The sequence below is a fragment of the Ureibacillus manganicus DSM 26584 genome, assembly GCF_000772945.1.
Classification (GTDB): domain Bacteria; phylum Bacillota; class Bacilli; order Bacillales_A; family Planococcaceae; genus Ureibacillus; species Ureibacillus manganicus.
This window is the reverse complement of sequence record NZ_JPVN01000025.1, coordinates 1-45,691: the sequence shown is the minus strand read 5'-3', so window position 1 is coordinate 45,691 and position 45,691 is coordinate 1. Positions and strand designations below refer to the sequence as shown.

Annotated in this window: 48 protein-coding genes; 3 read left to right on the top strand and 45 right to left on the bottom strand. The window is 35.4% G+C overall.

All coding sequences use genetic code 11. The features are described from left to right. Positions 1 to 84 precede the first annotated feature (84 nt). The 8 genes from cysK to CD29_RS16120 all read right to left on the bottom strand — a co-directional run bounded on the left by cysK (position 85) and on the right by CD29_RS16120 (position 10,991). Positions 85 to 1,014: a cysteine synthase A gene (gene cysK / locus CD29_RS16155; protein WP_036189168.1), complete on the bottom strand. Its 930-nt coding sequence runs from the start codon at positions 1,012 to 1,014 to the stop codon at positions 85 to 87. A 138-nt stretch (positions 1,015 to 1,152) separates the two neighbouring features. Beyond that, positions 1,153 to 2,115 (bottom strand): peptidyl-prolyl cis-trans isomerase, encoded by a 963-nt coding sequence (locus CD29_RS16150; RefSeq protein WP_036189167.1) that lies wholly within the window; start codon positions 2,113 to 2,115, stop codon positions 1,153 to 1,155. Next, positions 2,096 to 2,980, bottom strand: a complete 885-nt coding sequence (gene hslO / locus CD29_RS16145) for an Hsp33 family molecular chaperone HslO (protein WP_036189166.1) — start codon at positions 2,978 to 2,980, stop codon at positions 2,096 to 2,098. The genes CD29_RS16150 and hslO overlap by 20 nt, the downstream gene beginning before the upstream one ends. A 19-nt stretch (positions 2,981 to 2,999) precedes the next feature. Further along, positions 3,000 to 3,767, bottom strand: coding sequence for a type III pantothenate kinase (locus CD29_RS16140; RefSeq protein WP_036189165.1), 768 nt, complete (start codon positions 3,765 to 3,767; stop codon positions 3,000 to 3,002). Between the two features lie 274 nt (positions 3,768 to 4,041). Beyond that, positions 4,042 to 6,093, bottom strand: a complete 2,052-nt coding sequence (gene ftsH, locus CD29_RS16135; RefSeq protein ID WP_036189163.1) for an ATP-dependent zinc metalloprotease FtsH — start codon at positions 6,091 to 6,093, stop codon at positions 4,042 to 4,044. Between the two features lie 132 nt (positions 6,094 to 6,225). Continuing rightward, positions 6,226 to 6,768: a hypoxanthine phosphoribosyltransferase gene (gene hpt / locus CD29_RS16130; RefSeq protein WP_036189161.1), complete on the bottom strand. Its 543-nt coding sequence runs from the start codon at positions 6,766 to 6,768 to the stop codon at positions 6,226 to 6,228. A gap of 192 nt (positions 6,769 to 6,960) precedes the next feature. Continuing rightward, on the bottom strand, positions 6,961 to 8,367 hold the full coding sequence (gene tilS / locus CD29_RS16125) for a tRNA lysidine(34) synthetase TilS (RefSeq protein ID WP_036189158.1): 1,407 nt from the start codon (positions 8,365 to 8,367) through the stop codon (positions 6,961 to 6,963). Positions 8,368 to 8,597: 230 nt separating this feature from the next. Next, positions 8,598 to 10,991, bottom strand: coding sequence for a SpoIIE family protein phosphatase (locus CD29_RS16120; protein ID WP_036189156.1), 2,394 nt, complete (start codon positions 10,989 to 10,991; stop codon positions 8,598 to 8,600). Between the two features lie 235 nt (positions 10,992 to 11,226). Here CD29_RS16120 and CD29_RS20340 point away from each other — a divergent pair, with 235 nt between their 5' ends. After that, entirely contained in the window at positions 11,227 to 11,394 is a 168-nt protein-coding gene (locus CD29_RS20340; protein WP_156111898.1) for a hypothetical protein, read from the top strand. Between the two features lie 116 nt (positions 11,395 to 11,510). Here the strand turns inward: CD29_RS20340 and CD29_RS16115 are convergent, their stop codons facing one another. The 9 genes from CD29_RS16115 to mfd form a co-directional block, all read right to left on the bottom strand. Further along, a complete protein-coding gene (locus tag CD29_RS16115; RefSeq protein ID WP_036189152.1) occupies positions 11,511 to 11,945 on the bottom strand; it encodes a S1 domain-containing RNA-binding protein in 435 nt (144 codons plus the stop codon). 228 nt (positions 11,946 to 12,173) lie between these two features. Further along, positions 12,174 to 12,569, bottom strand: a complete 396-nt coding sequence (locus CD29_RS16110) for an FtsB family cell division protein (protein ID WP_036189150.1) — start codon at positions 12,567 to 12,569, stop codon at positions 12,174 to 12,176. Positions 12,570 to 12,615: 46 nt separating this feature from the next. After that, complete coding sequence (yabQ, locus tag CD29_RS16105) at positions 12,616 to 13,101, bottom strand: spore cortex biosynthesis protein YabQ (RefSeq protein ID WP_052124210.1); 486 nt, start codon at positions 13,099 to 13,101, stop codon at positions 12,616 to 12,618. After that, positions 13,098 to 13,397, bottom strand: a complete 300-nt coding sequence (gene yabP / locus CD29_RS16100) for a sporulation protein YabP (RefSeq protein WP_036189147.1) — start codon at positions 13,395 to 13,397, stop codon at positions 13,098 to 13,100. The genes yabQ and yabP overlap by 4 nt, the downstream gene beginning before the upstream one ends. 127 nt (positions 13,398 to 13,524) lie before the next feature. Next, positions 13,525 to 13,815 (bottom strand): RNA-binding S4 domain-containing protein, encoded by a 291-nt coding sequence (locus tag CD29_RS16095; protein WP_036189145.1) that lies wholly within the window; start codon positions 13,813 to 13,815, stop codon positions 13,525 to 13,527. A 2-nt stretch (positions 13,816 to 13,817) separates the two neighbouring features. Next, the gene (gene yabN / locus CD29_RS16090; RefSeq protein WP_036189141.1) at positions 13,818 to 15,284 is read right to left on the bottom strand and encodes a bifunctional methyltransferase/pyrophosphohydrolase YabN; all 1,467 of its coding nucleotides are present in this window, start codon (positions 15,282 to 15,284) and stop codon (positions 13,818 to 13,820) included. Positions 15,285 to 15,293: 9 nt separating this feature from the next. Then, entirely contained in the window at positions 15,294 to 16,901 is a 1,608-nt protein-coding gene (locus tag CD29_RS16085) for a putative polysaccharide biosynthesis protein (protein WP_036189138.1), read from the bottom strand. Positions 16,902 to 17,071: 170 nt separating this feature from the next. Continuing rightward, positions 17,072 to 17,608 (bottom strand): stage V sporulation protein T, encoded by a 537-nt coding sequence (gene spoVT, locus CD29_RS16080; RefSeq protein WP_036189135.1) that lies wholly within the window; start codon positions 17,606 to 17,608, stop codon positions 17,072 to 17,074. Between the two features lie 155 nt (positions 17,609 to 17,763). After that, positions 17,764 to 21,288 carry a transcription-repair coupling factor gene (gene mfd / locus CD29_RS16075; protein ID WP_036189133.1) on the bottom strand — a complete coding sequence of 1,175 codons (3,525 nt, stop codon included), beginning with the start codon at positions 21,286 to 21,288 and terminating at the stop codon, positions 17,764 to 17,766. A gap of 297 nt (positions 21,289 to 21,585) precedes the next feature. Between mfd and CD29_RS20530 the strand changes: the two genes are divergently transcribed. Then, positions 21,586 to 21,801 (top strand): hypothetical protein, encoded by a 216-nt coding sequence (locus CD29_RS20530; RefSeq protein WP_169716197.1) that lies wholly within the window; start codon positions 21,586 to 21,588, stop codon positions 21,799 to 21,801. Between the two features lie 13 nt (positions 21,802 to 21,814). Here CD29_RS20530 and CD29_RS16070 read toward each other — a convergent pair whose 3' ends face one another. The 16 genes from CD29_RS16070 to metG all read right to left on the bottom strand — a co-directional run bounded on the left by CD29_RS16070 (position 21,815) and on the right by metG (position 36,062). Beyond that, positions 21,815 to 22,042, bottom strand: a complete 228-nt coding sequence (locus CD29_RS16070; RefSeq protein ID WP_036189130.1) for an anti-sigma-F factor Fin — start codon at positions 22,040 to 22,042, stop codon at positions 21,815 to 21,817. An 83-nt stretch (positions 22,043 to 22,125) separates the two neighbouring features. Then, positions 22,126 to 22,689 carry an aminoacyl-tRNA hydrolase gene (pth, locus tag CD29_RS16065; RefSeq protein ID WP_036189128.1) on the bottom strand — a complete coding sequence of 188 codons (564 nt, stop codon included), beginning with the start codon at positions 22,687 to 22,689 and terminating at the stop codon, positions 22,126 to 22,128. A gap of 123 nt (positions 22,690 to 22,812) precedes the next feature. Next, positions 22,813 to 23,436: a 50S ribosomal protein L25/general stress protein Ctc gene (locus tag CD29_RS16060; RefSeq protein WP_036189127.1), complete on the bottom strand. Its 624-nt coding sequence runs from the start codon at positions 23,434 to 23,436 to the stop codon at positions 22,813 to 22,815. Positions 23,437 to 23,568: 132 nt separating this feature from the next. After that, complete coding sequence (locus CD29_RS16055) at positions 23,569 to 24,528, bottom strand: ribose-phosphate diphosphokinase (RefSeq protein ID WP_036189123.1); 960 nt, start codon at positions 24,526 to 24,528, stop codon at positions 23,569 to 23,571. A gap of 28 nt (positions 24,529 to 24,556) precedes the next feature. Further along, entirely contained in the window at positions 24,557 to 25,921 is a 1,365-nt protein-coding gene (glmU, locus tag CD29_RS16050; RefSeq protein WP_036189121.1) for a bifunctional UDP-N-acetylglucosamine diphosphorylase/glucosamine-1-phosphate N-acetyltransferase GlmU, read from the bottom strand. Between the two features lie 441 nt (positions 25,922 to 26,362). Next, the gene (spoVG, locus tag CD29_RS16045) at positions 26,363 to 26,650 is read right to left on the bottom strand and encodes a septation regulator SpoVG (RefSeq protein ID WP_036189118.1); all 288 of its coding nucleotides are present in this window, start codon (positions 26,648 to 26,650) and stop codon (positions 26,363 to 26,365) included. 177 nt (positions 26,651 to 26,827) lie between these two features. Beyond that, positions 26,828 to 27,202, bottom strand: a complete 375-nt coding sequence (locus tag CD29_RS16040) for a RidA family protein (RefSeq protein ID WP_036189115.1) — start codon at positions 27,200 to 27,202, stop codon at positions 26,828 to 26,830. A gap of 1 nt (position 27,203) precedes the next feature. Next, positions 27,204 to 28,031, bottom strand: coding sequence for a pur operon repressor (purR, locus tag CD29_RS16035; protein WP_036189112.1), 828 nt, complete (start codon positions 28,029 to 28,031; stop codon positions 27,204 to 27,206). 141 nt (positions 28,032 to 28,172) lie between these two features. Next, positions 28,173 to 29,039 carry a 4-(cytidine 5'-diphospho)-2-C-methyl-D-erythritol kinase gene (ispE, locus tag CD29_RS16030; RefSeq protein WP_036189109.1) on the bottom strand — a complete coding sequence of 289 codons (867 nt, stop codon included), beginning with the start codon at positions 29,037 to 29,039 and terminating at the stop codon, positions 28,173 to 28,175. A gap of 300 nt (positions 29,040 to 29,339) precedes the next feature. Further along, a complete protein-coding gene (locus tag CD29_RS16025; protein ID WP_036189108.1) occupies positions 29,340 to 29,537 on the bottom strand; it encodes a small, acid-soluble spore protein, alpha/beta type in 198 nt (65 codons plus the stop codon). Between the two features lie 156 nt (positions 29,538 to 29,693). Then, a complete protein-coding gene (gene veg, locus CD29_RS16020; RefSeq protein WP_036189170.1) occupies positions 29,694 to 29,954 on the bottom strand; it encodes a biofilm formation stimulator Veg in 261 nt (86 codons plus the stop codon). A 151-nt stretch (positions 29,955 to 30,105) separates the two neighbouring features. Beyond that, a complete protein-coding gene (rsmA, locus tag CD29_RS16015; RefSeq protein ID WP_036189106.1) occupies positions 30,106 to 30,990 on the bottom strand; it encodes a 16S rRNA (adenine(1518)-N(6)/adenine(1519)-N(6))-dimethyltransferase RsmA in 885 nt (294 codons plus the stop codon). Position 30,991: 1 nt separating this feature from the next. Further along, a complete protein-coding gene (rnmV, locus tag CD29_RS16010) occupies positions 30,992 to 31,546 on the bottom strand; it encodes a ribonuclease M5 (protein WP_036189104.1) in 555 nt (184 codons plus the stop codon). Between the two features lie 185 nt (positions 31,547 to 31,731). Beyond that, positions 31,732 to 32,931 (bottom strand): G5 and 3D domain-containing protein, encoded by a 1,200-nt coding sequence (locus CD29_RS16005; protein ID WP_036189102.1) that lies wholly within the window; start codon positions 32,929 to 32,931, stop codon positions 31,732 to 31,734. 131 nt (positions 32,932 to 33,062) lie between these two features. Beyond that, entirely contained in the window at positions 33,063 to 33,833 is a 771-nt protein-coding gene (locus CD29_RS16000; protein WP_036189099.1) for a TatD family hydrolase, read from the bottom strand. Positions 33,834 to 34,097: 264 nt separating this feature from the next. After that, complete coding sequence (gene metG / locus CD29_RS15995; RefSeq protein ID WP_197061775.1) at positions 34,098 to 36,062, bottom strand: methionine--tRNA ligase; 1,965 nt, start codon at positions 36,060 to 36,062, stop codon at positions 34,098 to 34,100. 341 nt (positions 36,063 to 36,403) lie between these two features. Between metG and CD29_RS15990 the strand changes: the two genes are divergently transcribed. Continuing rightward, positions 36,404 to 36,682: an AbrB/MazE/SpoVT family DNA-binding domain-containing protein gene (locus CD29_RS15990; protein WP_036189093.1), complete on the top strand. Its 279-nt coding sequence runs from the start codon at positions 36,404 to 36,406 to the stop codon at positions 36,680 to 36,682. Positions 36,683 to 36,733: 51 nt separating this feature from the next. Here the strand turns inward: CD29_RS15990 and rsmI are convergent, their stop codons facing one another. From rsmI to CD29_RS20605, 12 genes are all read right to left on the bottom strand, one after another. Then, the gene (gene rsmI, locus CD29_RS15985; protein ID WP_036189091.1) at positions 36,734 to 37,606 is read right to left on the bottom strand and encodes a 16S rRNA (cytidine(1402)-2'-O)-methyltransferase; all 873 of its coding nucleotides are present in this window, start codon (positions 37,604 to 37,606) and stop codon (positions 36,734 to 36,736) included. After that, positions 37,603 to 37,863 (bottom strand): GIY-YIG nuclease family protein, encoded by a 261-nt coding sequence (locus tag CD29_RS15980; protein ID WP_036189089.1) that lies wholly within the window; start codon positions 37,861 to 37,863, stop codon positions 37,603 to 37,605. The genes rsmI and CD29_RS15980 overlap by 4 nt, the downstream gene beginning before the upstream one ends. After that, on the bottom strand, positions 37,847 to 38,599 hold the full coding sequence (locus CD29_RS15975) for a tRNA1(Val) (adenine(37)-N6)-methyltransferase (protein WP_036189087.1): 753 nt from the start codon (positions 38,597 to 38,599) through the stop codon (positions 37,847 to 37,849). The genes CD29_RS15980 and CD29_RS15975 overlap by 17 nt, the downstream gene beginning before the upstream one ends. Positions 38,600 to 38,768: 169 nt before the next feature. After that, positions 38,769 to 39,131: a DNA replication initiation control protein YabA gene (gene yabA, locus CD29_RS15970; RefSeq protein WP_036189085.1), complete on the bottom strand. Its 363-nt coding sequence runs from the start codon at positions 39,129 to 39,131 to the stop codon at positions 38,769 to 38,771. Positions 39,132 to 39,437: 306 nt separating this feature from the next. Further along, on the bottom strand, positions 39,438 to 40,253 hold the full coding sequence (locus tag CD29_RS15965; RefSeq protein WP_036189083.1) for a PSP1 domain-containing protein: 816 nt from the start codon (positions 40,251 to 40,253) through the stop codon (positions 39,438 to 39,440). Then, on the bottom strand, positions 40,246 to 41,250 hold the full coding sequence (gene holB, locus CD29_RS15960; RefSeq protein WP_036189081.1) for a DNA polymerase III subunit delta': 1,005 nt from the start codon (positions 41,248 to 41,250) through the stop codon (positions 40,246 to 40,248). The genes CD29_RS15965 and holB overlap by 8 nt, the downstream gene beginning before the upstream one ends. 75 nt (positions 41,251 to 41,325) lie before the next feature. Further along, positions 41,326 to 41,766, bottom strand: coding sequence for a YaaR family protein (locus tag CD29_RS15955; protein WP_036189080.1), 441 nt, complete (start codon positions 41,764 to 41,766; stop codon positions 41,326 to 41,328). Positions 41,767 to 41,847: 81 nt separating this feature from the next. Next, the gene (locus CD29_RS15950) at positions 41,848 to 42,177 is read right to left on the bottom strand and encodes a cyclic-di-AMP receptor (protein WP_036189077.1); all 330 of its coding nucleotides are present in this window, start codon (positions 42,175 to 42,177) and stop codon (positions 41,848 to 41,850) included. A gap of 228 nt (positions 42,178 to 42,405) precedes the next feature. Then, entirely contained in the window at positions 42,406 to 43,044 is a 639-nt protein-coding gene (tmk, locus tag CD29_RS15945; protein WP_036189074.1) for a dTMP kinase, read from the bottom strand. A 19-nt stretch (positions 43,045 to 43,063) separates the two neighbouring features. Continuing rightward, positions 43,064 to 44,485: an aminotransferase class I/II-fold pyridoxal phosphate-dependent enzyme gene (locus CD29_RS15940; RefSeq protein WP_036189071.1), complete on the bottom strand. Its 1,422-nt coding sequence runs from the start codon at positions 44,483 to 44,485 to the stop codon at positions 43,064 to 43,066. A 138-nt stretch (positions 44,486 to 44,623) separates the two neighbouring features. Then, positions 44,624 to 45,151 (bottom strand): GNAT family N-acetyltransferase, encoded by a 528-nt coding sequence (locus CD29_RS15935; protein WP_036189068.1) that lies wholly within the window; start codon positions 45,149 to 45,151, stop codon positions 44,624 to 44,626. Positions 45,152 to 45,507: 356 nt separating this feature from the next. Then, positions 45,508 to 45,691: hypothetical protein (locus CD29_RS20605; protein WP_036189066.1), on the bottom strand; the 184-nt coding region annotated here is incomplete at its 5' end.

Genomic DNA, 45,691 nt, shown 5'->3' with positions numbered 1-45,691 from the left:
CTTCCACCACCTAGATAGTTGCCATGCCTGGCACACATAAAAAAGACAAAACCTCAAAGGAGATTTTGTCTATCTTGATAATTTTTAGTCTTCAAAATTATATAAGGCAGTAGATAAATAACGTTCACCATTAGATGGAACAATTGCTAATACATTTGATCCTTTACCAAGGCGTTTTGCTGTCTCAATTGCAACGTGAATTGCAGCACCTGAAGAAATACCTACTAAGACTCCTTCTTCACGACCTGTTTTACGAGCAACTTCAAATGCTGTTTCGTTTTCTACAGTAGCAATTGAAGTGTAAACTTCAGTATCTAGTACTTTTGGAACAAATCCAGCACCAATACCTTGAATTTTATGAGATCCAGATCTACCTTCTGAAAGAACTGGAGAATCTTTTGGTTCTACTGCAATGATTTCAATTTCAGGATACTTTTCTTTTAACACTTGACCAGCACCTGTAATTGTTCCACCTGTACCAATACCAGAAACAAATGCATCTAATTTGATACCATCAAACGCTTCTACAATTTCTGGTCCTGTTGTTAAACGGTGAATTTCAGCATTTGCATCATTTTCAAATTGTTGTGGTAAGAAGTAGCCATTTTCTTCAGCTAATTGATTTGCTTTAGCAATTGCACCTTTCATACCTTCAGGACCTGGAGTTAACACTAACTCTGCACCATAAGCACGTAATAATTTACGACGTTCGATACTCATTGTTTCAGGCATTACTAGAATTGCACGGTATCCTTTTGCAGCAGCAATCATCGCTAACCCAATACCTGTGTTACCTGAAGTAGGCTCAATAATTGTTCCGCCCGGTTTTAAAATCCCATCTTTTTCAGCAGCTTCGATCATTGCTAGTGCGATACGATCCTTAACAGAGCTTCCTGGATTAAAGTATTCCAATTTTACATACACTGTACCTTCATTTTCATTTGTTGCATGATTAAGCTTAACGATTGGTGTGCGACCCACTAATTCTGTAACTGAATTTGCAATTTTACTCATGATATTTCCTCCCTTTTAATCCCTACTATATTTATATGTTTTATTAACTTAGTATATGACCTTAAACAAATATTGTCAATAAGAAGACCTACAAATTTTGTCAATTATTTTGTAGGTCTTAATTAATTATTGAATTGATTATTTTAAATAGTAGGACGTTACATTAAATTCTTCCCAAAACATTTCCGCTGATACGTTAGTAGGAAGTTGCTCCATTGCTAATTCTGTCTTAATATGCTCTTTTACTTCCTCATATGAAAAAGATTTACCTTCTATAATTTCAGAAATAGTTAAAAGTGCAAAAGTTCCATTATTCAAAGCAAATGGCTCACTAACTTCATTGATATTTAGTTCCTGAGCAACCTTATGGATTTCTGGATTTATAGTTGTTTGATTTGCTGAAATGTATCCAATATTCCCACCTAAACTTGCAGAAGATGTGTCAAGTGATCGTTCTCTTGCTAACATAGAAAAATCAGCACCACTTTTCAACTCATTTTGTACTTGAGTTGCTTCATCTATTGAATCGACCACAATCATGCCTGTCCGATATGTAGTAGGGGTATTATAGAGCAATTTGTTTTCATTATAAAAACTCTGTATTGTAGAGTCTTCAATAACAACATCTTTCGTTAATACCTTCTCTAGTATTAGCTGTGCCCGTATTAGTTGACGAGTTTGTTTCTCATCAAACATTTTTAGTGAAGTATCTAAGTCTTTTGTAGAACTCATTAATGCAATTTCAAGATCTATTTCAGCCTCTGTTACTGTAATATCGTATTCTTTTGCAGCTCTCTCCATCACAGCGTCATTTACAAGAGAGTGTAATGTTTCTTTCCCATACAAACTCTCCATTGATGCCATCCATTCTTGGCGAGTAATAACTTCTCCATCAATGGTAGCGACAATTTCGTCGCCACCATCATTTTTCATGCTCGCACCAAAAATCCATAGTACAAACCAAAATATATTTCCAATTAATAAAACGGCCATTACCGTTAGTGTAGGTTTCGTTTTTAAGCGACGTTTTGAAAGGGGAGTTTTGTCTTCCAATGATGCAGTTCTAAGTTGGTTATTACTATTATTGCTCCAGGATGTCATTGATGAAACCTTTTAACTCTGATTCATCATAATAGTATTTTTCTAAACAGAAATGACATTCAGTCTCTGCTCCGCCATCTTCGTCAATCATTTCTTGAATCTCCCCGACACCTAAGCTCATAATTGCCGCACCAAAACGCTCTTTTGAACATTGGCATTTAAATTCTACAGGCATTGAACTGAGGATTTGTAGTTGGTCTTCCCCTAAAACTGCCGCTAATATTTGTTCGGGTGTATACCCTTTTTCAATCATTTTAGAAACTGGTTCAATAGTTGATAAATGGGTTTCAATGTGTGAAATTGTTTCTTCATCACAACCAGGCATTAATTGTACGATAAACCCTCCTGATGCTAAAACCGTGTTATCCGGATTCACCAATACACCTAATCCAACTGATGATGGAACTTGTTCAGAAACTGCAAAATAATATGTAAAGTCTTCTGCAATTTCTCCAGAAACAATCGGAGTTTGCCCCGAGAACATATCTTGTAACCCCAAATCTTTTACTACTGTAACCGCACCTTCTGTCCCAACAGCTCGACGCACATCTAGTTTACCGACTTCGTTTAACTCAAAGTGAACCTGAGGATTTGTGACAAAGCCTCTTACTTCCCCTTTTGCATTTGAGTCAATAATCATGGGACCAATTGGACCATTTCCTTCGACTTTAACTGTTAATTTTTCTTCGCCTTTTAACATCGCACCCATTATTACTCCAGCTGTAATTGATCGTCCTAGTGCTGCAGTTGCTGTTGGCCATGTATTATGACGACGTTGTGCTTCTCCTACTGTTTCAGTTGTTTTTGCTGCAAATGCTCTCACTTTACCATCGAAAGCTAAAGCTCTTACTAAGTAATCACTCATTTTTGTGTTCCTCTTTTCTTTATTGATTTCGTTTATATAAAATATATAGACCTTTTAATGTTAATAACGGATCAACAATATCAACTATCTTTGCTTCATATCCAAATAACTTCGAAAGGCCACCTGTTGCAATGACAATAGGTTCCTCATTACTTTGCTCGATTATTCGACGAACAATTCCTTCAACTTGTCCGATAAATCCATAGAAAATCCCCGATTGCATAGCTGCAACAGTGTTTTTCCCAATTACATTTGAAGGTTTTAATAATTCAATACGTGGGAGTTTTGATGCTTCATTAAATAATGCTTCTAATGAGATCGTAATTCCCGGCGTTATTGCCCCACCAATATAATTACCTTTTTCATCGATGTAACAATATGTGATTGCAGTACCGAAGTCAACTATTACGATTGGTCTACCACCATATTCAGCTAAAGCTGCAACGGCATTCACAATCCGATCTGATCCGACTTGTCTTGGATTTTCATATTTAATATTTAAACCCGTTTTTACTCCTGGTCCTACTATAAGAGGGTTGATTTTAAAGTATTTGCGGCACATTTCTTGTAACGAATACATAATTGACGGTACAACAGAAGATATAATGACCCCTTCAACATCTTCAAATTTTCTCTCTACATGCAAGAAAAACGTTTTGACCGTCATCGCATATTCATCTTCTGTTTTATGCAAGTTTGTTTCCATGCGCCAATGGTGAAGAAGTAAATCGTTTTGATAGACACCTATATCAATTGTTGAATTCCCAGCATCTAATACGAGAATCATCTTTCCTATTCACATCCATTATGAAATTTCATATGAAAACCTTTATTAGAAATATTACCATAGTTATTCATAAGTTGAGTAATCTAAAACTTATTGATTTTACAAAACTAATATAGCTAAAAATTAGATACGACATATTCAAAATTAAGTGCAAATTACACATAATTTCAAATATGTCGTAAGTCAATTCTGGTCATCAGCCGAATTTCACTTAGTTTTTCCCTTTAAGAAAAAAGCTGATTATCTACCAAAGGGGTAGACAATCAGCTCGGTTTTATTTATTTCTATCTTCTTGAATGCCTCGGTTTTGGTTATCTGAAGAACCTTCTTTTGGTAAGTCAGAAGTTGTTGGGTCAGAAGTACGACCACCAATTTCTGTCTCTAAAGAAGTAGATCCTGTTGTTTCAATAACCGCATTATTTGATTCAGCAGTATCAGAATCTTGTTTTGCATTCTCTGCTTCTTCACCATCGACTTTTGAGTAATCTACTCTTTCAGGAAGTTTTCCGTGATCTCTCAAGTGTTCAATTTGCTGAGCATCTAATGTCTCAACTTCTAACAATGTTTCAGCAATTAAAGTTAATAAATCACGTTTTTCTGTAAGTATTTGTTTTGTACGTTCATATTGCCCAACGATAAGTGATTGCATCTCTTTGTCGATTTCATAAGCAATATCATCAGAATAGTTTTGTTCTGAGTTGAAATCTCGACCAAGGAATACATTACCACCTTGGCTACTACCAAATTGCATTGGTCCTAGTTTATCACTCATACCATATTCGGTTACCATTGAACGAGCAATACTTGTTGCACGTTGGAAGTCATTATGCGCCCCTGTAGATACTTCACCAAATGTAATATCTTCAGCAACACGACCACCAAGTAAACCTGCAATCTTATCTAATAATTCTGGTTTTGTCATGAAGTAACGGTCTTCTTTAGGAAGCATCACTGCATAACCACCAGCTTGACCACGTGGTACGATAGTTACTTTGTGCACTTTTTCAGCTTGATCTAAAGTTAGACCAACGACAACATGTCCCGCTTCATGGAATGCAACAATTTTTCGTTCCTTTTCAGAAATCACACGACTTGTTTTAGCAGGCCCAGCGATTACGCGGTCACTTGCTTCATCAAGATCAGTCATGTCGATTTTCTTTTTATTACGACGTGTTGCAACTAATGCAGCTTCGTTTAATAAGTTCTCTAAGTCTGCTCCAGAGAATCCTGGTGTACGTTGAGCAATCGCTTTTAAGTCAACATCTTCACGTAAAGGCTTATTGCGCGCATGTACTTTTAAGATTGCTTCACGTCCTTTTACATCTGGACGGCCAACCGTAATTTGACGGTCAAAACGACCTGGACGTAGTAAGGCAGGGTCTAGAATATCTGGGCGGTTTGTAGCGGCAATAATGATAATTCCTTCATTTACACCGAAACCATCCATTTCAACTAGTAATTGGTTTAATGTTTGTTCACGTTCATCGTGACCTCCACCTAAACCTGCTCCACGTTGACGACCAACTGCGTCAATTTCATCGATAAAGATAATACATGGCGCATTTTTCTTTGCATTTTCAAATAAGTCACGGACACGACTTGCACCGACACCGACGAACATCTCCACGAAGTCAGAACCTGAAATCGAGAAGAACGGAACTCCGGCTTCACCAGCAACAGCACGTGCTAACAAAGTTTTCCCTGTCCCCGGAGGACCTACTAATAGAATACCTTTTGGAATACGTGCGCCCATATCAGTGAATTTACGGTGATCTTTTAAGAAGTCAACAACTTCGACAAGTTCTTGTTTCTCTTCATCTGCACCAGCAACGTCAACAAAGCGTACTTTTTTCTTTTCAGAATCGTATAATTTCGCTTTACTCTTACCAAAGTTCATTACCTTATTTCCGCCACCTTGAGATTGACTCAATAGGAAGAAGAATAAAATGATAATGATGATGAAAGGAATAATACCCGTAAAGAATTGAACCCAACCGCTCGCTTCTGGAGCTGGGATGTACTCAATTTTCGCATTATTTTCTCTTGCATCAGCAATTTTGTCTTGGATACCTGGGTAATCAGTCGGGATGTTAGCTGTAAACGTTTGCCCTTCTTCATAGCCTGCAAGTTTCCCTTGTACTACATAAACCATATTATCAAATTGTATGGTTGCCTCTGTGATCTTACCTGTTTCTAACGCGTTTAAAAACTCATGATAGTCTAACTTTTCAGAAGGAGCTTTTCCTCCATTAAATGTTCCAAAAATACCGATTATCACGAGAAAAATTAATAAATAAAATATGGTGTATCGAAATATTCGATTCATCCCCAGCCTCCTCACAACATAACAGAAAAACTATAAGTAAAATCTTAACATATCATGATTTCATCATACAACGAAAAGCCCCGTCAAAAAAATGTTTTATCTTTTTTGTCGAAATATTTACATAAATCCGTTTTAAAATGAATAAACTTCACGTTTTAATATCCCGATATATGGTAAGTTTCTATATTTTTCTGAGTAATCTAATCCGTATCCAACTACAAATCCATCAGGAACTTGGAAACCAACTATATCTGCTTCTAGGTCTACTTTTCTACCTGATGGCTTATCTAAAAGCGTCACGATTTTAATGGATTTTGCTTTACGATATTTAAATAAGTCAACTAAGTAACTAAGTGTAAGTCCGCTATCAATAATATCTTCTATAATAATTACATCACGGCCTTCAACACTTGTATTCAAGTCTTTTAAAATTTTTACTTCTCCAGAAGAAACAGTAGCATTTCCATAACTAGATACGTCCATAAAGTCAATTTCTATATAGGAATCGTATCGCTTCATTAAATCTGTCATAAATGGTGTAGCACCTTTTAAAACTCCTACTGCAAGTGGAAACTGATCTTGATATTCTTCTGTTAACTGCTTACCAATTTCCTTAATTCTTTCTTGAATCTCATCTTCTGTGATCATTATTTTTTCAATATCCTGTTGAATCATCTATGTTCCTCCTGTAGCTCCATTAATAATCGAATTTACACTTTTCACTAGTACCAAAGTGGCAAGCTTTTGTCGTCGTTAAAACATGTGTGTCAATTAAATTCAAATAAATGTAAGTCCATAATATAACATTGTAAGCTCTTTAGCTAACAGCTTGCATAATAATTTTTACATATACTTAAACTTTTTAACCTATATATTATTGTACTCGATAATAAATTTAATATCATCTTGAGCGCGTTGTATTTTGGAAATATTTTTTCCTTCCCGAATACCAATTACGGCCATTACAGTATCATTATCATCCACTAGTATTGGACACCGGTCACGATCTAATAGTGGGACTTTTTCATCGATAAAGAGGCGCGATAATCGTTTTGGACTTTCCATTCCTTTTAAATGTATTCTATCTCCTTCTTTTCTGAATCTAATACGAAAAGGTGCTTTATACTCAGTTGAGTTAAAGTAATACACTGTTTGATTACTTGATTCTTTAGATTTTGTTCCATTTGAGACGTCTCCTATGTATAAACGAACGCCATTTTTTAATTCATTCCACTTATTGAGATTCAATGTTATTTCGATATTCTGATGATTTGTTACTTCCCTTTCAAAACTAACTTCACTATATCTTCTATTAGCAACAATTTGATTAGGTAAATATATTGTTGCACTACCGTCCTCTGTTTTACATAGATTGATAATGGATTTTACAAGCGTTTCACTATTTGAATATTCGGAATTATCGTAAATGTAGTCTAATAGTATAAAAATGATTCTTCTTTGTAAAGAAACTGGTTCACTTTTCAAATTAGGAATGTCTAATACATACTTTTCCTCGTCTTTTCTTATTACCTGGGTAAATTTCTCCGAGGCTAACTGATACAGATAATCGTCATCTTCTTGTAATTGCGTTGTTAGTTGTACCGCATTTTGAGGGACATTTAAATTTTCCTTTTTCATTAGTGGAATTATGTGATGTCTAAATCGATTTCGAGTGTATTCATCCTTTGCGTTACTACTATCTTCTCGATATGTACCACCTTTTTCTTCCAAATATTCTTTTACCTCGTCCTTTGTTACAGGTAAGAACGGTCTTATTATTGTACCAAAAGAAAAAGTACGTTTTGGATATATTCCTTTCATACTGGATAATGAACCTGATTTTGTTAACGACATGAGTAAGGATTCTAATTGATCATCCGCATGATGTGCAGTAACAAGTTTTAGGATGGAGTTCTTCTCCATTACTTCTTTAAAAAATGCATATCTTTCCCTACGACAAATCGCTTGGGAGTTTCCCCCTTCTTCTTCTAAAATTTTTGGGATGGGGATTGATTTACTAAATACCGTAATTCCTTTTTCCTTACAAAAAGATTCTACAAATTGTAGGTCGTGAAAAGATATATCACCTCTTAACATATGATCTACATGTGCAACAAAAATTTCAAATTTTATATGATTTCTTAGGTCGAGAAAAAAATGTAATAATCCCATCGAGTCCATTCCACCAGAACAAGCTATGAGAAGACGGTCTCCCTGTTGAATTAATTCATGTTCGTTTATAAATGAGCGCACTTTGCTGTCAAATGAAACCATCTTCTCATCTCACACCTTACTTTTTAAATATATTTTTGAATTAAAGATTAGTGTTTAGCTCCGAACACTTGCTCTTTTGCCTGCAAGCACGCATGAAGTTCCGACGCACATGGAAGTGCTAGTGCAGACAATGCTACAAAAGCATTTTACAACGAGTAGCTACAGCATCGCAGGAGCAGGACATTGCGTTTTTATCTGGAAGAGCTGAGTGAGCGTTCTTCGCATTTCTTTTAAGATACAACTTTCCTATTCGGTTTAAACACAGACCATTTTGGCACAACATGACCAACGTTAAATATCATAATTGTACAGTCATCATCGACTTCATATCTCTGTTGATATTGTTCCATTAAATCATATAACATAATTTCGATTGGTATCTCATTTTCAATACTGTCTTTTAATATTTCCACAAAGTACTTTTCTTGTTCATCCCAGTCATGATTCCCAGAGAATACACCATCTGATACCATAACTACATAGTCATCAGCAAGTATTTTCACTTTCTCTGTCTCAATTGAAAATACAGGCATAAACCCTACTGGAGCGGCAGCACCTTCTACTTTTATTAATCGTTCTCCGCGTAAAATATAGGTCGACATACTACCGGCTTTCCATGACCATAGATCACCTTTTTGCAAATCTACAAGTGCAAAATCTATTGTAGCGTACATATCTACTTCGCGGTTTAGAGACATCACATAATGCAACGTGTGCATGGCTGTTTCAGGATTCATATTATAATTCAGGCAGTCTCTCATTAATCGAACTAAACGTCGGCTTTCACGTTTAGCTTCTCTACTTTGTCCCATTCCATCTGAAAGCATTACTGCAACCAGCCCTGGGTGAATGTGGAAAACTGCATGTGTATCTCCTGAAATCCATGAATTCTTTGCTTTGCTGTATACATCATACTCTATTTGGTAACGAACTGCAGAACGGAAACTAATTTGCAAATGGGCAAATGGATGTTTTTGGTCTACTATTTTTTCAACTTGGAATGGCTCCGCAAAAACTTCATAAAGGATTGGGAGAAGAATTCTTTCACAAAGCATGTGTTGTTCTTCATATGTTTTATGCCTTTTTGCAATAGAACATACGACAACCCGCTCTCCCATTGTATTATTTAAAATATCTATCTGGAAACATTGAACTTGAGCGGTTCTAAGTTGTTGATATAGCTCATCTTCTATCGTCTTAAAAGTTAGCGTTTCACTTTCCATTTCTTTCATCAACTTATTTAAGTGGTTACTTAAATCTTTTAGTTGTAATGCGATCATTTTCTTACCATGGTAAAATTCTCCATTAATCTTATCGTTATAAAGTTGATAATCAAGTTCTTCTAATAACTTAGTTGATTTTACACATTTTAATTTTATTTTTTCCTCTGCCATTGTCTGTTCTGCAACTTTAACACCTGATTTTGCAACAAACCAATTTTCGATAAGCTCGTCCATTCCATTATTTTCACTACCCCAACAACGTTCATATCGAAAACAACTCATACACGTTTGAGTAGGTTCAATTTTCCTCACTGTTTTAATAGTTTCAGTTGAAGTAAAACGATCAAATACTAATTCTTTTAAGAAAACAACAAAGTTTTGAAACGTTTCTAATTTTGCCTTTGTATTTTCTGTTACCCACTCCTGGCGTTGTAATAATACTTCGTCTCGCTTAGGATGGATAATATTTTGCAAGAATGTAAACACATTCTGGGGTATAGCAAAAAATGCAATTCCTGCTATTAGAATTGATACGAAATAGACAGTATCTAAAGGTAAGGTTGTATCGTAAAAGAAAAAGAACGCACTAGGAACTACACTCCCAATTACAATACCTGCCCGTCCTAACCCAATAAATAATCCTGCAACGACACCAGTTAATCCATAAACTGCAATGATTCCAGTAAAGGAAAGCTCTGAAATACCCACTAGGGAACCAACGATAATAGCAATAGTTGCTGAAATAGGAACTCCGCCTGCATATGCAGCGATTAGAATAGCAAGATGCATAACAAATGGAGCTAAACCAAAATATGAAACAACGATTGAATTCATGCCCGTTAAAGCCATCGCTAAAATAACTAGTCCTGCGCCAACTCGTTCATAATTCCAAGTTTTTGTCCAAAATTGGTGTGGTTGAACAAAAAATAGTTGTACAAAAATCGTCATAAAGAACGCCAAAACTACCTCGTAATAAATATAAAGTTGTATGATGAACGGTGGAATACTAAAATGTAGTGCAGTTTGCCATATAAATTGACCAAGTAAAATTGCAAAAGCTACAGCGAAACTTGTCGGCAACTTCCAATATCGAAAACGGGTAAATAGTTCATAAAGCACCAATTGCAACCCTAATATTAGTACTTGTCCTAGACCTAAACTAATAGCGCCTAGTATTCCCCCAATTAAAACCCATGTTTTTTCATTTTCGTAACGTTGTCTAACTATGGCCCAAAGTGGTAGTAGAAACGGGACCGCTGCACCAAACATGATAGTTTGTGATAGAAACAAAGCTAGCAAAAAGAAGAACAGATGTATAATAAGACTAATCTTTTTAATAGAAAAGCCGTCTTTGATCCCATGTAATATCGCTCTTTCAGAAACTGTTTCGATATTTGTCATTTTCTCCATTCCCTTCTTTCATTTTCGAACAATTATATAAAAGATTACTTGTAAAATTTGTCTAGTCATGAAGGAAACAGAGAAAATTGTTCGACGAAATAGTAGATAAGCCTACATTCAAAAAATAAATGTCGTATTATCGACAATATTGAAAAGGCTTGTTCTGTTAACTTTTATGTTTTCTTTATATAAGCTAAGATTAAAGGGGATTCCACTATAGTTTGGAGGATAAACAATGTTGGATAAGTATTGGAAGTTAGCATTATCTATATTTATTGGTGCACTTCTAATTGTAGTTGGTACGATTGCACCAATCCATGTCATCTTACAATTAATTGCACTAGTTCTCGGGCTCGCAATAACATTTTTCAACCTAATCGTTGTAACAAAGCGACTATTATAAGTTCGATAGAAAAACCATTACATACAAAAAAAGGATGACTCATTACTCCCTGAGTCATCCTTTTATAGTTATGAATCTATTTCACACTTTTTCTACGCTTGCAAATAGACAGCAAATTATCCGCGTCTAGCTCCACGGCCGCCACGTTTTGATTCAGTTGCACGTTTTAAAGTTGCAAGACGCTCGTCACTATCTTTTAAGAAGCGTGCCATTTTTTGCTCAAAGTTTTCTTTTGTTTGGTGATCATTGCGATTATTTGAACGATTGTTCTGATTATCGCGACGTGGACGCTGTGGACGCTCAGGTCTTTCAGGTTGAGGCTTTGCTTTACGGATTGATAAACCAATTTTTCCATCCGCTTCTACATTCATCACCTTTACTTCAACAACATCGCCAACTTTTAAATGTTCGTTGATGTCTTTCACATAGTTATCTGCGACCTCACTAATGTGAACTAAGCCCGTTTTGCCATCTGGCAGCTCAACGAATGCTCCAAAATTTGTGATTCCTGTTACTTTACCTTCTACTTTGCTGCCTACTTCAATTGACATAAAAAAAATGATCCTCCTTAAATTTTAAGCGGCGAAAGTCGCCATGTAATCTAAATAATTAACGTGCAAAAAAAATCGCTCGTTTCTCTTTATTATAGCCAACAAAAAAAGAGTGTCAACAAGACAACTCTTTTTACTACATACTACAATAAACATTTTTTTCTATATTATTCGAATCTTTTCCATTTCGGAACAGATTTCTTTTAGTTTACCAAATAAAATAAAGTCTTATTCTTCTTTATCGGGAATTGTGAAAATAATTTCCCCTTCATCGGAAAGGAAATATTCTTTTCTTGCCAATTTAGCAATATAATCGTCATCTTCTAACTTTGTAATTTGTAAATTGAGCATTTCTTGTTGCTGTTTTACTTTTTCCAATTCTGCAAGTACTTCTGCCTTTTCCTGATCTTTTTTAGCAATTCTTTGATCTTGAGCAAACATTGTACTTACAAGGAGTAGTAATATTATTGCCGCTAAGACTCCGAAGGCTACAATCCTTCTACGAAAAAGAACTTTTTGTCTATTAGCTTGTTTAAATTCTTCTTTAGTAGTACGGACATAGTCATTGTGCAGCGTACGTATTGTATTATTTGAATGTTCAGGTTGCTTATGACGCTTGGCCATATCCGACACCTCCGAATCTAGTGCTACATTTAATTATACTGTTAGTTTAGCCTTTTTTAAAGATAGACTTTCCAAATTTTGAGTAAACTTTTGAATACCATTTAGTAAATAATTTTCGAAATGGGCTTAAAATAAACAAAATAATACTCATAATTATTAAAATAATTCTTCTAAAAATGGAAAATATAAGTTTGAAGAATATGAGTATTGGCCTTACTACTACAAATAGAACAATTTTCCCTAGGAAACGGAAAAATGGTTGGAACAAAGACTCGTACAATAAGATGCCCGAAATTTGAGCTATTGGGTCAATTAAACGCCATTCTCCACCCTTTATAATATATAAAATATAAAAAGTCAGTGCACCTAATAGTGCCCATATGACAAGTTCTAGTCCAATTGTAAATCTCTTTAAAAATGATTTAGGTGACAAAGCGCCAATAGTTACACGTAAACAATCAATGACAGCACCTACTAATATGCCACTTATTATCATTATTAAAATGCTTACAAATTGCTCACTAACCGTCATCCAAACAATTTATGGAGGAAGCCTTTTGATAACCCGTTTTCTTCATCATCATATTGTAAAAGTTTCACATTTCCTTCTAATGTTAATAATCCCTTATCAACGTCTAAGTGTACAATTTTTAATTCTTCTCCTCGGATCAGTAAGTTTCCTTGTGAAGTTTTTACGTAAAATTCCTCTTGGTCAAAACGTTCAATTTCCTTAACTGCAGTCATGTCCATTCTCTTTTTGTTACGCACTGTCAAAAGGTGATCTCCAGTTGAAATACTATAACGATTACTTTCTTGATGTAGTGTCATATTGTTCCTCCTTTAGTGATTCTTTCTTTTCACTTTATGCAGTAACTAAAAAAAGCATGACAACAAAATGTTGAACATGCTAATATTTTTTATATTATTTTTTTAAATTTACGAGAATCAATTATATTTACTCTTCATCATCGATAAATTGCGGTTCAATTTGGTCAAGCTTTTCTTCCTTCAAAATGGTAAACATTTTTGCTGCTTCTTCTTTACGTACATTCTCTCGAATTTCTTCTACACGAGCGGTTACTACCTTTTGTCCAAAACGAATTGCTAAATCATCGCCAACTTTTACCGAACTACTAGCTTTTGCTACTTTATCATTTATCGTAATTCTACCTTGTTCTGCTACTTCCTTTGCTAATGTTCGACGTTTGATTAGTCTTGAAACTTTTAAAAATTTATCTAAACGCAATTTCAACTACTCCCCTTTTCATGTCTTTTTGCCTCATCCCAAAATGCATCTAACTGCTCCAACGTAAATTCACTAAATGGTTTCCCACTTTGTTTTACTTTTTTCTCAACGTATTGGAATCTTCTAGAAAACTTCTCATTAGCATGAACCATTGCTTCCTCTGGTGAGATTTTATAGAATCTGGCAATATTTACTAGTGTAAATAATACATCACCAAACTCATCTATGCGAGTTTTTGCTGAACCATTTTGTATTTCCTCACGAAATTCTTGCCATTCTTCCTCAAACTTTTTCCAAGCATCTTCTGCATTTGGCCAGTCAAAACCAACTGTAGCGCATTTTTTTTGATAATTGTAGCTTGTTTGTAAGGATGAACTTGCTCTAAACTCTCCTTTTAGTATAGAGTCTGCTTGTTCTCCCTTTTCTTGCTTCTTAATGGTTTCCCAATTTGCAACTACATCTTCAGAGTTATTTACTGAAACTTCTCCAAATACATGTGGATGACGACGAATCATTTTCTCACTGATCGATGCAAGTATTTCTTCTAAGTTAAAATAGCCTGCATCTTCCCCAATTTTCGCATGTAGGAAGACTTGTAGAAGAATATCACCCAACTCTTCCACCATACCAAAATCATCTTCTTCATCCACTGCAGCTAAAAACTCGTGGGCTTCTTCAATTAGGTATTTCTTTAAACTTTCATGGGTTTGTTCCTTATCCCACGGACATCCATTAGGGCCTCTTAAAATCGATACAATTTCGCGGAAGGTTGTCCAATCTTTCAACGCATCTTCTAAACTATTTACAGGTGGTACATAAATAGTTGTTAAATTATTTACTTCAACAGCTTGGTCAAGTTCATATAATGGGACTGTTTTTAGTTGTTCAGCATCGGACCCTGCAGCTGTTACTACCGTTACAGGATAATCATCTAGATACTTTTCCATTAGCGTTAGCTTTACTTCTGAGGCGCTAAAAGAATCGTATACTTGGGCAATTAATAGATGTGCTCTCATATTTACATCATGTATAGAAAAATTCGTACCATCAAATAGTTGGAACCCTTCAATTGGATCTACTTTTAAAGCGGCAAAAGTAGAGTCTAAGAAACTTTGCCCACCTTCGATTTTTAAAGTTACTTTCCCTTCACGCTCTGCAGAAATTAGCAATTGAACTGTCTGCTCCGCAACTAGCGGATGTCCAGGGACAGCGTATATTACTTCGTCTTTTGCTGACTCTAATATCAAAATTTCTACAATTTCCTTATAAACAGGTTGGAAGGTATCATGCTTTTCGTAAATTCTATCAAAGCTTTCAAAAATTATTCCCTCTTTCGAGAGATCCTCAATCACCGGATGATCCTTCGTTCGGGCATGAACTTTTCCACTCTTTTGTAATTTCTTATAAACTCCTAATGGTAACTGATTTATATCTCCAGCCCCAAGGCCAATCACAGTAATTTGATTCATCTAACTAACCTACTTTCTCTTATTTAACCATAACTGATAAACTGCCATTCTTCGACCAAATGGAATTAAAAACCATTCCTTTTCTGCAAGTAGCCTTGTCTTCCCCACTACTGTTAAAAATACAAATGCCCCGATACTTATTAAACATATCCCAAAAAGTACAGCTTCAATTCTTGCACCGCTTATAGATTTAGTGAAGACGTTTAAAAATTGGTCAGCTAATAAGATCGATAAAATCATTGCAATACATGCGGTAAAGAGCTTTATGTAAAATTGAATTTTTGCTAATTGGATGTTTGTTAGCTTTTTAATATAAACAATTAATAAAATTGCACATAAATATAAACTTGTATCGCTAGCAATTGATGCACCTAATACATCCATTCTTGGCACTAAAATTAGATTGCCAACCCCTTTAACAACAAGAGCACCTAAAATTATGAAAGCTGGTATTTTTAATTTACCCATACCTTGTAAAATGGCAGTCAATGTTAAAATGATAGACAGTGGAATAATTTGCAAAACAATAATCATTAAAACATTTGATAAAGCGTTTGTTTTAAAAAGCATAGTGTTTACATAAGGCATCACTGTAATAAGACCAAGTGACGCTGCAACACCAAACAATAGGGAGCTTCTATACGTTAATTGGATAAATGGCGTTGCACTACGCCCCTCATTCTTTTTCATATGATGTGCTACGAGGGGAACAATTGCTAGCGATAAAGACGAAGCAATAACAATCCCCAGTTGAACAAGCGGTTGTCCACGGTCATAAATTCCCTTTTGTACTTGTGCCATAGTTTCATCCATTCCATGGTCGACCATTAACGAATAAATGGAAAACGAATCGATTAACTGTAAACAAAGTATAAGTAAGCTGCTCATACTTACACTTATACTAAGAAATGTAACCTCTTTAATAATCGGCCACTTTTTCAAAGTGCTCTTTTGAAATTTTGGGAAGAAGATCTTTCGTTTCAAAAATATATACAATAATATAATTCCTGCAATTTCACCAAAAACTGTCCCCAACACTGCAATGTTCCCTGCAACATACAATGATTCAGTCGTTTTCATAATAATGAACGTACCAATTAGAATGATTGCTACTCGAATTGCTTGTTCGAACACTTGAGCATAAGCAACAGGTGCCATTTCACCACGCGATTGAAAAATACCTTTCATCAATGCCAAAATTGGCATAAATAAAGCAACAAAAGAGCCTGATTTTATAAGCAGTGCTAAATTGCCATCACCCATTAGATTTGCTAGCCATTCAGCTCCGAAAAATAAAAATGCAAAAAATACAAATGACAATAAAGTTAGATAAGTAAATATCGTACGTGAAACAAAATGCTTTTTTTGTATTGAGTCTTTACCCATGTTGACATCAGCTAACATTTTAGAGATTGCAACTGCAAATCCTCCTGATGTCCATACAACAAAAAATGAAATAAAAGGATACACTTGCTGGTATACATAAAAGCCCTGGTCACCAACCAAATTTTGAAAAGGGATGCGATATACAGCACTTAGAATCTTAACAATAATTGCAGCAACTGTAAGCAGTAGGGCTCCCTTCATATACCCTTTCATTCCAAAATTACTAGACATAATCTTTCCTCTTTCTTGTTTACACTTTAGCGCAATTATAACAGAATTATTTTTCCACATAAAAGCCAATTAGAAAGACTTAAAATTAATCCCTGGGGTTTTATAAAATTCACTTTCCATCAGTCAAAAAAGTAGGCCGTTCTCAACTTAATTTGAGACGGCCACTTATGTTAGTTTTCCATTTGTTTAGCTAAGAAGTTTGCAGCAGTTTCAGCTGCTTTTGATTCAACTTCTGTTAAGAAGTGTACTTTTGATATTAAATAGACAGCACCAATCGTATCGCCATTTGAAATAATTGGCGCAACACAATATGATTTCACCTGTTCAAACTGACCAGGGATAAGCTCAATTGTATCTTCATTTTTTTCTAAAACAACGGAGCGTTGTTTCATAAAATCCTCCGCAAACGGAGAAAGACGTCTACTAACGTAATCCTTTTTTGACACACCCGCAACAGCAATAACTTCATCGCGGTCACTAATTAAAGCAGGTGTTCCAATTGTTTCATAAAGTGATTCCACATACTCTTTTGCAAATTCACCTAAATCATTGATTGGTGAATATTTTTTTAGAATAACTTCGCCTTCGCGGTCAGTGTAGATTTCTAACGGGTCACCTTCACGAATTCGCATTGTTCTTCTAATTTCTTTTGGAATAACAACGCGCCCTAAATCATCAATACGTCGGACAATTCCTGTTGCCTTCATTCATGTTGCCTCTCTTTCAGTATCAATTTTATGATTCACTGTTAGTATGGTTAGAAATTGGACAATGTATGCAAAAAGTGTATGAATAGGATAAATTTCTGTAGATTAAAATTACTTTGTCTACAATAGTATTTAGTCAAGAATATAGACATTCTTTATGAATTTTCAACTAGTTGCTTCCTTGTTTTTGCGATGATTTCAATCATTTGTTCTAATACATCGAACGGCAAATATTTACCGCATTTCTTTTCGTCAATAGACACAATTAATTTTTGACCATCCATAGTAAAACCTACCGCACGTTCAAATTTCATTGATAGTGAAACAACTTTACTACCATCGACATTGCGAGTGCCTTCTTCAGAAATATAAATAGAAATTACTTTTTGCTTTTCTTTGATTGCAGTAATTCCTGATTCTATAGCCCAGACCTTCATTCGAGCGATACGCAATAAATTTACTGTTTCATCTGGAGGATTACCAAAACGGTCGATCATTTCATCAAAAATTTCATTGTAATCTTCCATTGCGTCCATCGATTTAATGCGTTTATACATTTGGATTTTTTGATAACCATCTGGGATATACGAATCTGGGATATAGGCATCCGTATGAAGTATAATTTCAATTTCAGCCTTTTCTTCAGGTTTTTGACCTTGGCGTTCTTTAATAGCATCTTCAAGCATTTGTGAATATAAATCAAATCCTACTGAATCTATAAAGCCGTGTTGTTGAGCTCCCAATAGATTTCCTGCTCCACGAATAGATAGGTCTCGCATAGCAATTTTGAATCCTGAACCCAATTCTGTGAACTCTTTTACTGCTTGTAATCTTTGTTCTGCAACATCCGTTAAAACTTTATCTCTTTGATACATGAAGTATGCATAGGCAATTCGATTTGAACGACCAACACGTCCGCGCAATTGATAAAGTTGAGATAATCCCATTCGATCTGCGTCATGAACAATTAATGTGTTCACATTTGGCATGTCTACACCTGTTTCAATGATTGTTGTTGTAACTAGAACATCATATTCCCCGTCTAAGAAACTTAAAATAATTGATTCCAGCTGGGATTCAGTCATTTTACCATGGGCATAGCCTACTCTTGCTTCTGGGACGAGCATTTGAATTTCTTCCACTTTCCTTGTCATATCCTCTACTCGGTTATACAAGAAGAATGTCTGTCCGCCCCTAGCCATTTCTCGTTCGATTGCTTCACGCACAAGTGCTCCGTTATACTCCATTACATAAGTTTGTACAGGGAACCTGTTTTGCGGTGGCGTTTCAATTACCGACAAATCACGTACACCTACCATCGACATATGTAATGTTCTAGGGATTGGCGTTGCTGTTAGTGTCAACACATCAACATTTGTTTTTAGCTGTTTGATTTTTTCCTTATGTGTAACGCCAAATCGTTGTTCTTCGTCTACGATTAATAACCCTAAATCTTGGAACACGACATCTTTTGAAAGTATCCGGTGAGTACCGATTACTATATCTACCGTTCCTTCTTTTAAGCCTTTCAATGTTTCAGTTTGTTGCTTTTTCGTTCGGAAACGACTAAGTAATCCAACATTAATAGCGTATTCTTCAAAACGTTGTGTGATGGATTCATAATGTTGTTGAGCCAAAATAGTCGTTGGCACTAAAAACGCCACTTGTTTTCCATCCATAATAGCCTTAAATGCTGCACGGATTGCAACTTCCGTTTTACCGTAACCAACATCTCCACAAACTAGGCGATCCATTGGACGTTCCCGTTCCATATCTCTTTTTACTTCAATAATTGAACGTAATTGATCTTCCGTTTCTTCATATGGGAATGCTTCTTCGAAGGTACGTTGGTCATCTGTATCAGGAGCAAAACTATATCCTTTTTCAGCTTCTCGCTTGGCATAAAGCTTTATTAAATCTTCTGCAATATCTTTAACTGCTGAAGATACTTTCGCTTTTGCCTTCTTCCATTCAGCGCCACCTAACTTATGTAATTTAGGTTCTTTCCCTTCAGAAGCTACGTATTTTTGGATTAAATCTATTTGATCAACAGGTACATATAATTTATCATCTGCTCGATAACGAATATGAAGATAATCTTTATGCGTTCCATTTACTTCTAATGTATCAATACCAATATACTTCCCAATTCCATGATGAACATGTACAACATAGTCACCAGGTTTTATTTCTGTATAGCTTTTGATACGTTCAGCGTTGGACATTTTTTGTGGACGAGCTTTCTTTCTTTTCGCTTGTTGTTTAAAAAGCTCATCGTCTGTAACAACTGCTATACGTTGTAACGGCAACTCAAATCCAGAAGTAAGTTGGCCTTCAACTAAGTAAATTCCTTCATCTTTTGGAGTTCCTATTATACTCTGAATATTGTAATCTTCTAATGTACTTTGTATTTTCTTTAAGCGCTCTTGACTATTACCTATAAATAAAACTTTGTACTTTTCATTTTTCCAACGTTCTACTTCATTTTGTAAAAGTGCAAGTTGCCCATGGAATTGCTGCATAGGCTTACATGAAAAATTAACTGTTTTAGAAAACTTTATACCAGAAAATGTTCGTGTAAATAATGCAAAGTATAACTTTTGCTGATCTATCATTGATAAAACTTCTTTGAATGAAAAAGATGGTTTTACCTCATGAACAATTTTCCCTTCCTCTAATAGAGAAATAAACCATTCTTCTTCTTCTTTTTCCCATGCATCCATAACTTCTTGGATTCTTCCGATTTCATCAAATAGAACAAGACCATCTTTGGAAAAATAATCACCCAAGAACGCTGGCACCTCATAAAGCAACGATCCGTATTTCGTAATATGATTTGGTATGTTCCCTTGACGAAGCATTTCAATATCATATTGGATATTTTCGTATAGAGTTTCTTGAACCTCTTTTTTCTTTATCTTTTTTAAACTGGTAGCAAGTGCTTTTTCTAATCTTTCTGCAAGAGTTACTCGTTGGGCTGTACTTAACAGTAAATCTGTAGCTGGCAAAATGCGTACTGATTGTAGTTTTTGAATAGAGCGTTGGTCATCTGCTGAGAACTCTCTAATCGAATCAATTTCAGAATCAAAAAGTTCAATACGAATAGGTGACTCTGCATACGGTGGATATACATCTAAAATACCTCCACGTAAAGCAAACTCACCAGGTGTTGTTACCATTTGGCTTCTGTTATATCCCATCGCCACTAGTTTAGATAGCCATTCTTCCACTTCAATATCTTTTCCGACTTCAGCCTCTAAGAAACTTGTCTTCCACTGTTCTACCGGCGTCATTACTTTTCTCATCCCAGCTATAGGAATGATATATACAGCAACGTCTTTGTTTGTTAAATGTCCGATTGTAGCAATTCGTTCTGCACGCAATTCAGGTGAAGAAATCGTTACATCAGCTGCAATAAACTCCTCTGCAGGGTAATAATGAACATAGTCTTCACCTATTAAAGAGATTAAATCTTCTACAAGCTTTTGCGCTTGTAGTAAGTTAGGTGAAAATATATAAAGTGGCTTTTTTAACTCCTTAAATAGGGAGTGGATTAAAACTGGTCTTGCGCTTCCTGTTAAACCAGTAATCAATTGAGAATCATACTGTGCGTCTGTGAACTGTTGAATAAGACTATTTATATGTTTATCTTGAGAGAATAGTTGATGTAAAACGTCCAAGTTAAAACCCCCTTCCATAACTTTTCGTCTAAAATAATTTTATGTATACGATTATTAGTATGACATATAGACGAAGGAAATACTTATTTACTACGAAAAGCGGAGAACGCTCGCCCAGCTCCGCGTCGGCGAGAACGCAACTTATCGCCGAAAACGCCACGTCCTGTGGCATCGTCGATATGACCAACGTCGTGTTGGCCTGTGTTGCACCGCCCACTTGACCCACATCCTGTGGGCCTCAGCAACTGGCCGTTCGTAAACGCGACATCCTGTCGCACTCCCGGCACTCGTACATCCATGTACATCGGAGAAACCGACAAAAGAGCGCTCTTTGCTCTTGCAGGCGGTTTTGAAGTTGCGGAGGAGCTAGCGTTCGCAGCTAGACACTGTACAAAATCGACAATCTATATTCTTTTATTGCTGTTTGCTAAAGAAATATTAAGTAGAAAAAGCCTTGGACTCTCACTAGAGTACCAAAGCATTTTCCCTATCAACTACCTACTAGTAATTTAATACAAGTATAATTTTATTGTAGCCATTTTTTGAGTGCATGGTAATCAGGAAATTGTTTTAGTGAATCTTCACAAGACTCACATATACAATGTACAGTCGTTTGTCCATTGGCATCCTTTTCGATATAATCATCTATCTCTCCGACTTCAAATAAATGAAGCTTAAGGATTGTTTCATCTGCATCAAAAGGTAATGTTCCTATTTCAGTTTCACAATGTCTGCAACGGTATTTGACAGTCATGAAATCGTCCTCCTTTAGTACAATCAGCAAATCCCTATATGTACTAGAAGTATAGACGTAATTACAATATTTTATGCACTTCACTATTGTCCGTTAAATTCACTCATAACATCTAAAAACTTTTTAGATAAAGAAGTTTCAACGGCAGCAACGCACTTTTTAATAGCATCATCAATAGTTGGATCTTCTTCTTTTGTAAATTTAGAAAGAACATAATCTGCAACTTTCATCCCCACAGGAGGACGACTAATGCCAACACGTATTCGATTAAACTCTTGTGTGCCTAGATGCTGGATTAATGATTTTATCCCATTATGCCCACCAGCACTTCCTTTTTGTCGTAAACGTAATTTACCAATCTCTAAATCTAAATCGTCATAAATTACGATTACATCTTCAATTTCTATATCATAATAGTCCATAATCGGTCTAACACATTCGCCAGATAAATTCATATATGTTAATGGTTTCAATAACATAACTTTTCCTTCTGGGCGATGAATTGTTGTAAACATTCCATTAAACTTCATTTGATTTAATGGAGCATCCCACTTTTTTGCCAATTCATCGATACATTCAAACCCAATATTATGTCTTGTATGTTCGTACTGTTTTCCTGGATTACCCAATCCAACGATTAATTTCATACTCTCACCCTTTATTTACTAATCGAGATTATTTTAACATATAGCTGTTTATGAAAGCACATGAAGTATTCTTAATCATTCACTAAATGAAAAAATGTATGAGCTTTTGGCTCATACATTTTTTTAGTTTTCAGATTCCGGTGCTTCTGTTGCTTTAATATCAGCATTATCAGTATCACCTTGTCCAGCTGTATCATCTTTAGCTACACCAGGAGGAGTTACTGTGAATAATGTATCTTCGTCTGCATTTAAAACTTCGTAATTTATATTTATGTCTCTAACTGATATTGAATCACCAATTCCCAGTGAAGAAACATCTAATTCAATATGCTCAGGCATTTCAGCTGGCTTTACTTTTATTTTCAGAGTACGAACTGGTTGATTTAAGATGCCACCCTCTTTTACACCTGCAGATTCACCTGTAGCAACAACAGGAATCTCTACTTCAAGTTCCTCTGACATGTTAATAGATAAAAAGTCTACATGCTTTACATGGCCTTTTAAAGCACATCTTTGAACATCTGTAATTACTGCATTTACTTTTTTTCCTTCTACTTCGATCTGAAACACACTTGTTCTTCCATATGTTTGAACCGCTTTTGCTGTTTCTTTATAATCTAAAACAATTGGAATCGAATCAATGTTATACCCATAGACAACTCCAGGTAACTTACCATTATTTCTTAAGTTTGAAAGTGCCGCGCGTGGTCCTTTGTTACGTCTTGTAGCTTGTAATAAAACACTCATTATATTTGACCCCTTTTCTCGAAATTTACACTATTTAGTATGTGTTTAATTCCGAAAAGCTAATCAAATTCTCAAATTTGAACACAAAAAAGCCGACTCCTCACTCTAAAGAGGATCGGCCTGAAATTAATATTAATCAAACAATGTACTTACTGATTTGTTTTCATAAACACGAGAAATTGCTTCTGCCATTAAGTTAGCAACCGAAAGTTGTTTTACTTTTGGAGAGCGTTTTTCATCTGAAAGTTGGATTGTATTTGTTACAACTAATTCTTTAATTGGTGAGTTTTCAATACGCTCAATTGCAGGACCTGATAGGACCGGGTGCGAACAGCAAGCATAAACTTCTTTTGCACCAGCCTCTTTTAGAGCATTGGCTCCAAGAGTAATCGTTCCTGCAGTGTCGATAATATCATCAATTAGAATACATACTTTTCCTTCAATATTCCCAACGATATTCATCACTTCTGCTACATTTGGTTTTGGACGACGTTTATCGATAATAGCGATAGGTGCTTTTAAACGCTCTGCCATTCTACGTGCACGAGTTACTCCACCATGGTCTGGTGATACAACTACTAATTCCTCAGGAGAGTAATTTTTAGTTAAGAAGTAATCTGAAAGTATAGGAACTGCCATTAAATGGTCAATTAAAATATCAAAGAAACCTTGAATTTGTGGAGCATGTAAATCTAATACGATTACACGGTCAGCACCAGCAGTTTCTAATAAGTTAGCTACTAATTTAGCAGTAATTGGCTCACGTGCTTTTGCTTTTCTATCTTGACGTGCATAACCATAGTAAGGCATAACAACGTTTACAGTTTTTGCAGATGCACGTTTTACTGCATCAATCATAATTAATAGTTCCATTAAATGTTCGTTTACTGGAGCAGACGTAGATTGAACGATGAATACATCACATCCACGGATACTTTCTTCAATACTAATTTGTACTTCGCCATCACTGAAATGTTTTACAGAAGATTTTCCAAGTTCAACTCCCATAATCTCTGCGATTTCTTGAGCTAAAGGATAGTTAGAATTTAGAGAAAAAAGTTTTAATTTTGAGTTAGCGTATTGATATGGCATGATGCCCTCCTAAAAGTTTTGCAAAATTTTATTTCATTTTTTTAGCATAATCTAGTTTGTTTTCTTGTCTGGCACGTGCAATTGCTAGTGAATCTTTAGGAACTTCTTTTGTAATTGTTGAACCTGCAGCAATAAATGATCCCTCACCAATTTTTACAGGGGCAACTAAATTTGAGTTGCAACCAACGAATACATTATCTTCAATAATCGTTTTATATTTATTTTTCCCATCATAGTTGACCGTAATCGACCCACAACCAATGTTTACATCGTTACCAACTTCAGCATCTCCAATATAACTTAAATGGGAGACTTTTGTATCGTTACCTAAAGTACTCTTTTTCACTTCAACAAAGTTTCCGATTTTTACATGGTTTCCTAAAGTTGACTCAGGACGTAGGTGTGCAAACGGTCCGATTGCAGTATCATCGCCAACTGAGCTATTTAGTACTACAGAATTTGTAACCGTAGTTCGATCTCCAATTTGACTACTCACTATCTGACTATTTGGACCGATAATACAATCTTCACCTATAATTGTATTTCCTTCAATGACAACACCAGGTTTAATAATTGTATCTCGGCCAATAATTGCCTCTATACTAATATGAGTATTTGATGGATTGATAATTGTTACACCATTTCGCATATGTTTTTCATTAATTCTATTTCGCATTATTTCTTCAGCTTGTGACAAGGCAACTCGATCATTAACTCCTAAAATCTCGTTAAAATCATTTGTTGCAAATGCTGAGACGATTTCACCTTGTTGCTGTAATATTTCAATGACATCTGGCAAATAATATTCACCTTGTGCATTTTCATTTTTAACTTGCTTTAGAGCTTGGAATAAAAACTTGTTATCAAAACAATAAGTACCTGTATTAATTTCTTTTACTTGTTGTTGTTCTTCTGAGGCATCCTTTTGTTCAACAATTTGTTCAACTTGACCATTGTCATTTCGAATAATTCTTCCATATCCAAAAGGAATATCAGCAACAGCAGTTAAGATTGTTGCTTTTGCATTTTGTTCATGATGGTATTCATATAGAGCTTGGAGTGTTTCAGGACGAATTAATGGTGTGTCTCCACAAACAACTAATGTTGTTCCTTCTAACTCACCTAGTAGCGATTCTGCTTGTTGTACGGCATGTGCTGTACCTAATTGCTCGCTTTGTAAAACATACTCACTTTTTTCACCTAAATGCTCTTTAACCATTTCAGCGCCGTGCCCAACGATTGTCACGATTTTTTCGATATCAAGCGAACGAACGTTATCAACAACATGTTCAACCATTGGTTTGCCACATACTGGATGGAGCACTTTATATAATTTGGACTTCATGCGTGTTCCTTGACCTGCAGCCAAAACTACCGCAAAAATGTTATTCATGGTAAGTCCTCCATTTGAAAATATTCTCTTATGACTATATAGTAAAACCCTCGGATTTTCAAGGTATCTAGAGTTGACAAAACGGTTACAAGAAAAGCGGAAAACGCTCGCCCAGCTCCGCGTCGGCGAAAACGCCACTTATCGTCGAAAGCGCCACGTCCTGTGGCATCGTCGATATGACCAACGTCGTGTTGGCCTCTGTGGCATCGCCGACATGACCCACATCGTGTGGGCCTCAGCAACTAGCCGTTCGTAAACGTGACATCCTGTCGCACTCCCGGCACTCGGAGAAACCGATAAAAGAGCGCTCTTTGCTCTTGCAGGCGGTTTTGAAGTTGCCGAGGAGCTAGCGTTTGGAGCTAGACAACAAGAAAATTAAATAATTTTTGCTAACAAAAAAAAGAGCCTATTATATTACTTGGCTCTCATTTGCTAAAACTATTAAACGTTTGCTTCTTCCAATTCAAGAACTTCTTCACTTGCTGCATGATATGCCGCTAACACAACTTCTTGAATCATGTTTCTTGTGTCAGAATTAATCGGATGTGCGATATCACGGAACTCCCCATCAGGTGTTCTTTTACTTGGCATCGCGACAAAGAGACCAGTGTTCCCATCAATTACTCGAATATCATGAACGACAAAAGCATCGTCTAAAGTAATAGATGCGATTGCTCTCATTCTACCATCCGTTTGAACGCGTCGTAATCTTACATCTGTAACTATCATTTCATTCACTCCTCTCATTCTATGATGCTGTATAAAAAACTATAATTCTACAATATTTTCTAATTCCCTTCTTATTTTACCTAATTTTCAAAAATATTTGAATATATTTTATAAAATATTTACAATTATACAAAAAAAGGGAGAATTCTATACATTTTATAGAATTCTCCCTTTAGTTTATTCAACGATTGCAATTACTTCAATTTCCACTTTTACATCTTTTGGAAGTCTCGCAACTTCCACAGCCGAACGTGCAGGTTTATGATTACCAAAGTTTTGAGCATAAGCTTCGTTCATAGCAGCAAAATCATTCATATCTTTTAAAAATACAGTTGTTTTAACAACTTTCTCTAACGAAGAACCAGCTTCCGCAAGTACTGCTCTTAAATTTTCGAAGACTTGATTTGTTTGAGTTACAATATCACCTTCTACAAGGTCTCCACTTGCAGTAAGTGGAATTTGACCCGAACTAAAAAATAATCCGTTTACCACAATTCCTTGTGCATATGGTCCAATTGCTGCTGGCGCGTTAGTTGTTGATACAGACTTCATGTTATTTTCGCTCCTTTAAAAAGTAGTTTCCTTCACTTAATGCAATTGTTCGATCTTTCTCATTTACTTCATGTAATTTTACTAAAGAGTAGTAATCATCTACGAGCGAATCATCTGCATGCTCAGCTTCTACTAATACGGCGATTCCCGCGAGCTCACAATCAAATTCCTCTAGTAGATTTTTCATACCATTCAATGTTCCCCCAACCTTCATAAAGTCATCAGTTATAAGAACACGCTGGCCACTTTTCATACTACGTTTTGATAATACCATTGTTTGTATACGACGAGATGAACCAGAGACATAATTTATACTTACCGTAGACCCTTCCGTTACTTTACTATCACGTCTTACAACTACTACTGGTACATTTAAATGTTTTGCGATCGAATGAGCAATGGATATCCCTTTCGTTGCAACAGTCATAATCACATCAATGTGCTGATCAGAAAATGCGCTAGCAAAAACTTTTCCTACGCGATTGATTAACTCAGGATTTCCAAGTAAATCTGTCATAAATAAATATCCACCAGGTAATAATCTATCTGATTTACTTAGTTCTGAGATTAATATTTGGATTATGTCGCGTACTTCGTCATCTGTCATCTTTGGAATATATTTTACTCCACCTGCAGCACCAGGTACTGTTACCAATAACCCTATTCCTTTTTCTTCGAATGTTTCTTTTACAATCGTTAAATCTTCGCTAATCGATGATTTTGCAGAATTGTATAGATCGGAAAAATAGGTGAGTGGTATCAGCCGATGTGGATGCTCTAGTAAATAATATGTCATATCTACTAGACGTTCACTTCTCTTCCATTTCATGTGACCCTCTCCCAAAATTAAATTGTTTACTATAAGATACATGTTCAATCATTTAGAATACTTAATATTGTTCACGTTATAAGAACATAATATCATTGAAAGCCGAATATTTTATAGAAAAGGTAACACAATTGTACGAATTTAGGCAAGTGAATTCCTTTCACCTATTAATCGAACAGCAAACACTTCATCGCAAAAGCCTCTTAATCCATTATAAACTCTACTTAAACGTGTTTCGCTATCAATTAGTCCAAATACAGTCGGGCCACTTCCACTCATTAGTACACCATCTACACCAAATTTCTTCATTTGTTCTTTAATCATTACTACTTCAGGGTGCAGTTTAAATGTAACCGATTCTAGTACATTGCCTAAGCTTTTACACATTAATTCATAATTATTTTCATTTAATGCCTGGATCATTTGTTTCGTATTTGGATGCTTTACCTCATCTAAATTAAGACCACCGTAAACAGAAGCAGTTGATACTCCGATTTTGGGCTTTGCAAGAACTACCCAGCACGTAGGTGGGGCAGGTATCTGCTGAATTTTCTCACCGCGACCTGTTGCAAGGGCAGTTCCTCCATAAACGCAAAAAGATACATCCGATCCTATTTTAGCTCCAAGCTCTGCTAGAGTATCTAGAGAAAGATTTAATTCCCAAAGTTGATTTAAGCCACGTAGAGTTGCAGCAGCATCACTACTCCCTCCTGCTAAACCAGCAGCTACAGGAATTTCTTTATCGATGGTGATTGAAGCACCCATTTTAATGTTATATGTATCTTTTAACAATTGGGCTGCTTGGTAAGCTAAATTGCGTTCGTCATTTGGAACTATACTACTTGATGATGATAGTTTTATAAGGCCATCTTGTCTCGTTTCAACACCGATACGATCTGCCAAATCCACAGTAGTCATTATCATCTCAACTTCATGGTAGTGGTCTGGTCGTTTATATAAGACATCCAATGTTAGATTAATTTTTGCAGGAGCTTTAACATAAAGCATTTAATATCCTCCTATTTCAACCTTAATATCTCTTAAATTATATTTATTTTTTACTAATGGATTCATTAATGAGTCACTATATTATGTACATTCAATTTTCGCTGTCACTTATTGTAACATACTCCAATCAATGAGTCTTGACGTATTTTTGAATATGTGCAGAACCATTTTAAGTGAAGGGTGATTGCTATGATACATTGATATAAGTATTACAATGAATAATTACTTAATTTCATAATTGCCAAAAAATAAGCCAACAATAACCGTAATTACGATTATTGTTGGCCATGTTGTCAACTACTACTTATTTGTATTGTTTTGGTTTGCTTGCTCTGCTAGACCTTGCTCGGCCATTTCAATTGCGCGCTTTACCATGTTCCCTGCATCTCGGGCTCTAATTCCGCCCCAACCTTCACGCTCGACTACATCATAAAATCCGAGTTCCTTCGCAATCTCTTCTTTTAGACGGCTCGACATGATACCTTTTCTTCTTGACATGCAGTTACCTCCTCGAAATAAGTAGGTTGACATATGTAGTATGTGCAATATATTCAAATTGACTCCAATAGATAATCAACCAATAAATAGAAGGGCTGCCCTAGAAAGTTTACCTTTCAAGACAGCCCCTAAAAATATAAAAATAAGTACTAGAGATTATTTAGCCATCGCAATTTGCGTATCGTCTAAAAATGTAATCTCTACTGCTTCCGTTAAAATATCTGTGTAGCTGTAAGAAACGCGTTTGCACGCATTATCTTCCTGGTCAAGTTCAACGACAAAAACTGCGTGATAAGTATCACTTAAGATTCCAGCACACTCTACAGTTTTCTTGCGACCACCGTTTGCCTTCAATAACAGGCGCTTCCCTAAATTACTATCTAAAGATTTTTTAATGTCTGCTAACGTTTTTGGCATCTCTGCATACACCTCACTATAAATCATTATAGCCCAGAGCTTCCTAATTGTCAACAAAATATAATATTTTAACAGCAGACAATAAATCCTGTCAACTCATTTTCCATAAAAATATTGTTTTTTTAGTATATTTTAAGGATAGTTCACGAAATTATTGTTTGTAAAAGAAGGGATATAAGGAATCAGCTAGTTTTCCGAACTCCACAATCGATAATGTTTCACCTCTGCGAGAGGGTTCAATTCCACAAGATTCAAGTGCATCAATAATATCTTGCTTCTTTTCTTTCCCATGAGAAAGACCAGATTGTAAATTGTTTAGGATTGTTTTTCTTCTTTGGGCAAATGAGGCTCTTGTTACTTCAAAGAAGAAATCTTCGCTAATCACTTGGACAGGTGGCTCATTATGTTTAATAATTCGAATGACTGCAGAATCAACGTTTGGTTGTGGCATAAATACCGTCTTTGGTACAATCATTGCAACTTCTGCTGTACCGTAATATTGAATAGCAATCGATAAAGATCCATATTCTTTTGTTCCAGGTTTCGCAGTAATTCGGTCAGCTACTTCTTTTTGCATCATTACTACTAATCCTCGGATTGGAAGATTTTCTGTTAATAATTTTATAAGTATTGGCGTTGTAACATAGTAAGGTAAGTTCGCAACTACCATAACGTCTTCTAGATTAGGCATTTCTTGTTTTAGTACGGTTCTAACATCTGCTTTTAAAATATCGGAGTGAATAACTGTTACATTTTCATAAGGGCTTAACGTATCTTCTAGTACGGGTAAAAGGCGTTGGTCAATTTCAAATGCTATAACTTTCTTCGCCGCACGAGCTAGATGCTCTGTTAATGCACCGATTCCTGGACCAACTTCAATTGCACCACTTTCTTCGGATAGATTTGCATGATGTACAATGTTTCTTAAAATATTAGGGTCAATTATAAAGTTTTGTCCTAAACTCTTTTTAAACGAAAATCCATATTTATTTAGTATTTCTTTTGTTCGTATAGGTGTTGCAATGTCTTTACTCATTTTACTCCTCCTGATCTAGTTGCCTCACTGCATCAGCAAATTGCTCTACTGTAATTTGAAAAATTAATAACCTTTTATGTAGCTGTTTCCCATTCGTCATTCCTATATTTAATAATTCACCTAAACGATTTCTACGATTTTTCGACTTTGCATGTCCGATTAATCGAGCCATCATTAAATCTTCTAAAGTGATAACTTCAGGTTGTAGCCCAACACTTGGGGTATAGACATTCCTTAAAGCTTCTCGAATATCTTCATCCCTCGCATGTTCAATCCCTAATCCTTTTCCATTCTTTGCGATTGTTTTATCTTTCGATAGAAATGCATGCTTCACGCCTGGTACGTGTTGTTCAATAATTGCTCTTATTCTACGACCAGGATAGTCTGGATCAGTAAATACGATGACGCCTCGTTTTTCCTGTGCATGTAGAATCCTTTTTATTGTATCTTTTGAAATAGCTGAACCATTTGTTTCAATCGTATCCGCCTTAACCGCTCTTTTAATAGCCGTAGTATCATCTTTACCCTCTACCACGATAATTTCTTTTATATCCAAATTGCCTTTCCTCTTTTCACATTACTCTTGACCATTTTAGCATAATTCAATGGTCTACCTTGTACTTCCTTTATTACAAAAAGTAAATAATATAATTACAGTATTCCCAGAGATTCTATTGTAAAACGAAAAAACTTTCCTGAGAATCTCAGGAAAGTTAAATCACATTTTGGAAGTGAAGTTTTTTAATCTAAAATTTTTATTAGGACCTTTTTACGTCCCCATTTATATGCCTCAGATTTCGTTTGCACAAGTATGTCAATTTTATTTCCTTTAATTGAGCCACCTGTATCACCAGCAATTGCATATCCGTAGCCTTCAACCCAAACCTTTGTCCCTAAAGGAATTACATTTGGATCAACAGCAACAACTTTTAAGTCAGTATTTGCTCTTAAGTTTATTCCTGTTGCAGAAGTGCCTGAACATCCATTGCAATATGGTGTATACGCTGTCGCTGTCACATAAAACTCTTTACTACTTGTTTCTGGTGCATCATTACGAGAAACGTTTGCCGTTACAACTTTTGTTCCAACCGAAACAATCTTTGTAACTGGTTCCTTAATAACTTCTTCAGATTGTAATACTTTATTTACTACTTCTCCGTTTTCTTTTATTACCTCATAAGTTCGGGCAACGATACCTTCCTCGCCTTTGGTAACAACTTTTTCTTTACCCTTCAGTAAAGCAGAATCGGATTTTGTTTCTACTGCAAATTCTAATGGTTCTTCCACTACATCGGTAACTTTTTCTACTCGAACAATTTTGATTTTTTCTTCAGGAGTGATAACAGTCTCCAAATCATTTTCGACACGATCAAGTTCATTGAGTTTAATGTCTTGTTGCTTTAAAAAGTTAGCGACCGTAGTCGAAGTGGACCAAACCTTTTTCTCATCTAGTCCATCGACAAGCGTTACTTCAAACGCTTTTTGAATATCGATTTTGTTATCAACTAAATCTCCGTCTAACCCAGTCGAAATTTTGTCATACTGTGAGACTTCAATATTAGCTTCTTCCAAAATGCTCTTTACATTGCTTTCAGTTGTCCAAACATTTACTTCTTCTCCGTCAACTGAAATATTAACCACTCTTGCTTGTTCCCAGTTTATAGCCATACCGGCTTTAATTTCTGTATTCAATGAGGGTGTAACTTTATCATATTCTGTAATATCTATATCTTCTTCTTCTAGTAGGTCTTCTACTGTATTTGCGTGTGTGAATATATGTTGTTCTTCTCCGTTTGCACTTAGTACAATTGGAGTTTTCGTCCCTTCAAATAAAACGAACGAAATAATTGCAGCAAACAACACAAGTGAAACAATTCTTACTGTCGTCTGCTTACTCCTCAATGATCCAGAGAACAAGTTTTTCATGGAGAATTTTGTCATGAAAAAACGCCTCCTCGATACCTGTTGCATTATACGTGCTTCTTTTTTAAAAGTCAACTTCATGATTCTTTTTTTATAGCACCTTTATGGAAAATCCATCTAAAACGCAGTATAGGAGACGTAATGGAAATTTATACCTGGATTCCGAAAAGTTTGATTGCGTTTGCGGAAGTCACCCTACCAACTTCCTCAACTGAAATGCCTTTTAACTGAGCAATTTCTTCAGCGACAAGTGGTACAAAAGACGGTTCATTGCGTTTCCCGCGATATGGATGTGGTGCTAAATAAGGTGCGTCTGTTTCGATTAATAAATGCGCAAGTGGAATCTCTTTTGCCACTTCTTTTGGTGTTTTAGCATTTTTAAAGGTTACAGGTCCACCTAGACTAATCATAAAGTTCATAGCAATGCATTCTTTTGCAGTTTCAACACTGCCACTAAAGCAATGCATAATACCGCCAATTGATGCTGCATTTTCTTCACGTAGTATTTTGACTATATCTGCCGTTGCTTCACGGTTATGGATAATAATTGGCAGGTTCAATTTTTGTGCTAAATGGATTTGCTTTCTAAACAATCTTTGTTGGACATCCTTTGGGGACTTATCCCAGTGATAATCCAATCCTGTTTCTCCAATTCCGACTACTTTTGGGTGTCTTGAAAGTTCTTCAATCCACTTTAAATCATCTTCTGTGCAGTCAATTGCATCAACAGGATGCCATCCAATTACCGCATATATGAAATCATATTCGTCGGCTAACTTCATGGCTCTTTCAATTGTTTTTCGGTCAAACCCGACTACAACCATTTTTTCAACTTTTGCTTCAATTGCTCTTTGTATAACTTCTTTTAAATCTTCATCATACTGATCTGCGTTTAAATGGACATGTGTATCTATAAACATTTTTATTCTCCTAGCATTTATTTTATTGAATTAGCCTGTTACGTATTTCACAACAAAATTACATTTACATTACAGTTTAATTGAACTACGGCAAATGTAATCAAAATGTAATATTGTCGAAATGCTTATTTTGCCACAAATTTGTTATAAATTAATGAGGTTAGGTATAATTTTGCTAAAAAATAATTAATCCAATCATCTTCAGTGGCCTAAAAAAACCTGCTGAACATATCACTGTTCAACAGGTATTCATGTATTTAAATCTTATTTTACTTTTGCACCATTTTGTAGGTTTTGATCTACTGAAGCAATCGATAAAATCCCGTCATGAGAGCCTGCTAATATCATTCCTTGAGAAAGTTCCCCTCTTAGTTTAACCGGTTTTAAATTTGCTACAATAATTACTTTCTTTCCAACTAAATCTTCTGGTTTGTAATATTGAGCAATCCCTGAAACAACTTGTCTTTGCTCATAACCTAAATCAACTTGTAATTTTAATAATTTGTCTGCTTTAGGTACTGGCTCACAAGCAGTTACAGTAGCTACACGAAGGTCAATCTTTTGGAAATCCTCAATCGAGATTTCAGGAACATCTGGAACTTCAACCGCCGTCTTAACTTCTTCTGTCTGTGGAGATTTTACCGATGAGCGCATTTGTTCACGTATATAAGCAATTTCTTCTTCTGCTTCTAAACGAGGGAAAATTGGTATCCCTTTGTCAACAACCTTTGTATTCTCAGCAATAATATTTCCAAACTGTTCAATTGAATCCCACGTCAAATAATTATCAGATAATCCAAGTTGTTCTGCAATTTTCTTTGGTGTTGATGTCATAAACGGCTGTAACATTACTGCAATATGACGCAAACTTTCGGCTAAATTCGCCATCACAGATGCTAGTTTAGGCTTATTACTTTCATCTTTTGCTAGTACCCATGGTGCTGTTTCGTCAATATATTTATTGGTTCTTGATACAAGTGTCCATACATCCGCTAATACGACACTAAATTGCATTCTTTCCATGTTTTCTTCAAATTTCTTCTTTGTTTCGATAGCATGTTTTTTCAAACTAGCGTCATATTCTGTCGCTTCTAAATCATTTGATGGAATAATACCATCAAAGTATTTATTCATCATTGAAACAGTTCGATTTAACAAATTCCCTAAATCATTTGCAAGGTCGAAGTTTGTACGTTCAACAAACGATTCTGGTGAGAATACGCCATCTGATCCAAAAGGAAGTTCACGAAGTAAAAAGTACCTTGTTGCATCCAATCCATAACGTTCAATCAGCATTTCTGGATACACAACATTTCCTTTGGACTTCGACATTTTTCCATCTTTCATCATAATAAACCCATGAGCAAATACCTTTTTAGGTAGAGGTAAATCTAATGCCATTAAGAATATTGGCCAATAAATTGTATGGAATCGTACAATATCTTTCCCGACTACATGTACATCTGCCGGCCAGTATTTATTAAATAATTCCTCATTATCAGTTCCATAACCTAAAGAAGTAATATAGTTAGATAATGCATCCACCCACACGTAAATAACATGGCGAGGATCTCCAGGTACTTTTATTCCCCAGTCAAATGAAGTACGAGATACCGATAAGTCTTCTAGTCCTGGCTTAATAAAGTTATTAATCATTTCATTTTTACGAGATTCTGGTTCGATAAACTCAACATTATCTTCGTAATATTGTAAAAGGCGATCTGCGTATTTCTTCATATTAAAGAAGTAGGATTCTTCTTTTACTTTATGGACTGCTCTACCACAATCAGGGCAGTTTCCATTATCTAATTGCGTTTCTGTATAAAAGGATTCACAAGGTGTACAATACCAGCCTTCGTATTCCCCTTTATAAATATCTCCATTATCTAAAAACTTTTGGAATATTACTTCTACACTTTTAACATGTCGTTCTTCTGTCGTCTGAATAAAGTCATCATATGAAATATCCATCTGTGCCCATAGTTTCTTAGCAGCTTCTGCAATTTCATTTACATATTCTTGAGGATGTTTTCCTGCTTCATTGGCCTTTTCTTGGATTTTTTGACCATGCTCGTCCATTCCTGTCAAAAATCGAACATCGTAACCACGTAAACGTTTGTAACGAGCCATTGTGTCTGAGGCAACAGTTGTATATGCCGTTCCAATGTGAAATTTACCACTTGGATAATAAATAGGTGTTGTTATATAAAAAGTTTTTTGTTCATTCACAGTCAAACTGCCTCCAATATAATTTCTATAATATTTATTCTAACTAAGTAAGAAAATGGTTTCAATGAAAGAATATAAAGAAAGATTTTTAACAAATAATAGTGTAAAAATAACATCTATTTAGGGAACAATACAATAGTAGATATCGTTTTATATTAAGAATCTTACTTTTTTACGTTATTTAAACAATTTGTCACAAAAAATTAGTTATTTTGATATTTAATAATGCTAAATAATTGACGTTTATGGTATAACTTGGTATTATACTATTCAGACAGATAGAAAAAAATGTCGAAATGTGGCGAATACTACGAGATAAATTTAGGAGGAAAAAAGATTATATGAAATCAACAGGTATCGTTCGAAAAGTCGATGAATTAGGACGCGTAGTAATACCTATAGAACTTAGACGTACATTAGGAATTGCTGAAAAAGACGCATTAGAAATTTACGTAGATGATGACCGAATCATCCTTAAAAAATATATGCCAAACATGACATGTGCTGTTACTGGTGAAGTATCAGAAGAAAATTTCCGCTTAGCAGATGGAAAACTTATTTTAAGTCCTGAAGGTGCAGAAATTTTAATCAGAGAAATTCAAGCTCACTTAAAAAAATAGATAGAAATAGCGCTACTACAGAATGACTTTGTAACTAGCGCTTTTACTTTTTTATTGGTGATATTGTTGATATACTTCTCTTTTATTAAGTTCTCTTAGCTTTGCAACTTCTTTTATAGCATCTTTTGGCGTTTGTTTTTCATTTTCTATTAAGTAATCGATATGTTCTACAACACTCATGTCATCCCAATATGATTGTACTTCCTCTTGAATTCCGTCTGGATTACCCTCAATCACTAGACAAAATTCACCTCTTATTTCATTATTATTTGCCCATTCGATTGCTTCAGTTATTGTACCCCGTAAAAATTCTTCAAATTTTTTTGTAAGTTCTCTCGCTAAAACTATTTTTCGATTACTACCTAAAGCTAAATCTAAATCTTTCAAAGTCTCTTTTAAACGATGCGGTGCTTCATAAAAGATAATTGTTTCTTCTTTTCGAGCAATTATTTCTAATTGTTTTCGACGCTCTTTTTTTTGTCGGTGTAAAAATCCAAAGAAATAAAATGGTTGAGGGGAAATCCCTGAAGCAATTAAAGCTGTAAGAGCTGCATTTGCCCCTGGTACAGGGACTACAGCAAAATTTTCTTCAATTGCTTTTACTACTATATCTGCTCCAGGATCTGAAATACATGGAAGGCCTGCATCACTAACTAGTGCAACAGATTTGCCTTCTCGTAAAAATTGAAGAATCTTTTCTCCACCCTGGTCTTGGTTATGTTCATGGTAACTAACTAATGGTGTTGCAATCTCAAAATAGTTACAAAGTTTTTTTGTATTGCGTGTGTCTTCCGCTGCAATAACATCTACTTCTTTTAATATACGTAGTGCTCGAACAGTCATATCTTCCAAATTCCCTATCGGAGTAGCTACTAAGTAAAGACAACTTCCTTGTTCATGCTGACTACTTTTTTGCGATTTCATTTTAGCCCTCCAATATAATTTAATTTATCTCGTCGACCTAATTGCTTAAATGCATATTCTGCTCTCATTGCCTCTTGTTTCGTTTCAAACGTTTCATAATAAACACATTTTACTGGAGTGCGAGGTTTTGTATATTTTGCACCTTTGCCAGCATTATGTGTTGCAATTCGTTTTTCTAAATTATTTGTATAACCCGCATACAGGGAATTGTCCGCGCACTCAAGTACATAGAAGAAATGATTAGCCTTTGTCTCCATATAATATCTCACTCACTTCTTGTGTATACTGATTTTGATCATTATAGACATACAATGGCGGTAGTATCTTTAAATCTGGTTTACCGTCCTTTATTCCTTCTATTAATAATGTGTTTGCTTCTTTACCTTCTTTCGGATAAACAAATCGAATGCGCTTTGGCTCGATGCGATTTTCCCTCATAGCTGTAACAATATCAAGTAAACGGCCTGGTCGATGGACAAAAGCTGCTTTTCCACCTTGTTTTAATAGTCTACTACTCGCTTCAATCGCTTCATTTAATGTTAGATGAATCTCATGTCGAGCAATAGCGTAGTGCTCACTTGTATTTTTATCACTTAGTTCATTCGCAGTAAAATATGGAGGGTTACAAGTGACAACATCATACTTTTCAATTCCTAACATTGGAGGAACTTCCTTTACATCACCATGAATCATGGAAATCTGGCTTTCTAACTTGTTATATTTAATACTGCGAGCAGCCATATCATATAGCCGCTCTTGCAACTCTACTCCAATTATATTCGCCTTAGTCCTTGCACTTAAAAACAATGGGATAACACCATTTCCCGAACATAGATCAACAATTTGACCTTTCTGATACGGTATACTAACAAATCGAGATAAAAGGACTGCATCTAACGAAAAGGAAAAAACAGAAGGGCTCTGAATAATTCGTAAATCTTCTGCTAATAAAAAATCGAGTCGTTCATCATCCTTTAACCACTGCTCCTGCATTTTTAACATCTCCTCCAATCTTTATCATTAGAAAAACACAACTCGACCTAGATAGGCCGAGTTGTTAATTTACTTATGCGGCTTTACTCAAAAGCTTCAATAATATAAACGCTAAGAAAAGACTGAACACCACATAAATGTGGATTCAGTCTTTAAATTAATATCATCATTAACTATTTTGTTTGTTTAAAAATGATAAACAGAACAGGCAATCTTCGCCTTTTCGTATACTTCCAAAATGGACATGACAAACATGGAAACCTTCATGATATAAACGTGCTAAGTTATCATACCCTTCACCGATTTCTAATGTTTTAACTGGTTTATCATCACGATCATTAGTAGTGTCATCACTGTTCTGAGATAACAGTTCTTCTAAACGCCGACGTAAGTGAAGGTTTTCCGTTTGAAGCGTTTGATGTTCTTCCACCATATGTGCAACAAATTGTTTTAGTTCGTTATATTGATGTTGTAACGACTCGAGCTGTTGTTCGAACTCCATAACAGATTCTAAGAAATTACGGTCCTTCACGAAAAGCCCACCCCATTTAAGATTAATCAATCAAATACACATTAGCGTATTTGCAACTGTTACAAGCTTTTGCCGCATAGAAAAAAGTGCCCAAATACATCCGTTTGCTTGAGGTACCACAGAAAAATCATTGGCTTCACCTAATGCATCTAAGTGAACATTATATAGGTCACATAGACGTTACTACGCAAATTGACAATATTCGTCTAAGTTAATTTGTTTCGTATCAAAATAGGTAGAATTTCTAGTTTTCTACACTGCTATTACCTTACCCATACCATACAACATTCTCTAAGTAGCTAATACCTATATAAAGTTTTTCTCACAGTCGAGTATTTCGTCTAATGAGTATTCCGCAGTTCTTTCTTGTTCCTCTAGGTAAACTTGAAGGATACGTTCTAGGACATTGATTCCTATTACTTTCCCGTAACCATCTGGTGTCATTGTCAACTCGCCAATATCTGGCATTCCTTCTTTGGCAGATTCATAATCATCATTTTCGTATTTTAAACAGCACATTAAACGGCCACAAATTCCAGAAATCTTCGTTGGGTTTAATGACAGATTCTGATCCTTAGCCATTTTAATAGATACTGGATCGAAATCACCCAAAAACGTTGAACAGCAAAGCATGCGGCCACATGGACCTATACCACCTAATAGTTTTGCTTCATCACGCACACCAATTTGACGTAGTTCAATTCGAGTTCTAAAAATCGCCGCCAAATCCTTAACTAATTCACGGAAATCCACACGACCTTCAGCAGTAAAATAGAATATTATTTTGTTGCGATCAAATGTATATTCTACATCAACAAGCTTCATATCTAATTTATGTTCAACAATTTTTTGGTTCGCTAAATCAAAAGCTCGTTTCGACTCAAGCTGGTTTTCTTCAACTTGGATCTTGTCACGTTCGTCAGCGGGACGTAAAACTTGTTTTAATGGTAAAACAACATCTTTTTCGCCCACTTGCTTCATAGGAACAACAACTTTTCCAAATTCAACCCCACGGGCTGTTTCTACTATTACGTGCTGCCCCTTTTCTAGTAGATACACCGCAGGATCAAAGTAATATATTTTACCCGCTTTTTTAAAGCGGACCCCTACTACATTATACAAATGTATATCCCTCCTGCAGATTAAGCATAAGCTGCTCCATCATAAGCGTACGATTCATATTACGCTGTAAATTTTGCCTTGCTTGCAAAATTGCTTGCATATGATTTGATAACTGTTCATACGTACTATGTAAGGCTATTTCGTTAAAACTTGCTAACATGTCCGGAAAAACAAGTACATTTTTCAAATCGGCTTTTACAGCAACGATGTCTCTATATGCAAAAAGCAATAAATCGAGAGCTTGCTCAATTTCGCTTTTTTCTTTAAATGAAGGAAGCCAATCTTCATATACAATAAATAATGCTTCATGTATATTTCTTTTGATTGCTTCAACTAATTTTAACACTGTTTTTCTTCCATGTGCAAACTGCTCGTCATTTGCTAAAAAAATTGCTGTTTCAAGACTATTAGTTAATTGGCTAACAGTTGAAGCCATTGAAAGGGATATTCCCTCTGCTTGCATTTTTTCCATTAAAATTTCGCGTGGAACATTTGCAAATTTTATTTGCTGACATCTTGATTGGATCGTAGGTAAAATTGACTGATAGGCTTCCGTTAACAATATTGCCGTTACTTCACCTTCTGGTTCTTCTAGAAACTTAAGTAATGTATTTGCTGACGAATTATTAAAGCGGTCCGCATGATGAATAATATAAAATTTACGGCCTTCTTCAAAACCAGTTCGAGTCATCCCTAGGATTAGCTCACGTATTTGGTCTATTTTAATAAACTGACCATCTGGTTCTATCTGTAGTAAGTTAGGGAAATTACCAGATTCAATTCTTCTACAATTTCTACATGTTTCACATGGAACATTTTTCGACACGTTAAGACATGAACATAACTTCACAAAAAACATTGCAACTTCGCTTTTCCCTGTCCCTTTTGCACCATCAAATATATACGCATGTCCAGTCCGATTTTTTTCATAAATTGTTTGAAGTTGCTTTATAACAACGGGTTGTATCTTTGTTAGTTTTTCGATATTTTCGATCATGCTTTCACCTAATTCTATAAAGAAGATATTTCTTCATATTTTAGAAAAAATCCCGTGTCGCCATTGAGACACGGGCTACATATATAAATTAATTAATAGTCCTTTGATTTCGCCAATTTTATCAAGCAAATCAATGGTTTCTTTTTCTTCATTTAATAAGTCCTCAGCAAGTTCAACTAATTTCTCATCAATTGTCTCTACTACTTTTAGTCGTCGGCCTTCGCCATAACGATTCCAGGTGTGTGACTGTTTCATTTCAAGGCCATATTTTACAGCTTCCTGCAAGAAGCGTTTAATAAGCATTTTAAACCGAGCTAGTTCTCTTAAATTTCGAGATTTAGCTACACGTTCACCAGCTGATGAAATATCACCTAATAATCTTGTTAGCTGTTCTTGTTGCATTTTTGATCCTTGTTTTATAATCATCTCACCAAAGCGATTACCAACTTGGTTGCCATGTTTAATATCGTGTTGATTTGTGTTTAAACCTACGCGTAGATCTTGATTTATTTTCAATGATTTCGCCTCCACATTCGTTTGGACGCTTTGTTTAGAGAAATTATATCGTAACTTATAAAGATAATTGGTTATATGCTCTTAAAAATGATGGAACTGTTCAATTGGTAAAACAAATACTGTAGCCCCACCAACTTCTACTTCAACAGGGTATGGTATATAAGAATCTGCATTTCCTCCAAGTGGAGAAACTGGAGATACAAGTTGTTCTCTCGAACGACAATTATCACGAATAATATCAAGCAATTGAGGAATTTTTGAATCATCTGTTCCTATGAGAAAAGTTGTATTTCCTGAACGCAGAAATCCACCTGTACTTGCTAACTTTGTAGCACGGTAATTATTTTTTGTTAAAGCACCCGCCAAGCGATTACTATCCTGATCCTGAACTACAGCTACAACTAATTTCATCTTAGATCACTCCTCATGTTTTTTGTAAATTCGTGTCAACTCCAATGAATGCCTATTTTTATATTATATAATCAATTCCCTCTAGAGGTTCTAACTATGAAGGAATTTCTTTAAAATTAACTAGTGCACTTTCCTAATTGCTACTTTCTATTGCAAATAAAACTTATAAAATTATCCAAAAAGAAAAGTGAAATGTTGCTATTATTATAGCATAAGAAGATAGAATACTCATTTCTTTTCATTTAGAAAGTTTGTTAAAATGTCCCAAACATTTTCTACTACTTGGTCTAAATGTTGGTCTGCATTTACAAGTTTAATTCTATCTGGATAGCGGTTCATTACAATATGATAACCTTCCCTTACTCTCTTGTGAAACGCTAAACTTTCTACGTCTAATCGATTCACCTCACGCGAACTATGAGCTTGTATACGAGCTAGTCCCACGCTTGGTTCTAAATCGAATAATACTGTCAAGTCAGGCATACGTTTACCAATAGCAAATTCGTTAATTGCTAAAACTTCATCAATACCAATTCCACGTGCATGTCCTTGATACGCCAATGATGAGTCTATAAAACGGTCACATAAAACAAGTTGTCCTTGGTGAAGTGCCGGTATCACTTTTTCATAGAAATGTTGACTTCTTGCTGCTGCGTATAATAGAGCTTCTGTTCGTTCATCCATTGCCGTATGTGCTGGGTTTAAAATCACTTCACGTATTTTTTCTGCAATTTCAATTCCACCTGGTTCCCTAGTAGATAAGACATCAATATTTTGCGTTTGCATTCTTTCTACTATCTTTTGTAAGACCGTAGATTTGCCTGCTCCTTCTGGACCTTCAAATGTGATAAATAAATTTCTTTTCATCTTTATATTCCTCCGATTGTTACTTTATGACTAAGATGAGCCTTTCTTCTAAACGATGTTGCCCTTGAAATGAAGCTCCCATCATAAGTAACTCTTCTAGCTGACTTAATTTTGAAACTGTAATTTTCTCCCCAGGCACAAATAATGGAATACCAGGTGGATAAGGAATTATCATTCCAGCAGATATTCGACCGAATGAGTGCGTATAGGGAATCCATTCCTTTTCAGACTGCTCGACCTGTTCGAAAGATTGTTCGGGCATTACAACTTTAGTAATTTCGAAAGAAGGTATCTTGTTCTGTTCAGTAGTTCTTTGTACTTTCTTTAAATCAATAACCGCATCTTTTATTTGGGATTTTATTTCGGCAAAGGGATATGTTTGACCCTGTTTTAGTAATGGTAGTATAAGCAACACTTGTTTGTTATCAGCTAATTCTACATATACATTTTTTTCTTCAAGTGCAGCTTTTAACTGAAAACCTGTGTATCCTTTTACTCTTAATAGAATTTTTAGCCTATCATCTACTTCAACCACTTCTAATGATTGGATTGTTTGTAAGGCATCAACAAAGAGCTGTCTTTTGTTTAAATAGTAATTTCCATCAATCTCTAAGTAATTTTGTATATAATGTCTAGCATCATCTAGTGATGCTAAAAGTAGATAAGATGGGCTACTTGACTGTAACATACGTAAATAATGATTTACTTTCTCAACATTAACAAGTTTAGATTTAATATGCAAAAAAGATGACATTGTCATTGCGGGTAATGTTTTATGTGCAGATTGGACAACGACATCAGCACCAAGCTGAAGTGCTGATGTTGGAAAAATACTGCTTGCTATTAAATGTGCACCATGGGCTTCATCTACTAATACTGGGATATTTATTGAATGGCATAGATCTATTTGAGCCTTCAAATCCTTTGAGGTAATTCCGTAATATGTTGGATAAGTAAGTACAACTGCTTTTATATCCTTATGTAATTGTAAAGCTTCTCTTAAGGTTTCAAGTGAAACCGAATTAAAGGTTTGAGTGTTTTCATCCCAATCAGGGGTCACATAAATAGGCGTTGCTCCTACAAGTTCGAGTGCATGAAAGATAGATTTATGTGCGTTTCTTTGAACAATGATTTTCTCATTCCGTTTACAAGTGGCATAGATCATCGCTAAATTTCCTACAGTTGAACCATTTACTAAAAAGAAACTTCGATCTGCATTATATGTTTCTGACAATAATTGTTCCGCTTTTAAAATAGCTTCTTCTGGATGATGGAAATCGTCTAATCCTGTTAACTCCGTTAAATCATATGGTAATATACTTTTCACTTCTTCAGGCAATGTTGATATTAAACCATTTTTATGACCTGGCACATGCATGGATAGCGGTCTTTTTTCTACAAAGGCTTGCAAGGCTTCTACTAGCGGCTTCTCCTTTTTCATCTTCTCACTCCGTTCAAGTATCTCCCCTTATTATACTAATTACCATGTAAATAACGAAACTCGTTTATAAAAAAGGATCGAATTCATTCATTGAATTCAATCCTCATACTTTAATTTAGAATTTTTCACTTGTGTCTATCAATGGTTCAATCGATCTAACACAGCTTCAACATTATCCCATACATAAATTCTTTCAACTAATGGTTTCCCACCAATCTTAATTTGAACGGTTTTGTATAACTTCGCACCATAATGTTCATAAAATGCACATGTCTTATTTTTATCTAATACATCAACAAAAACCTTTTCATAGCCTTGTTGCTTAATTTGTGAAAATAATTCCTTAAGTAACGCTTTCCCAATGCCCTTCCCTTGATATTCCTCTAGTAAGTAAATGGATGTAAGGTCTGTTGAATTAGAAACTGTATTTGTTTCTCTTTTTGCGAAAACGGCAAAACCAACAATTTCGCCTTCTGAATTCTCTGCCACTATTACATAATTTTCTGTTTGGGAAAGATTTCGAATCCACAATTCAGTCCTTTGTTCATAGGACAGATTATTTAAAAACTCCTCTGAAATAATTCCTTTATAAGTTGTTCTCCAACTGTCTACATGAACTTTTGCAATTCCTTTAGCATCATCTTTTGTTGCTTTTCTAATATTCATAATACAAACACCTCCAAATTTAAGGTTCTACAAATTATGTAAAAATACCTTTGTTCAATTAACAATATGCTAGACATTTCTACCTCTTAAAAGTAGATAAATAGGTATTAAAATTAGGATCTTTACAATAACTATTGTACGGACTTTGGCGGTGTGCTCAACTTCAATATTTTTCATGATATCTCATCGTGGTTTTCTACCCCTACTGTCACGTAAACCTGCCTTTCGTGACAACTCGTCTTGATTTTCCACCTCTACTGTCACGTAAACTCGCCTTTCGTGACAACTCATCTTGATTTTTCACCTCTACTGTCACGTAAACTTGCCCTTCACGTAAACTTGCCCTTCGTGACAACTCATCGTGGTTTTCCACCCCTACTGTCACGTAAATCTAGCTTTCTTAACAACTTATTGTGATTACTTACCTCAAGCATCACGTAAATTCTAACAACAAAAAGTTTCCGAAGTATACTTTTATAAGAACTATAAACATAATAGAGTAGGGTGACCATTTTCATGGCCACCCCCTCATCAAACCGT

What these genes read in the sequence shown, in the direction of transcription:
- CD29_RS16140 (WP_036189165.1), bottom strand. Translation starts at nt 3,767, where the DNA reads ATGATTCTCGTATTAGATGCTGGGAATTCAACAATTGATATAGGTGTC.
- CD29_RS15990 (WP_036189093.1), top strand. Translation starts at nt 36,404, where the DNA reads ATGAAATCAACAGGTATCGTTCGAAAAGTCGATGAATTAGGACGCGTA.
- CD29_RS15975 (WP_036189087.1), bottom strand. Translation starts at nt 38,599, where the DNA reads ATGCAGGAGCAGTGGTTAAAGGATGATGAACGACTCGATTTTTTATTA.
- spoVT (WP_036189135.1), bottom strand. Translation starts at nt 17,608, where the DNA reads ATGAAGGCAACAGGAATTGTCCGACGTATTGATGATTTAGGGCGCGTT.
- CD29_RS16110 (WP_036189150.1), bottom strand. Translation starts at nt 12,569, where the DNA reads ATGGCCAAGCGTCATAAGCAACCTGAACATTCAAATAATACAATACGT.
- CD29_RS16025 (WP_036189108.1), bottom strand. Translation starts at nt 29,537, where the DNA reads ATGTCAAGAAGAAAAGGTATCATGTCGAGCCGTCTAAAAGAAGAGATT.
- tilS (WP_036189158.1), bottom strand. Translation starts at nt 8,367, where the DNA reads ATGGTTTCATTTGACAGCAAAGTGCGCTCATTTATAAACGAACATGAA.
- yabN (WP_036189141.1), bottom strand. Translation starts at nt 15,284, where the DNA reads ATGAATCAAATTACTGTGATTGGCCTTGGGGCTGGAGATATAAATCAG.
- CD29_RS16070 (WP_036189130.1), bottom strand. Translation starts at nt 22,042, where the DNA reads ATGACTGTCAAATACCGTTGCAGACATTGTGAAACTGAAATAGGAACA.
- yabP (WP_036189147.1), bottom strand. Translation starts at nt 13,397, where the DNA reads ATGACACTACATCAAGAAAGTAATCGTTATAGTATTTCAACTGGAGAT.
- CD29_RS15980 (WP_036189089.1), bottom strand. Translation starts at nt 37,863, where the DNA reads ATGGAGACAAAGGCTAATCATTTCTTCTATGTACTTGAGTGCGCGGAC.
- CD29_RS16005 (WP_036189102.1), bottom strand. Translation starts at nt 32,931, where the DNA reads ATGACAAAATTCTCCATGAAAAACTTGTTCTCTGGATCATTGAGGAGT.
- pth (WP_036189128.1), bottom strand. Translation starts at nt 22,689, where the DNA reads ATGAAATTAATCGTTGGATTGGGTAATCCAGGAAAACAGTACGAACAT.
- CD29_RS16060 (WP_036189127.1), bottom strand. Translation starts at nt 23,436, where the DNA reads ATGAGTGTTTTATTACAAGCTACAAGACGTAACAAAGGACCACGCGCG.
- ftsH (WP_036189163.1), bottom strand. Translation starts at nt 6,093, where the DNA reads ATGAATCGAATATTTCGATACACCATATTTTATTTATTAATTTTTCTC.
- yabQ (WP_052124210.1), bottom strand. Translation starts at nt 13,101, where the DNA reads ATGACGGTTAGTGAGCAATTTGTAAGCATTTTAATAATGATAATAAGT.
- CD29_RS16115 (WP_036189152.1), bottom strand. Translation starts at nt 11,945, where the DNA reads ATGTCAATTGAAGTAGGCAGCAAAGTAGAAGGTAAAGTAACAGGAATC.
- CD29_RS16120 (WP_036189156.1), bottom strand. Translation starts at nt 10,991, where the DNA reads ATGACAAATATCGAAACAGTTTCTGAAAGAGCGATATTACATGGGATC.
- CD29_RS20340 (WP_156111898.1), top strand. Translation starts at nt 11,227, where the DNA reads ATGTTGGATAAGTATTGGAAGTTAGCATTATCTATATTTATTGGTGCA.
- CD29_RS15950 (WP_036189077.1), bottom strand. Translation starts at nt 42,177, where the DNA reads ATGAAATTAGTTGTAGCTGTAGTTCAGGATCAGGATAGTAATCGCTTG.
- hslO (WP_036189166.1), bottom strand. Translation starts at nt 2,980, where the DNA reads ATGAGTGATTACTTAGTAAGAGCTTTAGCTTTCGATGGTAAAGTGAGA.
- ispE (WP_036189109.1), bottom strand. Translation starts at nt 29,039, where the DNA reads ATGCTTTATGTTAAAGCTCCTGCAAAAATTAATCTAACATTGGATGTC.
- veg (WP_036189170.1), bottom strand. Translation starts at nt 29,954, where the DNA reads ATGCCAAAAACGTTAGCAGACATTAAAAAATCTTTAGATAGTAATTTA.
- CD29_RS15935 (WP_036189068.1), bottom strand. Translation starts at nt 45,151, where the DNA reads ATGAATATTAGAAAAGCAACAAAAGATGATGCTAAAGGAATTGCAAAA.
- spoVG (WP_036189118.1), bottom strand. Translation starts at nt 26,650, where the DNA reads ATGATAGTTACAGATGTAAGATTACGACGCGTTCAAACGGATGGTAGA.
- CD29_RS16055 (WP_036189123.1), bottom strand. Translation starts at nt 24,528, where the DNA reads ATGCCATATCAATACGCTAACTCAAAATTAAAACTTTTTTCTCTAAAT.
- glmU (WP_036189121.1), bottom strand. Translation starts at nt 25,921, where the DNA reads ATGAATAACATTTTTGCGGTAGTTTTGGCTGCAGGTCAAGGAACACGC.
- CD29_RS20530 (WP_169716197.1), top strand. Translation starts at nt 21,586, where the DNA reads ATGTACATCGGAGAAACCGACAAAAGAGCGCTCTTTGCTCTTGCAGGC.
- CD29_RS15940 (WP_036189071.1), bottom strand. Translation starts at nt 44,485, where the DNA reads ATGAAAAAGGAGAAGCCGCTAGTAGAAGCCTTGCAAGCCTTTGTAGAA.
- cysK (WP_036189168.1), bottom strand. Translation starts at nt 1,014, where the DNA reads ATGAGTAAAATTGCAAATTCAGTTACAGAATTAGTGGGTCGCACACCA.
- rsmI (WP_036189091.1), bottom strand. Translation starts at nt 37,606, where the DNA reads ATGAAATCGCAAAAAAGTAGTCAGCATGAACAAGGAAGTTGTCTTTAC.
- tmk (WP_036189074.1), bottom strand. Translation starts at nt 43,044, where the DNA reads ATGAAAAGAAATTTATTTATCACATTTGAAGGTCCAGAAGGAGCAGGC.
- holB (WP_036189081.1), bottom strand. Translation starts at nt 41,250, where the DNA reads ATGATCGAAAATATCGAAAAACTAACAAAGATACAACCCGTTGTTATA.
- CD29_RS16000 (WP_036189099.1), bottom strand. Translation starts at nt 33,833, where the DNA reads ATGTTTATAGATACACATGTCCATTTAAACGCAGATCAGTATGATGAA.
- CD29_RS16085 (WP_036189138.1), bottom strand. Translation starts at nt 16,901, where the DNA reads ATGTCTAGTAATTTTGGAATGAAAGGGTATATGAAGGGAGCCCTACTG.
- purR (WP_036189112.1), bottom strand. Translation starts at nt 28,031, where the DNA reads ATGAAATGGAAGAGAAGTGAACGTCTAGTAGATATGACATATTATTTA.
- CD29_RS16150 (WP_036189167.1), bottom strand. Translation starts at nt 2,115, where the DNA reads ATGACATCCTGGAGCAATAATAGTAATAACCAACTTAGAACTGCATCA.
- hpt (WP_036189161.1), bottom strand. Translation starts at nt 6,768, where the DNA reads ATGATTCAACAGGATATTGAAAAAATAATGATCACAGAAGATGAGATT.
- rsmA (WP_036189106.1), bottom strand. Translation starts at nt 30,990, where the DNA reads ATGAGTAAAGACATTGCAACACCTATACGAACAAAAGAAATACTAAAT.
- CD29_RS16040 (WP_036189115.1), bottom strand. Translation starts at nt 27,202, where the DNA reads ATGAAGTCTGTATCAACAACTAACGCGCCAGCAGCAATTGGACCATAT.